This window comes from Mesorhizobium sp. M0239, assembly GCF_040321815.1.
In the GTDB taxonomy this organism is placed as follows: Bacteria; Pseudomonadota; Alphaproteobacteria; order Rhizobiales; family Rhizobiaceae; genus Mesorhizobium.
Map to the genome: position 1 here is coordinate 115,344 of NZ_JAMYSG010000008.1, position 56,157 is coordinate 171,500.

Annotated in this window: 56 protein-coding genes, 1 tRNA gene and 1 other RNA gene (2 of these 58 running past the window's edge); 38 read left to right on the forward strand and 20 right to left on the reverse strand. The window is 63.5% G+C overall.

Annotated elements, in window-relative coordinates; translation table 11 throughout:
• The 6 genes from NKI99_RS10395 to ffs form a co-directional block, all read right to left on the reverse strand.
• Window positions 1-706, reverse strand: the 5' portion of a protein-coding gene (locus tag NKI99_RS10395; protein WP_128305644.1) for a cell wall hydrolase. It extends 227 nt beyond the left edge of the window; only the first 706 of its 933 coding nucleotides appear in the window; the start codon lies at window positions 704-706; its stop codon lies off the left edge, out of view.
• Window positions 633-1,001 carry a hypothetical protein gene (locus NKI99_RS10400; protein WP_352610764.1) on the reverse strand — a complete coding sequence of 123 codons (369 nt, stop codon included), beginning with the start codon at window positions 999-1,001 and terminating at the stop codon, window positions 633-635. Before NKI99_RS10400 ends, NKI99_RS10395 begins: the two co-directional genes overlap by 74 nt.
• Window positions 979-1,368 carry a hypothetical protein gene (locus tag NKI99_RS10405; RefSeq protein WP_127293990.1) on the reverse strand — a complete coding sequence of 130 codons (390 nt, stop codon included), beginning with the start codon at window positions 1,366-1,368 and terminating at the stop codon, window positions 979-981. The genes NKI99_RS10400 and NKI99_RS10405 overlap by 23 nt, the downstream gene beginning before the upstream one ends.
• Before the next feature lie 27 nt (window positions 1,369-1,395).
• Entirely contained in the window at window positions 1,396-1,719 is a 324-nt protein-coding gene (locus NKI99_RS10410) for a YbaB/EbfC family nucleoid-associated protein (RefSeq protein WP_013527931.1), read from the reverse strand.
• 30 nt (window positions 1,720-1,749) lie between these two features.
• Window positions 1,750-3,561 (reverse strand): DNA polymerase III subunit gamma/tau, encoded by a 1,812-nt coding sequence (locus tag NKI99_RS10415; protein ID WP_128305646.1) that lies wholly within the window; start codon window positions 3,559-3,561, stop codon window positions 1,750-1,752.
• A gap of 105 nt (window positions 3,562-3,666) precedes the next feature.
• Window positions 3,667-3,763, reverse strand: an RNA gene (ffs, locus tag NKI99_RS10420) — signal recognition particle sRNA small type.
• Window positions 3,764-3,934: 171 nt separating this feature from the next.
• On the opposite strand from ffs, the gene NKI99_RS10425 reads away from it, so the two are divergent.
• The 3 genes from NKI99_RS10425 to NKI99_RS10435 are packed head-to-tail and all read left to right on the forward strand — an operon-like array spanning window position 3,935 to window position 5,683.
• A complete protein-coding gene (locus tag NKI99_RS10425) occupies window positions 3,935-4,354 on the forward strand; it encodes an HIT domain-containing protein (RefSeq protein ID WP_127293986.1) in 420 nt (139 codons plus the stop codon).
• Window positions 4,355-4,395: 41 nt separating this feature from the next.
• Window positions 4,396-5,340, forward strand: coding sequence for an NAD(+) diphosphatase (nudC, locus tag NKI99_RS10430; RefSeq protein WP_352610765.1), 945 nt, complete (start codon window positions 4,396-4,398; stop codon window positions 5,338-5,340).
• Between the two features lie 37 nt (window positions 5,341-5,377).
• Complete coding sequence (locus NKI99_RS10435; RefSeq protein WP_352610766.1) at window positions 5,378-5,683, forward strand: Dabb family protein; 306 nt, start codon at window positions 5,378-5,380, stop codon at window positions 5,681-5,683.
• Here NKI99_RS10435 and NKI99_RS10440 read toward each other — a convergent pair.
• Window positions 5,680-6,543, reverse strand: coding sequence for a prephenate dehydratase (locus tag NKI99_RS10440; protein ID WP_127293982.1), 864 nt, complete (start codon window positions 6,541-6,543; stop codon window positions 5,680-5,682). The genes NKI99_RS10435 and NKI99_RS10440 overlap by 4 nt on opposite strands.
• A gap of 9 nt (window positions 6,544-6,552) precedes the next feature.
• A complete protein-coding gene (locus NKI99_RS10445; RefSeq protein WP_352610767.1) occupies window positions 6,553-7,281 on the reverse strand; it encodes a 3-deoxy-manno-octulosonate cytidylyltransferase in 729 nt (242 codons plus the stop codon).
• Window positions 7,282-7,474: 193 nt separating this feature from the next.
• Here NKI99_RS10445 and NKI99_RS10450 point away from each other — a divergent pair, with 193 nt between their 5' ends.
• The 7 genes from NKI99_RS10450 (at window position 7,475) to NKI99_RS10480 (ending at window position 16,930) form a co-directional block, all read left to right on the forward strand.
• Window positions 7,475-8,158, forward strand: coding sequence for a c-type cytochrome (locus NKI99_RS10450; RefSeq protein ID WP_352610768.1), 684 nt, complete (start codon window positions 7,475-7,477; stop codon window positions 8,156-8,158).
• Window positions 8,159-8,312: 154 nt separating this feature from the next.
• The gene (locus tag NKI99_RS10455; RefSeq protein ID WP_352610769.1) at window positions 8,313-10,190 is read left to right on the forward strand and encodes an extracellular solute-binding protein; all 1,878 of its coding nucleotides are present in this window, start codon (window positions 8,313-8,315) and stop codon (window positions 10,188-10,190) included.
• The gene (locus NKI99_RS10460) at window positions 10,190-12,058 is read left to right on the forward strand and encodes an extracellular solute-binding protein (protein ID WP_352610770.1); all 1,869 of its coding nucleotides are present in this window, start codon (window positions 10,190-10,192) and stop codon (window positions 12,056-12,058) included. Before NKI99_RS10455 ends, NKI99_RS10460 begins: the two co-directional genes overlap by 1 nt.
• A gap of 30 nt (window positions 12,059-12,088) precedes the next feature.
• A complete protein-coding gene (locus NKI99_RS10465; protein WP_013527941.1) occupies window positions 12,089-13,186 on the forward strand; it encodes a microcin C ABC transporter permease YejB in 1,098 nt (365 codons plus the stop codon).
• A complete protein-coding gene (locus tag NKI99_RS10470; protein ID WP_352610771.1) occupies window positions 13,186-14,331 on the forward strand; it encodes an ABC transporter permease in 1,146 nt (381 codons plus the stop codon). The genes NKI99_RS10465 and NKI99_RS10470 overlap by 1 nt, the downstream gene beginning before the upstream one ends.
• A complete protein-coding gene (locus NKI99_RS10475; protein ID WP_352610772.1) occupies window positions 14,328-15,959 on the forward strand; it encodes an ABC transporter ATP-binding protein in 1,632 nt (543 codons plus the stop codon). The genes NKI99_RS10470 and NKI99_RS10475 overlap by 4 nt, the downstream gene beginning before the upstream one ends.
• Window positions 15,960-15,988: 29 nt before the next feature.
• A complete protein-coding gene (locus NKI99_RS10480) occupies window positions 15,989-16,930 on the forward strand; it encodes a 2-hydroxyacid dehydrogenase (protein WP_352556146.1) in 942 nt (313 codons plus the stop codon).
• Between the two features lie 11 nt (window positions 16,931-16,941).
• Here NKI99_RS10480 and NKI99_RS10485 read toward each other — a convergent pair whose 3' ends face one another.
• From NKI99_RS10485 to NKI99_RS10495, 3 genes are all read right to left on the reverse strand, one after another.
• On the reverse strand, window positions 16,942-17,469 hold the full coding sequence (locus NKI99_RS10485) for a P-loop NTPase family protein (protein WP_352610773.1): 528 nt from the start codon (window positions 17,467-17,469) through the stop codon (window positions 16,942-16,944).
• Between the two features lie 56 nt (window positions 17,470-17,525).
• Window positions 17,526-17,888 carry a hypothetical protein gene (locus tag NKI99_RS10490; protein WP_023811449.1) on the reverse strand — a complete coding sequence of 121 codons (363 nt, stop codon included), beginning with the start codon at window positions 17,886-17,888 and terminating at the stop codon, window positions 17,526-17,528.
• A 364-nt stretch (window positions 17,889-18,252) separates the two neighbouring features.
• The gene (locus NKI99_RS10495; RefSeq protein WP_352610774.1) at window positions 18,253-19,170 is read right to left on the reverse strand and encodes a class I SAM-dependent DNA methyltransferase; all 918 of its coding nucleotides are present in this window, start codon (window positions 19,168-19,170) and stop codon (window positions 18,253-18,255) included.
• A 106-nt stretch (window positions 19,171-19,276) separates the two neighbouring features.
• On the opposite strand from NKI99_RS10495, the gene NKI99_RS10500 reads away from it, so the two are divergent.
• Both NKI99_RS10500 and NKI99_RS10505 read left to right on the forward strand, forming a co-directional pair.
• Entirely contained in the window at window positions 19,277-20,287 is a 1,011-nt protein-coding gene (locus NKI99_RS10500) for a ligase-associated DNA damage response exonuclease (protein ID WP_352610775.1), read from the forward strand.
• Window positions 20,288-20,522: 235 nt separating this feature from the next.
• Window positions 20,523-22,124 carry a cisplatin damage response ATP-dependent DNA ligase gene (locus NKI99_RS10505; RefSeq protein WP_352550990.1) on the forward strand — a complete coding sequence of 534 codons (1,602 nt, stop codon included), beginning with the start codon at window positions 20,523-20,525 and terminating at the stop codon, window positions 22,122-22,124.
• 14 nt (window positions 22,125-22,138) lie between these two features.
• On the opposite strand, the gene NKI99_RS10510 is transcribed toward NKI99_RS10505, so the two are convergent.
• Window positions 22,139-23,278: a hypothetical protein gene (locus NKI99_RS10510; RefSeq protein WP_352610776.1), complete on the reverse strand. Its 1,140-nt coding sequence runs from the start codon at window positions 23,276-23,278 to the stop codon at window positions 22,139-22,141.
• A gap of 329 nt (window positions 23,279-23,607) precedes the next feature.
• On the opposite strand from NKI99_RS10510, the gene NKI99_RS10515 reads away from it, so the two are divergent.
• From NKI99_RS10515 to NKI99_RS10555, 9 genes are all read left to right on the forward strand, one after another.
• Window positions 23,608-23,683: transfer RNA gene (locus NKI99_RS10515), tRNA-Thr, on the forward strand.
• Window positions 23,684-23,806: 123 nt separating this feature from the next.
• Entirely contained in the window at window positions 23,807-23,995 is a 189-nt protein-coding gene (locus NKI99_RS10520) for a YodC family protein (RefSeq protein ID WP_023811455.1), read from the forward strand.
• A 163-nt stretch (window positions 23,996-24,158) separates the two neighbouring features.
• Window positions 24,159-24,590 (forward strand): EF-hand domain-containing protein, encoded by a 432-nt coding sequence (locus NKI99_RS10525; protein WP_352610778.1) that lies wholly within the window; start codon window positions 24,159-24,161, stop codon window positions 24,588-24,590.
• A gap of 45 nt (window positions 24,591-24,635) precedes the next feature.
• Window positions 24,636-25,178: an RNA polymerase sigma factor gene (locus NKI99_RS10530; RefSeq protein WP_023811457.1), complete on the forward strand. Its 543-nt coding sequence runs from the start codon at window positions 24,636-24,638 to the stop codon at window positions 25,176-25,178.
• An 86-nt stretch (window positions 25,179-25,264) separates the two neighbouring features.
• Window positions 25,265-25,711, forward strand: coding sequence for a hypothetical protein (locus tag NKI99_RS10535; protein WP_352610779.1), 447 nt, complete (start codon window positions 25,265-25,267; stop codon window positions 25,709-25,711).
• Window positions 25,708-26,163, forward strand: coding sequence for a periplasmic heavy metal sensor (locus tag NKI99_RS10540; protein WP_352610780.1), 456 nt, complete (start codon window positions 25,708-25,710; stop codon window positions 26,161-26,163). Before NKI99_RS10535 ends, NKI99_RS10540 begins: the two co-directional genes overlap by 4 nt.
• A 112-nt stretch (window positions 26,164-26,275) precedes the next feature.
• Window positions 26,276-26,554, forward strand: coding sequence for a GCG_CRPN prefix-to-repeats domain-containing protein (locus tag NKI99_RS10545; RefSeq protein WP_352610781.1), 279 nt, complete (start codon window positions 26,276-26,278; stop codon window positions 26,552-26,554).
• A 161-nt stretch (window positions 26,555-26,715) separates the two neighbouring features.
• The gene (locus tag NKI99_RS10550; protein WP_352610782.1) at window positions 26,716-27,702 is read left to right on the forward strand and encodes an LTA synthase family protein; all 987 of its coding nucleotides are present in this window, start codon (window positions 26,716-26,718) and stop codon (window positions 27,700-27,702) included.
• The gene (locus NKI99_RS10555; RefSeq protein ID WP_352610822.1) at window positions 27,593-28,450 is read left to right on the forward strand and encodes a sulfatase-like hydrolase/transferase; all 858 of its coding nucleotides are present in this window, start codon (window positions 27,593-27,595) and stop codon (window positions 28,448-28,450) included. The genes NKI99_RS10550 and NKI99_RS10555 overlap by 110 nt, the downstream gene beginning before the upstream one ends.
• A 5-nt stretch (window positions 28,451-28,455) precedes the next feature.
• Here the strand turns inward: NKI99_RS10555 and NKI99_RS10560 are convergent, their stop codons facing one another.
• The 5 genes from NKI99_RS10560 to NKI99_RS10580 form a co-directional block, all read right to left on the reverse strand.
• Window positions 28,456-30,036, reverse strand: a complete 1,581-nt coding sequence (locus NKI99_RS10560) for an indolepyruvate oxidoreductase subunit beta family protein (RefSeq protein ID WP_352610783.1) — start codon at window positions 30,034-30,036, stop codon at window positions 28,456-28,458.
• A complete protein-coding gene (locus NKI99_RS10565) occupies window positions 30,029-32,182 on the reverse strand; it encodes a thiamine pyrophosphate-dependent enzyme (RefSeq protein ID WP_352610784.1) in 2,154 nt (717 codons plus the stop codon). The genes NKI99_RS10560 and NKI99_RS10565 overlap by 8 nt, the downstream gene beginning before the upstream one ends.
• Before the next feature lie 44 nt (window positions 32,183-32,226).
• A complete protein-coding gene (locus NKI99_RS10570; RefSeq protein ID WP_352610786.1) occupies window positions 32,227-32,709 on the reverse strand; it encodes a MarR family winged helix-turn-helix transcriptional regulator in 483 nt (160 codons plus the stop codon).
• Window positions 32,709-34,280 (reverse strand): phytoene desaturase family protein, encoded by a 1,572-nt coding sequence (locus tag NKI99_RS10575; protein ID WP_352610787.1) that lies wholly within the window; start codon window positions 34,278-34,280, stop codon window positions 32,709-32,711. The genes NKI99_RS10570 and NKI99_RS10575 overlap by 1 nt, the downstream gene beginning before the upstream one ends.
• A gap of 315 nt (window positions 34,281-34,595) precedes the next feature.
• A complete protein-coding gene (locus tag NKI99_RS10580) occupies window positions 34,596-35,387 on the reverse strand; it encodes a cyclase family protein (RefSeq protein ID WP_352610788.1) in 792 nt (263 codons plus the stop codon).
• Between the two features lie 119 nt (window positions 35,388-35,506).
• Here NKI99_RS10580 and NKI99_RS10585 point away from each other — a divergent pair, with 119 nt between their 5' ends.
• The 13 genes from NKI99_RS10585 to NKI99_RS10645 all read left to right on the forward strand — a co-directional run bounded on the left by NKI99_RS10585 (window position 35,507) and on the right by NKI99_RS10645 (window position 49,655).
• Window positions 35,507-37,081: a phytoene desaturase family protein gene (locus NKI99_RS10585; RefSeq protein WP_352610789.1), complete on the forward strand. Its 1,575-nt coding sequence runs from the start codon at window positions 35,507-35,509 to the stop codon at window positions 37,079-37,081.
• A gap of 111 nt (window positions 37,082-37,192) precedes the next feature.
• Window positions 37,193-38,722, forward strand: a complete 1,530-nt coding sequence (locus tag NKI99_RS10590) for an ABC transporter substrate-binding protein (protein ID WP_352610791.1) — start codon at window positions 37,193-37,195, stop codon at window positions 38,720-38,722.
• 220 nt (window positions 38,723-38,942) lie between these two features.
• On the forward strand, window positions 38,943-39,950 hold the full coding sequence (locus tag NKI99_RS10595) for an ABC transporter permease (protein ID WP_023811468.1): 1,008 nt from the start codon (window positions 38,943-38,945) through the stop codon (window positions 39,948-39,950).
• Window positions 39,943-40,791, forward strand: a complete 849-nt coding sequence (locus NKI99_RS10600) for an ABC transporter permease (protein ID WP_352439690.1) — start codon at window positions 39,943-39,945, stop codon at window positions 40,789-40,791. Before NKI99_RS10595 ends, NKI99_RS10600 begins: the two co-directional genes overlap by 8 nt.
• Entirely contained in the window at window positions 40,788-41,666 is an 879-nt protein-coding gene (locus NKI99_RS10605; RefSeq protein ID WP_352551017.1) for an ABC transporter ATP-binding protein, read from the forward strand. The genes NKI99_RS10600 and NKI99_RS10605 overlap by 4 nt, the downstream gene beginning before the upstream one ends.
• Entirely contained in the window at window positions 41,659-42,495 is an 837-nt protein-coding gene (locus tag NKI99_RS10610; protein ID WP_352610792.1) for an ATP-binding cassette domain-containing protein, read from the forward strand. The genes NKI99_RS10605 and NKI99_RS10610 overlap by 8 nt, the downstream gene beginning before the upstream one ends.
• A gap of 77 nt (window positions 42,496-42,572) precedes the next feature.
• The gene (locus tag NKI99_RS10615) at window positions 42,573-43,172 is read left to right on the forward strand and encodes a VOC family protein (RefSeq protein WP_352551021.1); all 600 of its coding nucleotides are present in this window, start codon (window positions 42,573-42,575) and stop codon (window positions 43,170-43,172) included.
• Between the two features lie 141 nt (window positions 43,173-43,313).
• Window positions 43,314-45,602: a bifunctional salicylyl-CoA 5-hydroxylase/oxidoreductase gene (locus tag NKI99_RS10620; protein WP_352610793.1), complete on the forward strand. Its 2,289-nt coding sequence runs from the start codon at window positions 43,314-43,316 to the stop codon at window positions 45,600-45,602.
• A gap of 202 nt (window positions 45,603-45,804) precedes the next feature.
• On the forward strand, window positions 45,805-46,563 hold the full coding sequence (locus NKI99_RS10625; RefSeq protein WP_352610794.1) for an SDR family NAD(P)-dependent oxidoreductase: 759 nt from the start codon (window positions 45,805-45,807) through the stop codon (window positions 46,561-46,563).
• Window positions 46,557-47,027, forward strand: a complete 471-nt coding sequence (locus tag NKI99_RS10630; RefSeq protein WP_023811475.1) for a MarR family winged helix-turn-helix transcriptional regulator — start codon at window positions 46,557-46,559, stop codon at window positions 47,025-47,027. Before NKI99_RS10625 ends, NKI99_RS10630 begins: the two co-directional genes overlap by 7 nt.
• Window positions 47,024-47,836 (forward strand): enoyl-CoA hydratase family protein, encoded by an 813-nt coding sequence (locus NKI99_RS10635; RefSeq protein ID WP_352610795.1) that lies wholly within the window; start codon window positions 47,024-47,026, stop codon window positions 47,834-47,836. The genes NKI99_RS10630 and NKI99_RS10635 overlap by 4 nt, the downstream gene beginning before the upstream one ends.
• 210 nt (window positions 47,837-48,046) lie before the next feature.
• Window positions 48,047-49,195, forward strand: a complete 1,149-nt coding sequence (locus NKI99_RS10640; protein ID WP_352610796.1) for an acyl-CoA dehydrogenase family protein — start codon at window positions 48,047-48,049, stop codon at window positions 49,193-49,195.
• 64 nt (window positions 49,196-49,259) lie between these two features.
• Complete coding sequence (locus NKI99_RS10645; protein WP_352610798.1) at window positions 49,260-49,655, forward strand: RidA family protein; 396 nt, start codon at window positions 49,260-49,262, stop codon at window positions 49,653-49,655.
• 284 nt (window positions 49,656-49,939) lie between these two features.
• On the opposite strand, the gene NKI99_RS10650 is transcribed toward NKI99_RS10645, so the two are convergent.
• Window positions 49,940-51,031, reverse strand: a complete 1,092-nt coding sequence (locus tag NKI99_RS10650; protein WP_352610799.1) for an LLM class flavin-dependent oxidoreductase — start codon at window positions 51,029-51,031, stop codon at window positions 49,940-49,942.
• 112 nt (window positions 51,032-51,143) lie between these two features.
• On the opposite strand from NKI99_RS10650, the gene NKI99_RS10655 reads away from it, so the two are divergent.
• The 4 genes from NKI99_RS10655 (at window position 51,144) to NKI99_RS10670 (ending at window position 54,485) form a co-directional block, all read left to right on the forward strand.
• Window positions 51,144-51,461 (forward strand): hypothetical protein, encoded by a 318-nt coding sequence (locus NKI99_RS10655; RefSeq protein WP_164893002.1) that lies wholly within the window; start codon window positions 51,144-51,146, stop codon window positions 51,459-51,461.
• Window positions 51,462-51,539: 78 nt separating this feature from the next.
• The gene (locus NKI99_RS10660) at window positions 51,540-52,337 is read left to right on the forward strand and encodes an ABC transporter substrate-binding protein (RefSeq protein WP_023811480.1); all 798 of its coding nucleotides are present in this window, start codon (window positions 51,540-51,542) and stop codon (window positions 52,335-52,337) included.
• Between the two features lie 152 nt (window positions 52,338-52,489).
• Complete coding sequence (locus NKI99_RS10665; protein ID WP_023811481.1) at window positions 52,490-53,164, forward strand: amino acid ABC transporter permease; 675 nt, start codon at window positions 52,490-52,492, stop codon at window positions 53,162-53,164.
• A 46-nt stretch (window positions 53,165-53,210) separates the two neighbouring features.
• Window positions 53,211-54,485 (forward strand): cysteine desulfurase-like protein, encoded by a 1,275-nt coding sequence (locus NKI99_RS10670; protein ID WP_352610800.1) that lies wholly within the window; start codon window positions 53,211-53,213, stop codon window positions 54,483-54,485.
• Window positions 54,486-54,691: 206 nt separating this feature from the next.
• Here the strand turns inward: NKI99_RS10670 and NKI99_RS10675 are convergent, their stop codons facing one another.
• Window positions 54,692-55,522, reverse strand: a complete 831-nt coding sequence (locus NKI99_RS10675) for a dipeptide ABC transporter ATP-binding protein (protein WP_352610801.1) — start codon at window positions 55,520-55,522, stop codon at window positions 54,692-54,694.
• A protein-coding gene (locus NKI99_RS10680) for an ABC transporter ATP-binding protein (protein ID WP_352610823.1) crosses the window boundary here: on the reverse strand, window positions 55,522-56,157 show its 3' portion. It continues 219 nt past the right edge of the window; 636 of the gene's 855 nt are visible here — the last part of the coding sequence; its start codon lies off the right edge, out of view; its stop codon occupies window positions 55,522-55,524. Before NKI99_RS10680 ends, NKI99_RS10675 begins: the two co-directional genes overlap by 1 nt.

Consider the following 56,157-nt stretch of genomic DNA (forward strand, 5'->3'; position numbering starts at 1 on the left):
TCGCGGCCGGCGCGGCGGCCGCGGTCATATAGGTCTGTTGGGCAGGAGCGGACCGGACGGTGGCCGGCTTGGCCGGACGCACCGGCTCGGCGGACGCGACCATCGTCACCGGCTCCGCTGGCTTCTGCGGCGCCGCCGAGGCAATGGCGACCTGCGGCTCGTCCGGCAGCGGCTGCCAGTTGCGGCCGCGCTTCTCGTAAAAGGCATTGCCGCCGGCAACCATGGTGTAGTGCATGTTCTTGTAGGGGAAGCGTAGGCCGGCGGTGTGGAAGAACATGGTGTTCTTGAGCTTGGACTTGCGCTCCCCCTTCAGCACCGCGTCGGCGGCTTCCTCGACATCGGGCATTGCGCGTGAATTCATCGGCCTTGTCATGACGCCGGGGGCAAACTGCCCGCGCTCGCCCACCACCGCGCAGATGGTGCTGCCGTGCTTGCCGGAGCGCAGCCGGTTCATCACCACCGTGCCGACCGCGATCATGCCGTCGCGGCTCGAGCGGTTGGATTCAAAGAACATCGCCCGTTCCAGGCATTCCTTGTCCTTCGGCGTGTGGCTGTACGCCCGGGAGCTCAGGAAACCCGGCGTGATGGCGTCGGTCAGGCTGGCGACGGACATGCCGTGTGAAGTGGTCTGGCTACAGGCAGCCAAAAACAGGGGTGAAATGACGGCGCCGAGCAACAGCGGCGTCTTCCATCGCGTAGAAATCAACAGGTAACCCTCTCACTTCGTGCCCGCCCCCAGGCTGCGGCAAGAATGAGACACTTTCGGGCAAAATGATGGCCAAAACGTTATTAACAACGCGCTGTTGCCAAATTGGCACAATTTCCTGGTTTTCCAGATAGATCGCACCCATCATTTCACAAAGGCGATGACCTCTCTCTCTTTGTTTCGCCGCAATTGCCCCAAGGGAAAGCACTACGCGCTTTTCCCGGGCAAACGCTGTTAATTTCTCCTGGAACCGGTCTGCAGCCCGGCCGCAATCACGGCCGCTGGCCAGGCTCAAGCTCCTCGACCTTCTCCGAAAACAGGCCGCGCCGGAGGAACAGCGTCCGCGCCTCCCTGGCCGTCGGGGCGATCTTTCCCGGCCAGTCGCTGTCAATGAACTCAGCCTTGGTGAAGTCCGGATTTGTCTCGCTTGCCGCCTCCAGGAATTCGGCGATCTCCAGCACGATCGCGCGCTCGTCCTTCGAAAGCGCCGATGTGCCGGCTTCGATCGAAGGGCGATGGACGAAATCCTCGAACAGATAGAAATAACCCTTGATGCCGACGAGATCGACGCCGTCGTCACAATCGGCCAGGATTTCCAGGATCTCGTAGATCCTGTTGCGGATACGCTGCTCGATCAGTCTTTCGGAGGGCTCTTCGGTCATGTCGATGATGGGCGCGCACGCCGAATGCTAGAAGGGCAGTTTCATTCCCGGCGGGATCGGCAGACCTGCGGTCAGCGCCTTGGTCTTTTCCTGCATGATCTGCTCGACCTTGGTCTTGGCGTCGTTGTGAGCGGCCAGCACCAGGTCTTCCAGGATCTCGACATCGTCTTCCTTGAACAGAGACGGATCGATCTTCAGCGACTTCATCTCGAATTTTCCGGTCAGCGTCACATTGACCAGGCCGCCGCCGGCCTGGCCGGACGCTTCCAGCGTGGCGATCTCGTCCTGCATGGCCTGGAACTTGGCCTGCATTTCCTTCGCCTTGCCCATCAGGCCGAGAAGATCTTTCATGGTCGGGTCCTTTGCGGATTCGTGGCTGGATTAGGGTTCATCGTCGTCAGCCGGCGGCTCGACCGGCACTTCAGCCTCTGTCGTTTCGGCTTCCGGCGCGTCTGGAATGCGCACGTCGATGATCTTGGCGCCGGGAAAGCGCGCCAGGATAGCGGCCACGGTCGGGTCGCTCTTGGCATCGAGAAAAGCCGTCTCGCGCTTGGCCGATTCCATTTCGGCGAGCGTCTGGCCGCCCTCTTCCTTCGACAGCGAGACCAGCCAGCTGCGGCCGGTCCAGGCGCGCAATTTCGTCGTCAGGTCGTTGAGCAGCATCTTGGGCGCATCGCCGGTCAGGCCGACGTCGATGCGGCCGGGCTCGATGCGCACAAACCGGATGCAGCTCTTGACCAGCACCTTGAAGGCGATGTCACGCTGCGCATCGGCGAGCGCAATGATGTCGGCCAGCGATTTCAGCGGCGCCGATTCCATGGCCGGCTCCGGAGGAGCGACGTAGGCAACGGCAGCAGGCGAGGCTTCGACCAGCCGCATGGTCTGCGCACCGCCAGGACCGGCGGGCATGCGCGTCTGCGCCACCGCGCCGGCGCCACCGCCGTTGCCGGAACTTGCAGGCGCGCCATTCGGGCGCGGCGCGCCGCTTTGGACCGACGCTCCGCCCTCGAGCGATCTCAACGCCTCATCCAGCGTCGGCAGGTCGGCGGCATGCGCCAGCCGGATCAGCACCATTTCGGCGGCACTGACCGGCCGGTTGGAGGACTGCACTTCGGGAATGCCCTTGAGCAGCATCTGCCATGTCCGCGACAGCACCCTGACCGACAGCGTCCTTGCGAAATCGGCGCCGCGCTGCCGCTCGTCCTCGGACAGCGAGGCATCCTCGATGGCCGTCGGCACGAAACGCAGCCGGGTGACGAGGTGGTTGAACTCGGCAAGATCGGTCAGCACGGCTGCCGGATCGGCGCCGGTGTCGTATTGCGCGCGGAATTCGCCGAGCGCTGCCGCCACATCGCCCTTCATCACATGTTCGAACAGGTCGACGATGCGGGCGCGGTCGGCAAGTCCCAACATCGCCCGCACAGCCGCGGCACCGACAGTGCCGGCGCCATGGGCAATCGCCTGGTCGAGGATGGAGAGCGAATCACGGGCCGAGCCTTCGGCGGCGCGCGCGATCATCGCCAGCGCGTCGTCGTCGACCGCAATGCCTTCCTGGGCCGAAATCGAGCCGAGATGCGCGACCAGCGCGCCGGCGTCGATGCGCCTCAGGTCGAAGCGCTGGCAGCGCGACAGGACAGTGATCGGGACCTTGCGGATTTCGGTGGTGGCGAAGATGAATTTGACGTGCGGCGGCGGCTCTTCCAGCGTCTTCAGCAGGCCGTTGAAGGCCTGCGTCGACAGCATGTGCACTTCGTCGATGATATAGACCTTGTAACGGGCCGACACCGGCGCATAGCGCACGCGCTCGATGATATCCCTGATGTCGTCGATGCCGGTATGCGAGGCGGCGTCCATCTCGATGACGTCGACATGGCGGCCCTCCATGATCGCCTGGCAATGCTCGCCGAGCACCGCGAGGTCGACCGAAGGCTGGTCGATATCAGCGGTTTTATAATTCAGGGCCCGCGCGAGGATGCGCGCCGTCGTGGTCTTGCCGACGCCGCGCACCCCGGTCAGCATCCAGGCCTGGGCGATGCGGCCGGTGGCAAAGGCATTGGTGAGGGTGCGCACCATCGGCTCCTGGCCGACCAGCTCGGAGAAGTTCGAAGGACGGTACTTGCGCGCCAGCACGCGATAGGCGGCGGCCTTGCCTATCTCCAGGCTTTTTGGTCCCGAATTTCCGGCTTCGCTCATACGCCCGTAAAGCTCCAAATGGCCGCGCCCGAAGGCGGCCGATTCCTGCGCGTAGTCTCGCCCGCGCTGCAATGCGTCGTCAATGTCGCGAGAGGGGCCGATGAGGTGGGAGGCTGGAACAATGACCCGTTCCGGGCTCGTTAGGGCTGCTTCCTTCCGGACCTGACCCGGTTGGCGAGTGGATCGTCCACCACCAACCTCCCGCTTTCCATATCGGCAATTGCGCGACGAAATGCAAGTCCGCCGAAGAAATCGCAAAAATATGGAATTGGCGCACCAATGGGTGAGGGGCGCAATGATTCGCTTGCAGCCCCCTTGCCGCCGCTCTAGCCTTCATGTGTTGAGCAAACCAAGAAAAGCAAGGGAAACGCCGATGCTGCCGGGCCTGGAGGCCGGATTTACGCTGGACGCACGGCTGGAGGCGGACAGCGAACAGTTGATGTGGCTTGGGCTGTGCGAATTGCGGGTGATGAACGACCGCCGCTGGCCATGGCTGCTGCTGGTGCCGCAGCGGCCCGGCGCGGAGGAAATCCATGACATGACGCCGCTCGACCAGACGATGCTGACCTTCGAGACCAATATGGTGGCGCAGGCGCTGAAGAAGGCGACCGGCTGCACCAAGATCAACACCGGCGCGCTCGGCAACATCGTGCGCCAGTTGCACATCCATGTCATCGCGCGTTCGGAAGGCGATCCCGGCTGGCCAGGCCCTGTGTGGGGACATGGTCTGCGAGAGCCCTATCAACGTTCCGACTTGCGACGGTTTGCCGAAACGATCAAGGCGGCGCTATAAGCGTTCCCAGTGTCCATCCCTCAACATATTCCAGAGTCCCCATGAGCTTCCGCCTGTTTGACGCGCCTTTGCGCGAGCCGAGCCAGTTCGTCGGCTTCGCCGGCAACACGATCGACCGGCAGTCCGAGAACCGCGCCGACGATTCGGTCGACAAGGCGCTGGCCGACCCGGCGACGCGGCTGCTTCTGATGCATGGCGGCCGGCTCTATCTGAAGCTCGGCGCTGGCGGCGGCCTCGACCCCTGGTTCGGCGCGACCGAGAGCGAGCCCTTCAAGGTTTTCCTGGCGCAAGGCATCCTGCTCGGCTTTTCCGAACGAGGACCGGTGCTGGCCGTGCCCGCCGGCGTCGAACCCGAACAGCTTCCGGAAACAGTCAAGGCCATCGACTACCGCTCGGTCTACATGCAAGGGCTGATCGACGAGGCGGCGGCTGGCGCGATGGCGCAAGGGGCGGCCCTGCTTGCCTGGCATGCCAGCCATCGCTTCTGCAGCAAATGCGGCACCGAATCGCAGATGCGGGCCGGCGGCTACAAGCGCCATTGCCCGAATTGCGGCACCGAGCATTTTCCGCGCACCGACCCGGTGGCGATCATGCTGACGGCGACGCGGGAAAAATGCCTGCTCGGGCGCGGCCGGCATTTCGCGCCGGGCATGTACTCCGCCCTTGCCGGCTTCATCGAGCCGGGCGAGACGATCGAGGCGGCGGTGCGCCGCGAGACGCTGGAGGAAGCCGGCATCCGGCTTGGCCGCGTCGTCTACCACGCCAGCCAGCCCTGGCCGTTTCCCTATTCACTGATGATCGGCTGCTTCGGCGAACCGCTCAACGACGATATCCAGGCCGACCTCAACGAGCTTGAGGACTGCCGCTGGTTTTTTCGCGACGAGGTGCGCCTGATGCTGGAAAGGACGCACAAGGACAATCTGGTCACGCCGCCGAAAGGCGCCATTGCGCATCACCTCATCCGCGCCTGGGTCGATTCAGAATGATGGCAGCGAACACCGAAAGACATTGCAGGAGCAGAACATGATCCGTCACACCGTCGTTTTCACGCTGAAGCATCCGCCGCATTCGCTGGAGGAAAAGCGGTTCCTGGTCGACGCCAAGAAAATCCTAACCGCGATCAGAGGCGTCACGCATTTCGAGCAATTGCGGCAGATCAGCCCCAAGAATGACTATCATTTCGGCTTCTCGATGGAGTTCGCCGACCAGGCCGCCTACAACAGGTACAACGACCATCCCGACCATGTCGCCTTCGTGCGCGACCGCTGGGTGCCGGAGGTCGAGACCTTCATGGAGATCGACTATGTGCCGCTGGGCGCGGTGATCTAGTCCGCAACCTTCCACTGCTCACGCGACTCACTGGCCGGATAGACGCCGAGAATCCGCACTTCGCGTGAGAAGAAGCGGAGCTCGTCCAGCGCCAGCTTGACCAGCGGATCGTCGGGATGGCCCTCGATGTCGGCGTAGAACAGCGTCGCCGTAAACGCCCCCAACTGGTAGCTCTCCAGCTTGGTCATGTTGATGCCGTTGGTAGCGAAGCCGCCCATCGCCTTGTAGAGCGCGGCCGGCACGTTGCGGACGCGGAAGATGAAGGTCGTCATCATCTTGACGTCAGGTGACGGGCGCTCGGCCCATTGCTTGTTCTTGGTCAGGACGACAAAGCGGGTGACGTTGCTGTCGGTGTCCTCGACATTTTGCTCGATGATATCGAGCCCATAGAGGGTCGCGGCCAGCGCCGGCGACAGCGCCGCCATGGTGCGGTCCTTGACCTCGGAGACCATCTTGGCGGCACCAGCCGTGTCGCCGGCGACGATCGCCTTCCAGCCGTTCTTGCGGATGTACTTGCGGCACTGGCCAAGCGCGTGGATGTGGCTGTGCACCGTCTTGATCTCGTCGCGCCTGACGCCCGGCAGCACCATCAGCTGGAAATGGATCGGCAGGAAATATTCGCCGATGATGTGCAGCTTCGATTCCGGCAGGAGATGATGGATATCGGCGACGCGCCCGGCAATGGTGTTCTCGATCGGGATCATGGCGAGGTCGGCCTTCCCCGTCTCGACCGCGTTGAACGCATCCTCGAAGGTCGGGCACGGCAAGGGCTCCATCGATGGATAGACGTTGCGGGAGGCGGTGTCGGAATTGGCGCCCGGCTCGCCCTGGAAGGATATTCTGTTGGTCTTTTCAGGCATGCCGATATCTCAGGTTGAAAGGATCTGTCTGGCGCGTTCGAGGTCTTCCGGCGTGTCGACGCCGAGCGGCAGCGACTGGACGATCTCGGCGTCGATGCGCATGCCGGCTTCCAGCGCCCGCAACTGTTCCAGCCGCTCGCGCCGTTCGAGCGGCGACGGCTTCAGCGCGACGAAGCGCTCGAGTGCCTCGCGGCGGTAAGCGTAGAGGCCGACATGATGGTAAAGCGGCCCCTCGCCCCAAGGCGCCGTGGCACGGGTGAAATAGAGCGCCCTCAGCCTGCTGCCGAAAAGCGGCGAACCGACGATCTTGACGACATTGGGATTGGTCTTTTCCTCGTCGCGGACGATCTCGACGCCGAGCGTGGCGATGTCCACCGCCCTGTCCTCGAACGGCCTGAGCGACGCGGCGATGATCTGCGGATCGATGGTCGGCAGGTCGCCTTGCACATTGACGATGGTTTCGACCTTGCGCCCGGGGTCGAGCGCGATCAGCGCTTCGTGGATGCGGTCGGAGCCGGATTCGTGATCCGTGCGCGTCATCACGGCCTCGAAACCATGCGCGCGCACCGCTTGCGCCACGCTTTGCGTGTCGGTCGCCACCACCACCCGGCCGAGGCCGGCTTCGGCGGCACGGCGGGCGACATGGACGATCATCGGGGCGCCTGCGATGTCGGCCAGCGGCTTGCCCGGCAGGCGGGTCGAAGCCATGCGGGCCGGGATCAGGATCAGCGTGGACATTTCGGGTGCAAGGCGTCTCGAAAGAGGACAGGGAAAGTGGCAAAAGGTCTCACTGGAAGCGCCCTTATAGGTGTTGCAACGCCGCAGCAAAAGACCTAGTTTCCGCCCGATTTGACCGCCCTGGCAGGACGGGTCACGATACCGACGGACGGAGTGGACGGTTCTGTCCGCCGGAAAAGGGAGCAAGGGGCGTATGGATTCCAACGAAGTCAACAAACTGCTCGCCGGATTGCTCGGAACCGTTTTCGTGGTCTTTTCGGTCGGCATTGTGTCCGATGCGCTGTTTGCCTCGCCGGCGCCGGAAAAGCCCGGCTTCGCCATCGAGGCCGCGGAGCCCGCCGAAGGCGGCCCGGCCGCTCCTGCCGCAGCCGAAAAGCCGATCGCAGATCTTCTGGCCAATGCAAATGCCGAACAGGGCGCTGCCATCTTCAAGAAGTGCCAAGCCTGCCATTCCGGCGAAAAGGGCGGTCCTAACAAGGTCGGCCCCGATCTGTGGGATATCGTCGACCGTCCGGTCGCCTCTCACGAGGGCTTCGCCTATTCGGCGGGCATGAAGGAATATTCCAAGGGCGGCACAGAGAAGTGGACCTACGATAACCTCAACCACTTCATCACGTCGCCCAAGAAGGACGTTAAAGGCACGGCGATGGGCTTTGCCGGCCTGCCGAAGGAAGAAGACCGCGCCAACGTCATCGCCTATCTGCGCACGCTGTCCGACAATCCCAAGCCGCTGCCGGCACCGGGTGCCGCCGCCGATGCAGGCGCGCCCGCCAAGCCTGCCGATGCAGCCGCTCCGGCAAAGCCGGCTGATGGTGCCGCGCCCGCGAAACCTGCCGCCCCGGCTCCGGCCGCACCCGCACCGGCGCCTGCCCAATAACCAGATATCATCTCGACGACCTTGAAAAAGCCGGGTTCAGCCCGGCTTTTTTGTTGGGAAAACCGCATAGGTGGCGACAAAGCCGCGCATGGCGGTTTTCACGGGCGCCAAATCATCTAGATTGCCGGAACGGGCATTGCGAAGAGGATAGTGCATGACGGTTGGCCGAACGCTTCTCAAATCGTTGCTGGCGGCAGCCCTTCTGGCGGCGGGATTGCAGGCTGCCCGCGCCGACGAATGGCGCACCACCTCATCGCTGATCGGTGAGTCCAAATACGGCGCCAATTTCCAGCACTACGACTACGTCAACCCCGACGCGCCCAAGGGCGGCACGCTGAACTCGGTGGTGCCAGGTACATTCGACAGCTTCAATCCCTACGTCGTCCAGGGGTCGCCGGCTGCCGGCCTCGTCGGGTTCGGTGGCGGTCTGCTCTACGACACTCTGATGGAGCAGGCGACCGATGAAGGCAGCACCAGCCATCCGCTGATCGCCGATGCTTACAAATATCCGGCCGACTATTCCTCCGCGACCTATCGCCTCGATCCGCGCGCCAAATGGCATGACGGCCAGCCGATCACCGTCGATGACGTGATCTGGTCGTTCCAGGTGCTCAAGGCCAACAGCCCGCAATACAGCCGCTATTTCGAGAATGTCATCGATGCGGTGGCGATTTCGGATCGCGAGGTGGAGTTCCATTTCAACCAGAAGGGCAATCGCGAACTGCCCAAGATAATCGGCGACCTCGCCGTACTGCCGAAACATTGGTGGGAAGGCACCGATGCCAACGGCAAGAAACGCGACGTGACCAAGCCGACCCTGGAAATCCCGCTCGGTTCGGCGGCCTACAAGATCGCCAGCTTCAAGCCGGGCTCGGAGATCATCTGGCAGCGTGTGCCGGATTACTGGGCGGCCAAGCTGCCGGTGAAGATCGGCCGCGAGAACTTCGACACGCGGCGCTACACCTATATCCTCGACGACAACGCCGCCTGGCTCGCCTTCACCAAGGGCGGGCTGGAAGACATCAACCGCGAATACAGTTCGCGCAAATGGGCGACGGCTTACAATTTCCCGGCATTCCAAGCCGGCGATGTCATCAAGAAGGATTTCCAGACCCAGGCGCCGGAACCGATGCAGGGCTTCGTCCTCAACCAGCGGCGCCCGCTGTTCCAGGACCGGCTGGTGCGCGAGGCGCTGACCATCCCATTCGATTTCGAGAGCATGAACCGCACGCTGTTCTTCGGCTTCAACACCCGAACGTCGAGCTATTTCCAGGGCACCGAACTGGCGTCGAGCGGATTGCCGCAAGGCAAGGAACTGGAGATCCTGGAAAAATACCGCGACAAGCTGCCGCCCGAACTTTTCACCCAGGAGTTCAAGCTGCCGGTCTACGATTCGCCGCAGGCGGAACGGAAGTACCTGAAACAGGCGGTCGATCTCTTCGCCAAGGCGGGCTGGGTGATCAAGGCCGGCAAGATGGTCAATGCAAAGACCGGCGCGCCGTTCAAGTTCGAAATCCTCGGCTGGAACGACACAGACCAGGTGATCGCCAGCCCCTACATCGCCAATCTGCGCAAGATCGGTGTCGACGCCACTTTGCGCATCATCGACCAGACGCAGTACATCAACCGCGTCAATAATTTCGATTTCGATGTCGTGACCGGGATTCTGCAGCAGTCGGATTCGCCGGGCAACGAGCAGCGCGACTTCTGGAGCTCTAGAGCTGCCGATTCGCCCGGTTCGCGCAATCTGATGGGCATCAAGGACCCGACCGTCGACGCGCTGGTCGATCGCATTATCTTCGCGACCGATCGAGACGATCTCGTCGCCGCCACACATGCGCTCGACCGCATCCTGCTGTGGAACTTCTATGTCTTGCCGCAATATTACCGGTCGGCGGTGTGGCTGGCCTATTGGGACAAGTTCAAATTCCCCGACAAGCAGCCTGCCTATATCGGAGCCGACATCGATTCCTGGTGGATCGACCCGGACAAGGAGAAGGCGCTGGCGGCCAAATACAAGGGTGGCAATTGATGGCGGCCCTTGCCCGCCGCGACTTTCTCGCCCTGTGCAGTGCCGCGGCAGCCGCCGCCTTGCTGCCCGGCAAGGCCTTCGCCGACACTGCGACCGGCACCAAGCTGCACGGCCTGTCGGCCTTCGGCGACCTCAAATACAAGCCCAATTTCGCGCATTTCGACTACGTCAATCCGGACGCCCCAAAGGGCGGCCAGATGAATTTCGCGCCGCCGAACTCGACCCTCAATCAGAGCTTCCTGACTTTCAACACGCTGAATTCACTGGTGTTGAAGGGGGAGGCGCCGCCGCGTACCGAACTCTGTTTCGATTCCCTGATGACAAGCGCGCTCGATGAGCCGGATGCGGTCTATGGCCTGCTTGCAGAAACCGTTTCCCTGTCGCCGGACCGCAACGGCTTCCGCTTCGTGCTGCGACCGCAAGCGCGTTTCCACGACGGCTCGCCGCTGACCGCGCAGGACGTTGTCTTTTCGCTGAAGCTCTATCAAGACAAAGGCCATCCGAACCTTTCCCAAGCGTTGCGGTACATGACCGACGCGGTTGCGGTCGATCCCGCTACCGTCGATCTAACCCTCAACGGCAAGCAGTCGGCGCAAAACATCCTGGCGATCGTGGGGATGCCGATCGTCTCCAAGGCCTTTTATACGGCCAATGATTTCGATGCTTCGACCATGACACCGCCGCTTGGCTCGGGTCCCTACAAGATTGGACGCGTGGCGGCCGGACAGACGGTCGAATATGACCGCGTGGCCGACTATTGGGGCCGCGATCTGCCAGTGAACCGCGGCCTCTACAATTTCGACCGCATCCGCATCGACTTCTATCTTGACCGGCAAGCGGCATTCGAGGCCTTCAAGAAAGGCGACACGCATTTTCGCGAGGAATTCACCTCACGGGTATGGGCTACCGGCTACGACTTTCCGGCGCTGAAGGACGGCAAGGTCGTCAAACGGGAATTTCCCGGCGAGAAGACGCCGGACATGCAGGCTGTCGCGCTGAACCAGCGTCGTCCGCAATTCCGCGATGAGCGGGTGCGGCGGGCGATCGCCAGGTGCTTCGATTTCGAATGGATGAAGCGGGCGCTGTTTTACGGCTCCTACGAGCGCTCTCAATCGAATTTCGAACGGTCGGACTACAAGGCCGAAGGCCTGCCCTCGCCTGAGGAATTGGCCCTGCTGGAGCCGTTCCGGGCCGAGTTGCCGCCAGAGGTTTTCGGTGAAGCGGTAACACAGCCCCTGTCCGACGGTTCGGGCCATGACCGCAAGCTGCTGGGCGAGGCTTCGAGATTGCTTGCGCAAGCCGGCTGGAAGCGCGATGGCAGTTTCGTCGTCAACGACAAGGGTGAGCGGCTGCGGGTCGAAATGCTGGCGGAGGACGACGGCATCGTTCGCATCTACACCCCTTGGTCCGAGAATATGAAGGCGATCGGGATCGACGCATCGATCCGGCAAATCGATTCGGCGCAGTATGAGCAGCGGCACAGCAATTACGACTTCGATCTCGCCTTGCTGCATTGGTCAATCGGGGCGACGCCGACCGACGACAGCCTGCAGATGCTCTATGATTCCCGGATGGCGAAAATCCCGGGGCAGCGCAACTATCCGGGCACCGAAAGCAAGGCCATCGACGCCCTGATCGCGGCAGCCGGCAAGGCGAAAGACCGTATAGAACTCGTCACGGCGCTCAGAGCGCTCGACCGGGTCTTGCGCGCGCGGCTCGACTGGATTCCAACATACTATCTGGCGAATCACCGCGTCGCCTATTGGGACATGTTCGGCTTTGTCGAACAGAAGCCCGATTTCGGCTTTCCGGTCGAGACGCTGTGGTGGTTCGATAAGGGCAAGGCGGCAAGAATTGGCAAAGGCTGAGATGTTCGCTCAACGAGGGCAGAAGGCCTGATGGGCGCCTATATCCTGCGCCGCATCCTTTTGATGATCCCGACGCTGTTCGGCATCATGGCGATATCCTTCGCCGTCATCCAGTTCGCCCCCGGCGGTCCGGTCGAACAGGTCATCGCCCGGCTGACCAATCAGGGCGGCAGCGACCGCCTCGGCGGCGGTGGTGGCGACGCGGGCGCTGGCGGCAATTTCGATGCCGCCGGTGACGTCAGTTCCAAATATCGCGGTGCGCAGGGACTCGATCCGGAATTCATCAAGAAGCTGGAGAAGCAGTTCGGCTTCGACAAGCCGCCGCTCGAGCGCTTCGGCATGATGCTTTGGAATTACGCCCGCTTTGATTTCGGCGACAGCTATTTCCGCGACATTTCGGTGCTCGACCTGATCCTGGAGAAAATGCCGGTGTCGATCTCGATCGGGCTGTGGATCACGCTGTTGTCCTACCTGATCTCGATCCCGCTCGGCATCCGCAAGGCGGTCAAGGACGGCACTCCCTTCGACGTCTGGACCAGCGGCGTCGTCATTGTCGGCTATGCCATTCCGGGCTTCCTGTTCGGCATCATGCTGATGGTGCTGTTTGCCGGCGGGTCTTTCTGGGACTGGTTTCCGTTGCGCGGCCTCACCTCGGACAATTGGGATCAATTGTCCTGGTGGGGAAAGATCGTCGACTATTTCTGGCACATGACCTTGCCGCTGACCGCGCTGGTGCTGTCGGCCTTCGCCACCACGACGCTGTTGACCAAGAACTCCTTCCTCGAAGAAATCCGCAAGCAGTATGTGGTGACGGCGCGGGCCAAGGGCCTGTCGGAACGGCAGGTGCTCTACGGCCACGTGTTCCGCAATGCCATGCTGATCGTCATCGCCGGCTTTCCCGGTGCCTTCATCTCGGCCTTCTTCACCGGCTCGCTGCTGATCGAGAACATCTTCTCCCTCGACGGCCTCGGCCTGCTCGGCTTCCGGTCGGTGGTCGAGCGCGACTATCCCGTGGTGTTCGCCAATCTTTACATCTTCTCGCTGCTGGGGCTGTTCGTCGGTCTCTTGTCCGACCTGCTCTACACCTGGGTCGATCCGCGCATCGATTTCGAGCGGAGAGACGTCTGATGTCGGAGGCTACAGTCCCCGTGGACGCGGCACCCGCGCGGATAAAGCGGCCGTTTCTGTCGCCGCTCAACAAGCGGCGCCTGCAGAACTTCAAAGCCAACCGCCGCGGCTACTGGTCGCTGTGGATCTTCCTCTTCCTGTTCGTGCTGTCGCTGTTTTCCGAGTTCATCGCCAACGACAAGCCGATCATCGCCTCCTACAAGGGCGAGATCCTGTTTCCGGTGCTGGTCGCCTACCCCGAGGAAAAATTCGGCGGTTTCTATGCCGTCACCGATTATCGCGACCCGGTCATCCAGGACGAGATCAACGCCAATGGCTGGATGATCTGGCCACCGGTGCGCTACTCCTATCAGACCGTCAACAACGCCATTCCGGAAGCAGCGCCGGCCAAGCCGTCGTGGCAGTATGACGCCACGAAGCGCTGCAACCAGTATCCGCAGGGTGCCGCCGACCCGGCCTGCATGGTCGGCAACTGGAATTGGCTCGGCACCGACGACCAGGCGCGCGACGTGCTGGCGCGCGTCATCTACGGTTTCCGCATTTCGGTGCTGTTCGGCCTGATCCTGACCGCCGGCTCGGCCTTGATCGGCGTCGCGGCCGGCGCCGTGCAAGGCTATTTCGGCGGCTGGACGGATCTCTTGTTCCAGCGTTTCATCGAAATCTGGTCCGCCATCCCGGTGCTCTATCTCCTGCTCATCGTCGCCGCCATCCTGCCGCCGGGCTTCTTCATCCTGCTCGGCCTGATGCTGCTGTTCTCCTGGGTGGCGCTGGTCGGCGTGGTGCGGGCCGAGTTCCTGCGCGCCCGCAATTTCGAATATGTCAACGCGGCCCGGGCACTCGGCGTGCCCAACCGCACCATCATGTTCCGGCACCTGCTGCCCAACGCCATGGTGGCGACATTGACCTTCATGCCCTTCCTGCTCTCAGGCTCGATCTCGACGCTGACCTCACTCGACTACCTCGGCTTTGGCCTGCCGCCCGGCTCCGCCTCGCTCGGCGAACTGCTCAAGCAGGCGCAGCGGAACCTCAATGCGCCGTGGCTCGGCATCTCCGGCTTCGTCGTCATCTCGCTGATGCTGTCGCTGCTGGTCTTCGTCGGCGAGGCGACGCGCGATGCCTTCGATCCGCGCAAGACCTTCAGATGAGCGAAGCCCCCTTGCTCAGCGTACAGGACCTCAGCGTCGCCTTCAGCCAGGGCGGTAGCCAGTCGACGGCCGTCGACCACATCTCGTTCGACATCGCCAAGGGCGAGACGGTGGCGCTGGTCGGCGAATCCGGCTCCGGCAAATCGGTCTCGGCGCTTTCGGTGCTGAAGCTGCTGCCCTATCCAAGCGCCAGCCACCCCTCGGGAAAGATCCTGTTCCAGGGCGCCGACCTGCTGGCGATGAGCGAGAAGCAGTTGCGGCAGGTGCGCGGCAACAAGATCACCATGATCTTTCAGGAGCCGATGACCTCGCTCAATCCGCTGCACACGATCGAGCAGCAGATCGTCGAGATCCTGAAGCTGCATCAGGGCATGGCCGACCGCCCGGCCAAGGAACGCACACTGGCCTTGCTCAACGAGGTCGGCATCCGCGATCCGCACAAGCGCCTCGATGCCTATCCACACCAGTTGTCCGGCGGCCAGCGTCAGCGCGTGATGATCGCCATGGCGCTGGCCAACGAGCCCGAACTTCTGATCGCCGACGAGCCGACGACGGCACTCGACGTCACCGTGCAGGCGCAGATCCTCGAACTGCTGGCCGGCTTGAAGAGCCGCAAGGGCATGTCGATGCTGTTCATCACCCATGATCTCGGCATCGTGCGCAAGATTGCCGACCGCGTCTGCGTGATGACCAAGGGCAAGATCGTCGAGACCGGGCCGACCAAGGAGATCTTCGCCAATCCGCAGCATGCCTATACGCGGCATCTGCTGGCGGCCGAGCCGAAGGGCAAGCCGCCGGCCGCCAATGCCGGTGCCAAGCCTGTCATGACCGGCAAGGACATAAAGGTCTGGTTCCCGATCAAGCAGGGCTTCTTCCGCCGCACTGTCGACAATGTGAAGGCGGTCGACGGCATCGATGTCACCGTGCGCGCCGGCCAGACGCTTGGCGTGGTCGGCGAATCCGGCTCCGGCAAGACGACGCTCGGCCTGGCGCTGGCACGCATGATCTCGTCGACCGGGACCATCCAGTTCAACGGCCGCGATATCAACCAGCTGACCTTCAACGCCATGCGGCCGCTCAGGCGCGAATTGCAGATCGTCTTCCAGGATCCGTTCGGCTCGCTCAGCCCGCGCATGTCGATCGCAGAGATCATCGAAGAAGGCCTCAAGATCCACGAGCCGAAGCTGTCGCCCGACGAGCGCGACGACAAGGTGGCCGCCGTGCTGAAGGAGGTCGGGCTAGACCCTGCGACACGCAACCGCTATCCGCACGAGTTTTCCGGCGGCCAGCGCCAGCGCGTCGCCATCGCACGCGCCATGGTGCTCAACCCGCGCTTCGTCATGCTGGACGAGCCGACATCGGCACTCGACATGAGCGTGCAGGCGCAGGTCGTCGACCTGCTGCGCAGCCTGCAGGCCAAGCACGATCTCGCCTATCTCTTCATCAGCCATGATTTGAAAGTCATCCGCGCGCTCGCCAACGACGTCATCGTCATGCGCAATGGCAGGATCGTCGAAGCTGGTCCTTCCCAGCAGATTTTTGAAAATCCGCAAACCGACTATACTCGGGCGCTGATCTCGGCCGCCTTCAAGATCGAGACGGCACCGGTCGGCATCGTCAGCGAGTGATTTGCGTAGAGAGGGACTAAAAGACCGCAATGGAAAAAGGCCGTATCCTGCTTGCCGTCACCGGCTTTCATCCGCAGCGCTGGCGCGAGCTCCTGTCGGCCGAGCGCGAGGTGGTGCTGGAGCCCGGCGGCGCCAGCGACCCCTCGATCACCTATGCCGTGGTGTGGAAGCAGAAGCCGAACCTGTTGTCGTCGCTGCCCAATCTGCGCGCCATCTTTTCGATCGGCGCCGGCGTCGATCATATCTTCGCCGATCCCGGCCTGCCCGATGTGCCGATCGTCAAGGTCGTCGCCGACAACCTCACCCAGTACATGACCGAATATGTCGTCTGGCGGGTGCTCGACCATCACCGCCAGGGCCTGCTCTACAGGTCTCAGCAGCCGAAGAAGATCTGGCACGAGCCACAGCAGAGGCCGGCCGGTGACATTTCGGTCGGCATCATGGGCCTCGGCAGTCTCGGCCGCGCCGCGGCCTCGGTGCTTTTGTCGCTCGGCTTTGCCGTCAATGGCTGGTCGCGCACCGACAAGGCCATGGAAGGCGTCGCGACCTATTCCGGCGAGGCTGGACTGATCCCCTTCCTCAAGGCGACCGACATCCTGGTGGTGCTTTTGCCACTGACGCCGGAGACCAAGGGCATTATCAACTACGGCGTGCTGAAGGAGCTGCGGAAACGCAACGGCCTCGGCGGCTCGGTGCTGATCAATGCCGGGCGCGGCCGGCTGCAGAAGGACGCCGACATTTTACGGGCACTGGATGACGGCACGCTGAAGGAGGCAAGCCTCGACGTGTTCGAGGTCGAACCGTTGCCGAAGACCAGTCCGCTGTGGGGGCATCCAAAAGTGTTCGTGACGCCGCACGCGGCAGCGACCTCCGACCCGGTGCATCTGGCGCCGATCATGCTGCGCCAGATGGACGCCTTCGAACGCGGTGAAAAGCTCGACAATCTGGTGGACCGCAAGGCGGGATACTAGCCAGGACAGCCTCATCGGGCCAGGTCCCACTCCCGGAAGCATTTCTTGATTGCCCGCAGTGACGACAACTGGACCTTTGGCAGATCGAGTTGTTCGAACATTGCCCGGTACCGGTTGCGATTTTTCGGTGTGGCCACGGTGATATGGTGGATCATATCCCATTTGATGCTGTCGTGCCCGCCCTCCAAGGCACCGCGCCGTTCAATCTCAAACAGCGTTCGCCTAATATAGCGCAGCAGGCTTGTCGGCGTCGATATATCCAACAAGATCAATCCCGTCGCTCGCAGAAAGCGTTGGGGCATGCAAACCGAATAATTTCCATCCATCACCCAACGCTCGCCGGCGATAGCGGCGTCATGCAAGGCAATGAATTCGTCCCTTGGGCGCGCTTCCCAATCCGTGTTCGGGAGATGGAAGAGTTGATCTAGATGGATAGTCGCCAGATCACGTTTGCGGGCAATCGCGTTGGCGAGGGTCGACTTGCCACTGTTGGACGGCCCCAAGATACATATCCGGTCCCCGAGCTCCGAGAGATGCATCCGATCCTGCCCTGGTTTGTTGCCTGCGCTTCTCAACCCGTGGCGGCCTCGGATCTTTAGCCAGGCAGGGCGAGTTTCTTCTGCTTGTCCGGCTGGCCGCATTCGCGGCGATCGATCGACCGGTTCATGGCATCGATCTCGCCGCTCGCCTTGTCGGTATCGCGTTTGGCCTTGGAGCGCATGTCAGGCGTGAACGGGCCGAAGCCCATCGCCGGGTTGGAGAAGGTCGGCTTGGCCTTCGTCGGAAGGTTGTATTGCTGCGCCAAGCCGTTGCGCTGCGCCAGCAACTGGTCGCAGGGCACGTTGTCATATTGCAGGGAGGACTGGACGTTCGCATCCTGCTGTTCCGACATCGAAGTGCCGCCGACACAGCCGGCGGTCAGCAAGCAAGATGCCAAGATCATCATGTTCCAGCGCATCGGCTATGCTCCTCCTGATATCCCACCCTGATGCGAGCAGATCGCAAATATCAGTCGCGCATGCAAATCGGACTTTTTCACAGCAAGAATGTTTGCGAGGCGGCGCCGGACCCCTTCGCCGGCAGCTTGCCTGCCACAACAGGGCTGCGAGCTCGGGGCAACGGGTTCCTTCGGAGCCTTGGCCGGCGCGTGGCTGACGGAGCATCAAACGAAAAACCCGCCTGTGCGGCGAGTCACTGGCACAAATCAGCACCATGGGCAAAAATGTACCATAGCTGAGGGCATGGTGTCAAGAAAAAATTCCTATCGGGCTGCCCGGCAAAAAGCTGCGGACACCGCGGAACTGGCTGTCGTCAGGTCTTTGCTAGGCTGAGTTCGGAGCCCCGGCCACAACGACCAGCCCGTTGACGTGTTCCCCGCGATCCTGCCGGATCACGGTTGGTTCCAGTGACAAGACCGAAAGCCCGTTGGCGGCCAGGACCTCGCGCACATAGTGTTGCGCATGCGCATAGCGGCGCGACGGCAACAGCACGAAATCGCCATCGCCAGCCAGCGTCTCCACGGAAAATGCGAACAGGCCATCCGTGGCCAGCAGCCCGGCAATCGTCTTCACCACGCCGTCCAGCGCGCCGACATAGATGAAAACATCGGCCACCGTCACCAGATCGGCTTTCGGACCGGCATAGGGAAAATCCCGCAGATCGGCCTTATCAAGGAAATCGTAGACGCCCTTGGCCCGAGCCTTTCTCAGCATCCTGGCCGAAATGTCATAACCCTCCAGCCGGTCGGCGATCGGACGCAGCCTCTGTCCCGTCAGGCCGGTGCCGCAGCCAAGATCGAGCGCCAGCGCGAAGCGGCCTGGCCTTGCCGCTCGAATGGCCTGGTCGAGCATCTCAGGCAGCCGGTATCCCAACCTGCCGACCAGGGACTCGTCGAAGCTCTCGGCATAATGGTCGAACAGTGTCTCGACGAAGGCGCTGGGGAGCGCGTCGAGCGCCGGCGCCTTGCCCATCAATTGCAAGTTGAGTGCAGCGCCTTGACGATCCGATGGATCGAGTTGCAACGACATCGTCCAGGCCTGTGCAGCCAGATCCGCCGCGCCCGCCGCCTGCTGCATCTCGCCGAGGCGAAACCAGCCCATCGCCCATTGCGGCGTCATTTCCAGCGCACCGAGCAGCAATTCCGCCGCTGCCGCATGATCGCCATCCGCGTGAAGCATCTCGGCATAATCGGCACGGCGATCGGCGTTCAAGTCGCCAGACGAGGCCTGAAGCGGTTTCATGGCGATGGGTCCTGCCGGCGGATCGAGCCGACGGTGCTCTATGCGGGAGTCAGCAGTGAGTTACAACAGGCTTCCCGCCGCGGAATTATATCCTATCTTGGGGATCATGCGCCCCAGCGACCTTCTTCATCCCCGGCCCGAGGGCCTCTATTGCCCGCCGGGCGATTTCTTCATCGACCCGGTGCGGCCGGTCGATCGCGCGTTGATCACGCATGGCCATTCCGACCATGCGCGTTCCGGCCACCGCTCTGTGCTGGCGACGCGGCAGACACTCGACATTATGGGCCTGCGCTACGGCGAGGATTTCGCGGGAACAATGCAAGCGGCACAGCTCGGCGAGACGATTGCACTCAATGGCATCAGCGTCAGCTTCCATCCAGCCGGCCATGTGCTGGGCTCGGCGCAGATAGCGGTCGAGCATCAGGGCACGCGCATCGTCGCTTCCGGCGACTACAAGCGGCGGAGGGACGCGACCTGCGCGCCATTCGAGCCGATCCCGTGCGATGTGTTCATCACCGAAGCGACCTTCGGCCTGCCGGTGTTTCGCCATCCCCCCGACACAGAAGAAATCGCCCGCCTGCTGAAATCGGCAGCGCAGTTCCCCGAGCGCTCGCATCTGGTCGGCGCCTATGCGCTGGGCAAGGCGCAAAGGGTGATGCGGCTGTTGCGCGACGCCGGCTACGACAGGCCGCTCTACATCCATGGCGCGCTGGCCAAGCTCAGTGAATATTACCAGAGCCAAGGCATAGACCTTGGGCAACTGGAGCCGGCGACCGTCGAAAGCGGCGGCAAGGATGATTTTACAGGCGCCATCGTCGTCGGCCCGCCATCGGCCTTCGCCGACCGCTGGGCGCGGCGTTTTCCCGATCCGATCTCGTGCTTCGCGTCAGGCTGGATGCGCATTCGCCAGCGCGCCAAGCAAGGCGGCGTCGAACTGCCGCTGATCATCTCGGACCATGCCGACTGGGATGAGTTGACCGCCACCATCAAGGAGACCGGAGCCGAGGAGATCTGGGTGACGCATGGCCGCGAGGAAGCGCTGGTGCGCTGGTGCGAACTCGAAGGCATCGCCGCCCGGCCGCTGCATCTGGTGGGATACGAGGACGAGGGCGATTGATGCTAGTTGCTGATCCACCAATCACCGGCGCCGCGATCCTTCACACCCCCCTCTGGCCTGCCGGCCATCTCCCCCGCAAGGGGGGAGATCAGATGTCACCGCCGCTTTCGCTAATCACCAACCGCGCAAGGAGAGTGCTGGCATCGAAGCTGCCAATCTCCCCCCTTGCGGGGGAGATGTCCGGCAGGACAGAGGGGGGTGTGCCGAAGTGCCAAGCCCATCCAGTAGTGTCACCATGAACCGCTTCGCCGAACTACTCGACCGCCTGGTGCTGACGCCGTCGCGCAACGGCAAGCTGACCTTGCTGACCGACTATTTCCGCACGGTAGAGGATCCCGACCGCGGGCTGGCGCTGGCTGCCATCACCGGCGATCTCCACATTGCCGCGGTCAAGCCGGCGATGCTGCGCATGCTGGTCACCGAACGCATGGATCCGGTGCTGTTCGGCTATTCCTACGACTATGTCGGCGATCTCGCCGAAACGGTGTCGCTGGTCTGGCCGCAAACGCCCGGAAACATCGCGAACCGCGAGCCGACGCTTGGCGAGGTCGTCGCCAGACTGCAGGCGGCGAGCCGCTCCGACGGACCGAAGGTGCTGGCAGGGCTGCTCGACAGCGCCGGCATCTCGGCCCGCTTTGCCATCATCAAGCTGGTCACCGGCGGCTTGCGCATCGGCGTGTCGGCGCGGCTGGCCAAACAGGCGCTGGCGGATTTCGGCAAGGTCGACATCGCCGAGATCGAAGAGCTCTGGCACGGGCTGTCGCCGCCTTACACAGCGCTGTTCGCGTGGCTGGAAGGCAAGGCCGAAAAACCCAGGAACACGGCGTTGGCATTGTTTCGACCGGTGATGCTGTCGAACCCGGTTGGCGACGGCGATCTCGAAAAGCTCGATCCGGCGGATTATGCCGCCGAATGGAAATGGGACGGCATCCGTGTCCAGGCGGTGGCCGAGGGCGGTATCCGCCGGCTCTATTCGCGCACCGGCGATGACGTTTCGGGTGCCTTTCCGGACCTCGCCGATGCCATGCATTTTTCCGCAACGCTGGACGGCGAACTGCTTGTCGGCGATCCCCGGCAGGCGACGGGAACGTTCTCGGATCTGCAGCAGCGGCTGAACCGCAAGACGGTGACACCGAAGATGCAGCAGCAATACCCGGCCTTCATGCGCTGCTACGATCTGCTCCAGGTCGGCGGCGAGGATCTGCGCGCGCTGTCGTTTCGCGAGCGGCGCGGCCGGCTGGAAGCGTTTGTCGGGACGCTCGACCCGAGCCGTTTCGATATTTCGCCATTCGTCGACTTCACGGATTGGCAAACGCTGGAGGAACTGCGCCGGGTGCCACCGCATCCGATTATCGAAGGCGTCATGCTCAAGCGCTGGGACTCAGCCTATGTCGCCGGCCGGCCGAAAGGTCCATGGTTCAAATGGAAACGCGATCCGCACACGGTGGACGCCGTGCTGATGTATGCCCAGCGCGGCCACGGCAAACGCTCGAGCTTCTATTCCGACTATACGTTCGGTGTCTGGACAGGTGCAGAAGGCGAGGAGGAACTGGTGCCGGTCGGCAAGGCCTATTTCGGCTTCACCGACGAGGAGTTGAAGCAGATCGACAAATATGTCCGCGACAACACGATCGAGCGTTTCGGGCCGGTGCGCTCGGTGCGGGCCGACCGCGACAACGGCCTGGTGCTGGAAGTCGCCTTCGAAGGGCTCAACCGCTCGACCCGGCACAAATCCGGCGTCGCCATGCGCTTTCCCCGCATTTCGCGGCTGCGCTGGGACAAGCCGGCCAACGAGGCCGACCGCATCGAGACGCTGCAGGCGCTGCTCGACCGCTAGACCGTTCGGCGCTCTTACGGCTCGATCGAAACGCGGATTTCGTAGATGTCCGCGGCCTTGCCCTGCTTGTCGAAGTCGGAATTGATGGCAATGGTGCCGGCCGAGCCCGGGCGCTTATCCGGAAACTGAACGTCGAACAGATATTCGTTCTGCTGCTGGCCGACCGCATAGCGCTTGCGGCCGCAGTCGCCGAGTTCTCCGAAATTGCAGTCGACCGAAATCTGCGTCTCCTTGCCTTCTTCGGAGCGGGCAATGATGTCGAACACGGCATGTTTGCCGGCCAGCTTCTCCAGCACGCCTTGTCCGACGTCGAAACTGATCGCCGAACCGGACGCGCCGGAACGGATGCGCAGGAACGAACCGGTATCGTCCTTCATCACCTCGGCCCTGGCGTCAGACGGCGCGCTGACATGGGATGCATCGGCCGGCGAAAACACATTGATCCAGTCGCGCGCCTGGTCCGCGGCGCCGGGTTTTGCCGGACCGCCGTCGGCCGGTGTGAAATCGTCGTCCTCGACGGTCGGCGGTGCCTGCGGCGGGGCGGTGTCGAGTTGCGCGGATGTCTTGAACACGCCGGTCTGCACGGCGAAGAACAGGCCGATGCCAACCGCGGCGAGCAGTGTCACGGTCAGGAAGATGGCGGTCAGCGGCAGGCGACGCCCCCTTATGCGCCGTTCATCGCGGTCGGGCGCCACTTCCGTCGTCGCGCCGGCCGAGGCCGGAACCGACATGTCGATGGCCGGAGCATCGGGAAGCGTGGCGTCCGGCATGATGTCGGGAACGACGGGCAGAACGCGCGAGCGCGGCGCATCGGCAGCGGATTGCACGGGTCCGTCGACGACGACATCCGGGGACGATGCCTCTCGGCCGGTTTCGACCGCGGGCGCCGAGTCCGCTCCGAGTTCGACCGCCGGTGCATCGCCCTGCGGGCCGACATCCGGCACCGCCGGCAGGAACTCGGATTCGATTTCGGTGATTTTCGCCTGGATTGCCTTGCGGCGCTTGATGGCGACCTCAACGGTCACACCGGGATTGGCCTGGAGCGCGCGATCGAGCGCGGCAAAAGCCGAGCGATAGACCCTCTCGCGGAACGCGCGGTCCTCGGCATTGCCTTTCTCCAAGGCGTTCCGGATCGCTTTTTCGATCGCGTCCAAGCAGGTCCCTCTGTCTTTGCCAACCTTGCCGTGATCGTTAGCCGCAGGCGACCAATCAATCAACGGGCGAGCGGCGTATTCTGCCTCGCAGAGGTGTGCAAAGTCCATTCCGGCGCTGTTCCGGCAACAAAATCAGCATGTTTGGCCGATTTTCACGCGCAGGGAGCGCATGCACCGTGTGCAGCATCCCTTGGCGATTGATCGGCGGACAAGGCGGCGGTCGGCTTTCGAGGTGCCATGACGCCGTCGCAGGAATTGCCACGTCGCATCTTGAATTCGCGCCCGGTTGCGTCTATCACCGCCGCATCCTGGAGGCCTTGGCTTCCCGGGCCGCTTTAGCTCAGTTGGTAGAGCACCGCATTCGTAATGCGGGGGTCAGGTGTTCGAGTCACCTAAGCGGCACCATTCCTCCTCCATTTTGTCGTCTGCCCCTGGTGCAAAGGATTGCGACGCCGGCCTGGCAGATCTGCCATTGTCGAGACCCCGGTTTGGTGTGAAACTCATGGCCTCAGCATGGGAGGTCAAAAAATGCCCAACAATTTCAAGACCGGAGACGTCGTCAGGCTGAAATCCGGAGGCCCCAGGATGACGATCAGCGATGGCGCAGCCTCGGGCATGTATCTGTGCCACTGGTTCAATCGCGAGGGCGAGGTGTGGACCCCGCAACATGCCGGGTTCAAGCCCGAACAACTGATTGCGGCCGACCAGTCGGACTAGAGTTTCTTCCATCCCGATCAGATCGGGATGGGCAGCCTCTGTTGTCCTGGGATGAACGGATCAGCACGTGCGACCGACGGATTTTCCGGGGCGCGGCGTTTAACGGTTGAAGCGCGATTGCGGCACAAGCCGTCTGCGTCGCGCCAACCTGGAGACGCACAACATGATCAGTCGTTCGATATCAGTCGTTGCCTTGAGTTTGCAGACCGTTGCGGCTTTCGCCCAGGCAGCGACGCCGCCTGCACCGCCAACGGCCGCGCCACTTGCCGCGCCAGGCGCTTCGGGGACCACGTCCGATATCACGCTGGCCAAATTCCAGAAGCGGCGCGAAAAGGCGATCATGGCGGCCGACACGGATGGCGACGGCAAGATCAGCCTGCTGGAATGGGAGGCCTTTCAGACGAAGCGCAACGCCAAAGGCGACGCCGCCAAATCCTTCGCGCGGATCGATTCCAACCATGACGGCTTCATCGATCGCGCCGAACTCGATGCATTCTTCGCCAGGCGCTTCGCCCGGCTGGACAAGAATGCCGACGGCATTTTGACGGCCGACGAACTGCCGGGCCACAAAACCGCTCCCAAGCAGGAACAATGACCAAGAGGCAATGACGCGCGATGAACATCGGGAGTGCGCCGACTGATGGCTGCGGATCCGGACGAGGAGCTGGTTCGCCGTGTTGGCGCCGGCGAGCCCGCAGCCGTGCAAACGCTCGTCGCGCGCAAGCTGCCACGTATACTGGCGCTTGCCGTGCGCATGCTCGGCGATGCGGCGGAGGCCGAGGATGTCGCGCAGGAAACCTTCGTGCGGATCTGGCGCCATGCCGCGAGCTGGCGGCGCGGCAATGCGCGCTTCGACAGCTGGATCCACCGGGTGACGCTCAACCTTTGCTACGACCGGCTGCGTCGCAGGCGCGAGTGGGTGACCGGCGACCTGCCGGACGTGGTCGACCCTGCGGCACTTCCCGACGCCCCTCGCCAAGAGGACGCGCTTCGGGTCGAACGGGCACTGCAAGCCATAGCGCCGCGTCAGCGCGAAGCGATCGTTCTGGTCTATTATCAGGAGATGTCCAATATCGAGGCGGCAGCGACCTTGCAGATCAGCGTCGATGCCCTGGAGAGCCTGCTTGCGCGCGGCCGGCGGTCGCTGCAGGCGATCCTGACGGGGGATGGCGCCGATGAGTAAGCACCGGGCAAGCACCAACGCACTACGGCCATTGCGCCTTGCTGGTGCCGCCTGGCGCTCGGCGCCGACGGGCAAGGAGGAGACACATGGCTGAAGGGTCCAGAAACGAAATGGATGCCAGGCGCTTTGCCGCCTTGGCACAGGCCTATGGCGGCGACTTGCGGCGATGGCCCGAGGCTGAGCGAATGGCCGGCACGGTCTTTGCCGCGAGCGGCGCGGGCAAGGCCATCTTGAGGCAGGCCGGGGCACTTGACGCGCTGCTCGACAGCTACCGCGTCGACGCCACGGACAAGGCGCTGCACAGCAGCATTCTGCAGGCTGCCGGCCGGCACCTCGTCCAGCGCCGGCGTCAGTGGTTCTGGTGGCTGGGACTTGGACTTGCCGGTATTGGTCTGGCCGGTGCCGTGGCAGGACTGGCCCTGGTGACCATCGTCACGCCGGAGGTCCAGCCGGACCATTATGTGCTGGATGCCAATGTGACGGCGTTTGGCGATGCCGGCCCCGATGCCGAGAACGGTGAGGAAAACCTATGAGCCCGCGCTGGATCCGTGGCCTGGTCATTGCTTCCGTGGTGCTGAACGTCTTTCTTGCAGGCGCATTTGCCGGCGGTGCGGTCTGGCTGAGAAATGCCAAATCGGGTGTCTCGCTGGAATCGGCTGGCCGACAGCTTCCCAACCAGGACCGCAAGGCGTTCCGCCTGGCGCTGCGCCAGGTTCGCGTGGAGTCCCGGCAGATCATTCTAGATGGCCAGCAGGCGAGGCAGGAGGCAGCGGACCTGTTGCAGCAGCCTGTCATGGACAAGGCCGCCTTGTCCGCCGCGCTGGAGCGGGCACGCAATGCCGATGTGACGGTGCGCAGCCGGCTTGAACAGGCCATTGTCGACTTCGCGGCGAACACGTCACACGAAAACCGGAGCGTGCTGGCACAGGCATTGCTGCGCCATATGGAACGCCGCGCCGCCGTTGCGCCGAAAAAATCGCCATGACGACCGACGGAAAAGGCCGGAGACGCCGTTTAACGACGCGAAGGGACAAGCCTGCCCGATCGCACCATGCAGGGCGGCCATCTTCAAACTCGAAAGCACTCGGAGTCCAATTATGAGTCGCCTGAAAAACTATGCAGCAGCCGCTATGCTGGCCCTCAGCGGAACGGTCGTGACAGCCACCGCGTCCAGCGCAATGCCCATCGTGTCCGTTGCCCAGCCGGCCGCCCAGGCATCGGTCGAGCATGTCCGCTGGGGCTGCGGCATCGGCTGGCATCCGAACAGATGGGGACGTTGCGTGCCGAACGGCGTCGTCATCGTGCGCCCGCGCTACCACTACTGGCACGCTCCGGTCCACGTCTGGCATCCGCACCATCGCTGGCACCACTACTGATCGAAGCACGGTAGGGCCAGGCGCTTGTGAAACCTGGTCCCGCCGTTGCGGACAGCGCGATCCCCGGAATTAAGGTTAAATTCACTATAGATTTGTTCTTAGCCCACGAATAATCGAAGAGTTTCCCGAAACTATGCTCAGGCATATTCATGGGAAAATCTGTGGCTCAGCTTCACAATCTTGGTCGGCTGCTCTGTCATCCGCTGACGCTGGCCGTGGTCAGCCTAGCCGGTGTCTTCGCCGCCGGACGGGCCGAGCACGAATGGCTGTCGGTGCCGTTCTCGCTGGCGCTGGTGGCTGCCCTTGCCGGACTTCTGTTCCTGGCTTCGGGGCGCCTTGTCTTTTCCGTCTATCTCGCCTGGATGGGCATCGCTTTCATCACAGTGGTGTCAGCGATCAAATTCAGGATGAAGGGGTTTTCGCTGCACTTCTACGACACGGTCTTCGTGTCGAAGGATCCGGAAGTGTACCGCTTCCTGCTCGGCTCCTACCTCCATCTGATCGCGCCGGTCGTTGTTGCCCTGGTGCTCGGCATCGGGGCTGCGATCCTTCTGTTCCGGATCGATCGAAAAATCGGCTGGCCGGTGTCGGCACGCGTCCTGGTCATGGCGGCGCTCGTCGTTCTGGTGCCGCTGACCTTTCCGGCCGAGGCCTCGAAGGACCGCTATTTCTACTACATGCAGGGCCGGCACATGTCGGCCTTCTTCGTCTCGCTGCTGGATTTGCACAACCTCGTTGTTGAATCGGGCTTCGAAAAGCGGCTGCAAGCCGTCGCGCCGCAGCCGCCTTTTGCCGATGCCGTCGATTGCGGTGACCGCTCGAACCTTCCCGATGTCTTTTTCGTGCTCAGCGAAAGCCAATCCGATCCCGGCTATTTTCCGCAGGTCGGCAATGGCGCGGGATTCCTGCAGAGATTCGCACCCAAAGCGCACGCCGCATCCGATGCAGGTCGAGACGTTTGGCGGCGGCACCTGGATCACCAATCTGTCGCTGATGACAGGCCTGTCGGCCACCGATTTCGGCTGGCGAAGCCCCTATTTGACCATCACCCTGCAGGACAAGGTCGCCGGCGCCTTGCCGGAGGTGCTGGCGCGCTGCGGCTATCGAACTGTCGTGATGACGCCGATGGACTTTTCGTTCGTCAATGAAGGGCCGTTCCTGAAATCGATCGGTTTCGAGACCGTGCTCGACATCAAGGACATCGCCGCGCCCTTCTACCACCTGCGCGATATCTTTTATTACCAGGCGGCCGAAGCATTCATCGCCAGGCACCGCAAGGAAGACGGCCGGCCGCTGTTCCTCGAAATCCAGACCATGTTTCCGCACTCACCCTATGAGGGGCGGATGGAGCCCGAGCTGAAGGTCGAGGGCGAGCCGTTCTCGGGCGATTTCCAGGCCAATGAGTATCTGCGCCGGATGGCGGTAGCGCGCGGCGATTTCCAGCATTTCCTCGACAAGAGGGAAGCGGATGCCGGTGAACGCGGCGCCGTGGTGCTCGAGTTCGGCGATCACCAGTCGTCGGCGACCAAGCCGTTCGTCGACGCGATCGCCGGGGACGACGCCTTGGCGACCCCTGGCTCGCTTGCCTACCGCACCTTCTACACGCTCACCACCTTCAACCATCCTTTGCGCCATCCGATGCCTGACCTGGCTCCGCTCGACGTCGGCTTCCTCAGTGCAAGCCTGCTCGACGCGGCGGGCCTGCCGATGTCGCCTGTCATGGCCGATCTCGTGCGCCTGCGCGACCATTGCGGCGGCAGGTTCCATGGCTGCAAGGACAGGGCAGAAGTGGACGCGCATCTGCGCCGGCGCGTCGATTCAGGGCTGCTGCATCTGTTCCCGGAGGCGGCGCCGCTGCGTTCGCCGGCGCCGTTCCAATCGGTAGACGCCCGCTAGATATTTCAGTCGATTTTATCCGGTCCCAGCGTCGCCACCGTCTTCAACGCACCATCGAGCATGTCGCCCTTCTCGTCCTTCAGCGCCATCTCGCGCAGGCGGCGGATCCAGTCGGCGGCGTCCGTGCGGCCCTTGACCAGATCGAGCGCCGACAGCACCCGGTCGAATTTCGATTGCGCACGGACATGGGTGTCGCTGTAGCCCTTGATCAGGCGGCGGCAGTTGAGGATCTCGACGGCCAGCGCGTAGTCCTGGCGAACATGGTCGAGCGCCAGCGCGTACCAGCGGTCGAGATGCGCGACCTCGACCTTGTGGCGTAGCAGGCTGCGGCGCCAACGGCGCAGGCCGCCGATGAACCACAGTGCGGCAAAGCCGGCAAAACTGTCGGTGCGGATGCGGCGGCCGTGGTTGATGCGGCGATCAAGAAAGGCGGCGAGCTTCGGCCGGTCCTCGATGTAGCTGCCCAGACCAGCCGGCAGCGTGCCGCAGAATTCCTCGATGCGCGGATGGAAATACTCGGTCACCTGCAGGATCGAGCCGTCCTTGACGCCGACCTCGCGGCGCACGCGTTTGTCGCGCGTCAAGCGCGTCTTGAGATCGGCGACGCGGATCATGTCGTCGTAGCATAGCGCGTTGGCCAGATGCTTGGCGGCAGCGATCGACAGGCCATAGCCGCGATCCGGCCCGTCCAACGCGACGGCCTCGTCCAGCCGGTCGAGATACTCGCGCCCGTAGGCGATGTCCTGATAGTCGACGACCTTTCTCAAGCCCCGAAGTGCCATGTCGCGTACGGCCACCGGCAACAGGTCGATGCGGGTAGCCAAGGTCTGCCAGCCCTGCAGCAGGTTTTGCGGGCCACTCACCTGTCCTGTGCCCAGGGCAGATTCGACTATCGCGGGCTCGGCCGGCTTCGGCGCCGGTGCCGCCGTGCCGCGCGCGCGGTCAAACGCAGCGCCGAAGGCAGCGAGGCTGGCCTTGACGCCCCGGCCGCCGGCACCGATCGCCTGTTCGTAGCTCTCGCGGGTGAAGGGCAGCGCATCGGACCCCGCCAGCGCGCCAAGCAGGCTGGCCGAGATCATCGAACCATTGTCGGCGGCGATCTTTTCCATGTCGAAAGCGATGAAGCGCTTCGATGCTGCTTCCGCCGTCGCATGAACCTTGGAGGACGAGGCCCGGCCATCGCCCGGCTCGATCTTTTCCGACACGGCGGCGATGCGGTGCGAGGAGGCGATCAGCGTGGTCCGCTCGGGCGTGACGAAGCCGCGAATGATGGCACGGCCGGCTTCCATCAATTCGGCGGCGATCAGGATGTCGACGTCGCCCTGCGACGGCGACAGCGCGAAGACCGGCAGCCGGCCGGTATCGCCGGCCATCTCCACATAGTAAATGGTGGCGCCGGTACGCTGGGCGACACCGGCGACCGAGGTCGATTGCGCAACAAAGCCGTTGCGCTCGGCGACATCGGTGATCCAATCGGCGAGCACGCCACCGCCTTGGCCGCCGACCGCCAGCACGGCGAGCTTGATGACACGCTCACTGTCCTGAGCGCCGGCGTGGGCGCGAAGTGGGGGGACGGCGTCAAGCATCGGCGAAAGTCAGGCGCCGGCTTTCGCGGCGACGCTGCAACAGGCTGATGGTGGCGCGGCGCGCGGCTTCCAGGAAGCGATCCCAGCGGCTCGGATTGTGCACGACGTCGGCGCGATAGAAGGACGGGCAAAGCACCGCCGCATCCGCGACCTCGCCGCAATTGCCGCAGCCGACGCAGCTCTGATCGATATGCGCCACCGGATCGTCGCGCAACGGGTCGTCGAGCGACTTCACCGACAGCGAGGGGCAGCCGGACAGACGCATGCAGGCATGGTCGCCGGTGCAGATATCCTCGTCGACACCGAACTTCGGTTTCACGACACGGGTCCCGCCCTTGATCGCCTTGTCGACCAGCGGCTTTTCGCGGCGCTGCCGGTTGAGCATGCATTCGGACGAGGCGACGATGACCTTCGGCCCCTTCTCGTCCGTCGTCAGCGCCTCGCGCAGCGTGTCCTGCATCTTGGTGACGTCATAGGTGCGGTCGACATGGCGCAACCATTTGACGCCCATGCCTTTCACCGCCTCGGTGATCGGATGCTTCGTCGACTTGGTCTTGTTGCCGGCGCGGGACGACAGGATGTCCTGGCCGCCGGTCGCGGCCGAGTAAAAATTATCGACGATGACGATGACCCCGTCATTCTTGTTGAACACCGCGTTGCCAATCGAGGAGGTCAGGCCGTTGTGCCAGAAGCCGCCATCGCCGACGAAGGAGATGGAGCGGCGCTTGGCATCCGGCGAATTGAACGCCGAGGCCGAGGCCGGACCCAACCCATAGCCCATGGTGGTGGCGCCGAGCTCGAAGGGCGGCATGATCGAGAACAGATGGCAGCCGATGTCGGAAGCGATGTGATGCTTTCCGAGCTCCTGCTCGACCAGCTTGGTCGCGGCAAAGATCGGCCGTTCCGGGCAGCCGATGCAGAAGCCCGGCGGACGGCCCGGCACGACATTGATCAGGTCGGCTGCGTCGACGCCATCGCCGACCTTGTTGGGCGCCCGCACTTGGCCGGGCAGCAGATGCGGCGCCTCGGCGCGCAGGAAGGCGCCGATGCCGTCGAGCATGACCTGGCCGGTATACTCGCCGGCCATCGGCAGATGTTCCTTGCCGACCAGCCTGGTGCCGCGCCCGGCCTTGTGCAGCATCGAGGCAAAGGCCTGTTCAATGTAGTTGGGCTGGCCTTCCTCGACGACCAGCACCGACTGCTTGCCCTCGCAGAAGGACAGGAACTCGTCATCGATCAAGGGATAGACGGCGTTGAGCACATAGAGCGGCACGTCGGTGTCGCCATAAGTGTTGGCAAGGCCTAGCCGCTGCAGCGCGCGAATGACCGAATTGTACATGCCGCCCTGCATGACGATGCCGACCGAACCATGATCCGAGCCGAAGAACTCGTTGATCTTGTTCTTGCGGATGAAATCGACCGCTGCCGGCCAGCGCTTCTGCACCTTCTCCTTCTCATGCAGGAAGGAAGCAGGCGGCAGCACGATGCGGCCGGTGTCGCGGCGCGGTGCGTCTAGCGCATCGGCGACCGTCATAGGCGGCCGCTTGTTGTCCTTGGCGATGAAATGGCCATGCACGTGGCAGCAGCGGATACGCACCTGCAGCATGACCGGCGTGTTGGAAATCTCGGACAGTTCGAAACCGTCCTCCACCGACTTGACGATCGACGGCAGGTTGGGGCGCGGGTCGAGCAGCCAGACCTGGCTTTTCATGGCGAAGGCATGACTGCGTTCCTGCATGATCGAGGAGCCTTCGCCATAGTCCTCTCCGACAATGATCAGCGCGCCGCCGGTGACGCCGCCGGAGGCGAGGTTGGCCAGCGCATCGGAGGCGACATTGGTGCCGACCGTCGACTTGAAGGTCGCCGCACCGCGGATTGGGTAATGCACCGAGGCGGCCAGCATGGCGGTGGCGGTGGCTTCGGAAGCGCTGGCTTCGAAATGCACGCCGAGTTCGCCCAGAATGTCCTGTGCGTCGGCCAGCACGTCCATCAGGTGACTGATCGGAGCGCCCTGATAGCCGCCGACATAGCCGACGCCGCATTGCAGCAGCGCCTTGGTGATGGCGAGGATGCCTTCGCCGGCAAATTCCTCGCCAGCGCCGAGCCGGAGCTTTTCGACTTCCTTGGCAAAGGACCGTTCGGCCATTTTTTTCTCCCTTCCGTTACCGCCAGCATTGGCGGCGCGTAGGTCTAGATGTCGTGCTTGCGAACGTTTTTCAGCATCTTCAAAAGCGTGGCGATGAGCGCTGCGTATTCAGCGTCGTCGATATCGTCGAACATTGCCTCGAACGCATCATGCATGGCCGGCCAGGCGCGGGTAAACTCGGCCCGGCCCTCATCGGTCAGGAACACGTGGCGGATGCGGCTGTCGGTGACACCCTGCTCGCGCCGCACAAGACTTTGGCTTTCCAGCGAGTCGAGCGTCCGGCTCAAGGTCGACTGCTCGATGACAGTATAGACCGAGAGGTCGTTGACGGTGATGCCGTCGGTGACCGACAGCACGGCCAGCGTGCGCACCTGCGGAATGGTCAGGCCCTGCTTGCGGAAATCGTCGCGCAAGGTGGCGTTGTAGCGGCCCATGATGCGGTTCATCAGATAGGGCGCGAATTGCTGCAGGCCGATCTGCCCCAGGGTCGAAATGCGCTGGCGCTTCTCAGTGACCTTCTCTTCCATCACAGCCTCCCCGCAAGGAGAAAGCCGGAACCGCCGCCAAGGCCGGCCCCCGGGTGGGTCGAGGCGCCGATATGATAGAGGCCCTTGATGCCGGTCTGATGGTTGCGGCTGGTCTTGAACGGCCGCCACAGGAACGACTGGTCGATGGTCGAGGAACCGCCATAGGGGTCGCCGCCGACCAGGTTGATGTTCATCGCCTCCAGATCGGCCGGCGAATAGGCGCGGCGCGCGATGACGCTGTCCTTGAAGCCCTCGATATGGCTGGCAAGGATCGCCTCAGTGCGATCGGCATAGGCTTCGCGTAGCGCAACGGTCCACTGCCCGTCTGCCGGTGCCTGCAGCTTGCCGGCTGCGTCACCCTTGATGTGGCGAGGCGCCTCGGGCAGTTGCAGCCACAGGATCGCCTTGCCTTCGGGGCAGCGCGACGGATCGAGCGCATGCGGCTGGCCGACACAGATGGTCGGCACCTCCGGCAGTATGCCGCGCGCCACCTCGTTGCAAGCTTTCGAGACGCCATCCAGGCCGGGCGTGAGGTGCAGCAACGCGACCGTATCCAGGCCTTCGCCCCGCCATGCGGGCGGTTTGTCCAAGGCGTAGTGGATCTGGAAATTGCCTTTGCCATAACGGTACTTTTGCGTCGCCTCGACATCGGCTTTGGGTGCATCCGCGCCAAGCAGCCTGCCATAGAGCTGCGTCGGTGTAACCGAGCAGATGACGCCCTTGTTGGCCGTGATTGTCTCGCCCGAGGCCAGCCGCACGCCGCTTGCCCGGCCATTGCTTTGAACGATCGAAGTGACGTCGGCGCCGGTGCGGATGTCGCCGCCGCGTTCCCGGATCAAAGCCTCGAAGGCCGCCAGCAGGTTTTTTGCCCCGCCCTTGACGATCGGCGCGCCCGCCGCCTCAAGCGCGAAGGCGATAACCCTAGCGATCTGGCCGGAAAAGGCGTCTTCGGGGCCGAGCCCGGCATGCAGCACCCAGGGCGCCCACAGCGCGCGAATGGTTTCGGACTGGTAGGTGCTTTCCAGCCAGCCGCGCGCCGGCACCAGTGCCTCGCCGAGAAAGGCGGCAAGGCCACGCGGGCCACGGCGCCAGGCATCGCCGGCCAGCAGCCTGGCGGTCGGATAGGACCACAAGCTGCCGCCGAGCAGGCCGAACAGCAGGCCGGCATTGCGCTCGATGCCGCCGACATCATCCGCGTGCCGGTCACCGTCGCCTGCCGCGATCGCATTAAGGGCGACGACGTTGGCGGCACGGTCGGTGCTGAGCACGGCATGGCTGCCGTCCGGCCGCAGCACGCCGGTCGGCGTGCCCGTGTGGCAGAACTCCAGCCCGTGGCGCGCGAGGTCGGCGCCCAGTGCCGCAAAGGCCGGCGAGGTGATGAACAGCACGAAGGTCGTCGCCATCACATCATGGATGAAGCCGGGCGCGGTGATCTCCTCGGTGCGCAGGCAGCCGCCGATGCGGTCGTTGCGCTCCAGGACGAGCACACGCGCCCCTTTGCCCCCGAGCATCGCCGCGCAGACCAGTGCGTTGATGCCGCTGCCGACGATGATGTGATCGGGTGCGTTCATCGGGGAGTGCTCCCGGGCTGCAGGCAGTGGAGTTCAATCGCGTGGAATTGCGCTCTACGGCGCCCCCCTCTGTCCTGCCGGACATCTCCCCCTCTCGGGGGGAGATTGGCAGCTTTGGCGCCCCACTCAATCCTGCAACGTCGTAGATTGGCGAAGACCATTGCGAAGGCCAATCTCCCCCCTTGAGGGGGAGATGTCCGGCAGGACAGAGAGGGGCGCCGTAGAGCACTGGCGCTGCGAGGCTGCCACCCTTTACCCACCATCACTCCAGTTTCGCCTTCGCGCATGATCTTCTCCCGAAGACCCCACCTCGCTCTATTGCTTCGAAACCAGCGCCAGCGCGCGGATCGGGCTGCCGGTGCCATGTTCGATCTTGAGCGGCGCCGCGATCAGGATGGCGCCCTTCGGCGGGAGCTGGTCGAGGTTGCAGAGGCTGGCGAGACCGTAGCGGTTGGCCTTGTGCATCAGCGTGTGCGCCGGGAATGGCGGCTCCATGCCGCCGGCTTTGCCGGCATCCGTCCCGATCGTCTCCGAGCCCCAGCCCTTGATATCCTTGCCGATCAGGAACTGGATGGCTTCGGCCGTCGGGCCGGGCGTGTGCGGGCCGGTCTCGTTGGCGTTGAGGAACTCGGCTTCCGAGCCGTTGCGCTTGTACCAGTCGGTGCGCATCACCACCCATTCGCCGGCATTGATCGCGCCATGCTTGGCTTCCCAGGCCTTGATGTGGTCGACAGTGAGCAGGAAATCAGGGTCGGCGGCGGCTTCCTTCGAGCAGTCGATGACATTGACCGGGCCGACGAAGTTCTGCGCCGGAATGGTGTCGGTGGCACCGTCCGGATAATCCTTGCCGGAGATCCAGTGCTGCGGCGCATCGAAATGCGTGCCCGAATGCTCGCCGAGCTTCAGCCAGTTCCATGCCCACCACGGGCCGTTCTTGTCATATCGGGAGATCGAGTGGATCTCGACCTTGGGCGTGTCGACGGCGAGTTCCGGCGGCAGTTTGATCAGCGGTGTGTCAGGCCCGAGCGGCGCCGTCAGGTCGACCACCTTGATGGCGCCTGAAAGAAGCTGGCCGGCGACTTCGCCGAGGAGTTTTTGCGTGTCCATGGTTCTCTGTTCCCTCTTTCGTGTGATGATCAAGGCTCGTCTCGGCCCTTAATATCCTACTAGACGAAAACATATGCATCTGCAATTATCTTTAAGCATAAAGGAAATGGGAACGGGGCGTGAGCGAATTCGACGCCATCTTTGTCGGGGCGGGCCACAACAGTCTGGCATGCGCCGCGCATTTGGCGCTTAAAGGCTGGAAAACCGGGATTTTCGAGCGCAGTGCAACGATCGGCGGCGCCGTCCAGACACGCGAATTCACCCTTCCCGGCTTCCGCCACGATTTCGGCGCGATGAATCTGAGCCTGTTTGCCGGCTCGGCCTTCCACCGGAAATATGCAAATGAATTGAAAGCACAGGGGCTGGAGTTTGCCCCGGTCGCCGATTGTTTCGCCAGCGCCTTTCCGGACGGTCGGTGGTTCGGCGTCAGCAACGATCTGGAAAAGACCACTGCCCGCATGGCCGCCTTCTCCGCCGCCGATGCCACGACATGGCGCAGGCTGGTCGCCGCCTTCCCGGCGGAGGCCGAGCATCTGTTCCGGCTGCTGGGATCGCCGATGAGCGCTCGCGCGCTTGCCGGCACGGCGTGGGGCCTGTGGCGCAAGAAGGGCATGTCTGGGGCGCTCGATACGGGCCGCCTGCTGTTGTCCTCGCCCCGCGCCTGGCTGGAGGAGAATTTCGAGTCGCCGCATATCAGGGCAACGCTCGCCACCTGGGGCATGCATCTCGACTTCGCGCCCGACATCGCCGGCGGCGCCGTCTTCCCCTATCTGGAATCGATGGCCAACCAGAGTTTCGGCATGGTGCTGGGCAAAGGCGGCGCCGACACCATCATTAAGGCGCTGTCGGGCATGGTCACCTCAGCCGGCGGCAAGATCGCCACCGATGCCGAAGTGGCCGAGATCACCGTTTCCGCCGGCAAGGCGACTGGCGTGCGGCTGGCTTCCGGCGAGATGCATACCGCCACGAGGGCGGTCATCGCCGGCGTTGCGCCGAAGGCGCTGACCGGCAGATTGCTTCCCAATGGTTCGGGTGACACCGGCTTCGACACGGCCATGCAAAAATTCCGCCACGCGCCGGGCACGATGATGATCCATCTGGCGCTCGACGATCTGCCGGACTGGCGCGCCGGGCGCGAGCTTCGGCAGTTCGCCTATGTGCATCTGTCGCCGTCGCTCGACGCCATGTCGCGCACCTATCAGCAGGCGATGGCGGGCATGCTGCCGGACGAGCCGGTGCTGGTCGTCGGCCAGCCGACAGCGATCGACCCATCGCGTGCGCCGGAAGGCAAGCATGTGCTGTGGGTGCAGGTGCGGATGCTGCCCGCCGAAATCACAGGTGATGCGGCCGGCAAGATCGCGCCAGCGCATTGGGACGAGGTGAAGGACGCCTACGCCGAGCGTGTCCTCGACATCATCGAGACCTACGCACCCGGCCTGCGAAACAAGATCATCGCCCGGGCCGTGTTTTCGCCCATCGATCTCGAGCGCGAGAACCCGAATCTCGTCGGTGGCGACCAGGTCTGCGGCAGCCATCATCTGGCGCAGAACTTTTTATTCCGCCCGGCGCGCGGCTATGCCGGCTGGAACACGCCGGTGGCGCATCTGCACCTCACCGGAGCCGCTACATGGCCGGGCGCCGGCACCGGTGCGGCGTCGGGCTTCATGCTCGCACAACAGCTTGGCGGGAGGTAGGAGCCGGAGATTTCCTTAAGGCTACGAGGGGCAAGGCGCTGCTGCCCAAGAAGCCTGAACCAATGACCTAAGACGCCGCGCGCAGAAACAAAACCAACAAGGGGAACGACCATGACAATCAACAGACGTGAATTGCTGGGATACAGCGCCGCGGCACTCGGGGTGGCCGCCGTCGGCCTGCCGCCGATCGCCAAGGCGGCTGCCGGCGAACTGACCATCGCCTACAACGTCAACCTGCCATCCTGGGATCCAACCACCGGCCCCTCGGCCGTCAACCCGACCATCCAGGGGCTTTACCAGTCGGTGTTCGACCAGTTCATCCCGCAGAAGCCCGATTTGTCCTTCGCGCCGGGCCTGCTCACCGAGTGGGGCTGGAACGACGACCGCACCAAGATCACGATGACGGTGCGCGAAGGCGTGACCTGGCATGACGGCTCGCCGTTCACGCCAGAGGATGTGGTCTGGTCACTGCAGCGGGCAGGTGACGAAAAGACCGGCAACCCGATCCAGTTCGTCTGGAAGAATGTCAACAACTTCAAGATCGACGGCAACAAGATCACCGGCGACGTGGTGCAGTTCGACCCGGTGTATTTCAAATGGATGTCGTTCCTGACCGGCTACATCATGCCGAAGGCCTACTACGAAAAGGTCGGCGCCGAAGGCTTCGAAAAGGCGCCGATCGGCACCGGCCCCTACATGGTCGAAAAATTCGAGCGCAACGCGTTCCTGCGGCTGAAAGCCAATCCGAACTATTGGGGCGGCAAGCCGGCCTTCGAGAATGTGACGATCAAGTTCGTCGCCGACGCGGCAAGCCGCGTCGCCGAGATCGAATCCGGCTCCTCGCAGGTGACGCTCGAAATCCCCTATGAGGAGTATGACCGGCTGATCGCCAAGGACGGGCTGGCCGGCTCGTGCAAGAACGTTTCCGACATCGGCATGATCTTCTTCAACGATATCGAGGCGATGCTGGACAAGAACGTCCGCCAGGCCGCCGTGATGGCCATCGACAAGAAGCTGCTGGTCGATCGCCTGCTGCGCGGCTACGGCCAGCCGATCGATACGCTGGAAACGCCGGAATACGCATCCTACGACGCGTCGATCAAGGTCGAGCACAATCCGGAAAAGGCCAAGGAATTGCTGGCCGCTTCCGGCTATTCGCCGGAAAAGCCGGTCAAGTTCACCATCCAGACGACCAAGGGCTTCAAGCCCAAGGACTATGAGATGATCCAGGCGATCGTCGGCATGTGGCGCAAGGTTGGCATCGAGGCGACGATCGAAGTCTACGAGATCGCCAAGCACTACGAACTGCGCGCCGCCGACAAGCTGGCGCCGGCCGCCTTCTACAATTGGGGCAACGCCATCGGCGATCCGACCACCTCGACCGGCTTTGCCATGTACGGCCCGAGCCCGCATTCGGTGTGGGACAGCCAGGATTTGATCGACATGATCAATCCGCTGTGGGGCGAAAAGGACGAGGCCAAGCGCATCGCCGGCTGGAAGGCGGTCGACAAATACATCGCCGAGCAGGCCTATGTGCTGCCGCTGATGCAGTATGCGCAGCCGATCGTGCATGCCAAGGGCGTCACTGTGGTGCAGCATGTGTCCGGCGCGCTGCTGCCGGCCCTGATGACCCCGGCCTGACCGATATGGGAAGGCACGCTGTCGTGAGGTAGCGTGTCTTCTTTAACGACGCAGGCCCTCTCATCCGGCCCTTCGGGCCACCTTCTCCCCGCTGGGGAGAAGAGACTTGGCTCAGCCGTCGGCGACCTCTTCTCCCCTCGGGGAGAAGGTGGCCGCGAAGCGGCCGGATGAGGGGGCTGTTCGTTCCATCAGCCACCGAACGCAGTAGGCCTACGCCGGAATGCTCCTGCAAAGATTCTTGATCCGTCTGCTGACGATGCTGATCACGCTGTTCGGCGTGGCCGTCGTCGTCTTTGTCGTGATCCGCGTCGCGCCCGGCGATCCTATCGCCATGATGCTGCCGCCCGGCGCGACGGATGCCGACCTCGCCCGGCTGCGGGCGCTCTATGGGCTCGACAAGACCATCGTGCAACAATTCTTCATTTGGCTGTCGGGCGTCGCCAGGGGCGATTTCGGCACCTCGATCTCGCTGCGGCAGGATGTGCTGGGTCTCGTCTTCAACCGGCTGCCGGCGACGCTGGAGCTTGCCATCGTCGCGCTCATCATAGCGGTGGCGCTCGGCGGCACGACGGCAATCATCGGCGCGCGCGAGCGCGGCACGGCGGTCGAGGCCGGCATCGACATCGCCAGCGGCGCGGCGCTCTCCATTCCCGACTTCCTGTGGGGCCTGGTGCTGATCCTGCTGTTCGGCGTGCTGGTGCCGATCTTCGACATTTCCGGCCGGGTGTCGCCGCAGCTCGACTTGCCTTTCGTCACCCAGTTCTATCTGTTCGAGAGCCTGTTGCGCCTGCGCCTCGACCTGACCTGGGACCTCCTGAAGCACATGCTGATGCCGGCGGTGGCGCTGGCGCTGCCGCTGGCGGCAATCATCTCGCAGCTGTTGAAACAGTCGCTGAAGGAAGTGCTCGACCTCGACTATGTCGTGCTGGCGCGGGTGAAGGGGTTCTCGGAAACGCAGGTCATCCTGCGCGAGGCGCTGAAGAACGCCGCGCTGCCAACGCTGACGCTGGTCGGTGTGCAGTTCACCTTTCTCATTGGCGGCACGGTCATCGTCGAACGGCTGTTTTCTTATGAAGGCCTCGGCAACATGGCGATCGACGCCGTCATCAACCGCGACCTGCCTTTGATTCAAGGCATCGTGCTGGTCTTCGCGCTGCTGTTCGTGCTGATCAACCTCAGCGTCGACATGATGTACGCGCTGCTCAATCCGAGGCTGCGCCATGGATGAGGGTCGTGCTCAAAGGCGAGGTGTGTCGCCACGTTTGTGGCTTGCCGGCGGCTGGCTGCTGCTGGCGCTGCTGGCCGCGATCTTCGCACCGCTGGTCGGGCCGCAGGACCCACTGGCGCAGGATTTGATGCTGGAACGGCTGCCGCCATTCTGGATGAATGGCGCCGAACCCGGCTATTGGCTCGGCACCGACAGCCTCGGCCGCGATCTGTTGTCGAGGCTGATCTTCGGCGGCCGCATCGCCTTCATCGTCGCCTTTTCCGCAGCCATCGCTGCGTGCCTGGTCGGTTCGACGCTCGGCCTGATCGCAGGCTATTTCGGCGGTTGGGCCGACCGCATCATCTCGCGCGTCGTCGATGTCTGGATGGCGTTTCCGCCGGTGCTGTTCGCCATATTGCTCGTGGCGGTGCTTGGCACGGGTTTGAGTTCCGTCATCCTGGCCATCGCCATCATCGACTGGACGCGTTTTTGCCGGGTGATCCGTGCCGAGACGATGGGTCAGTCGCGCATGGACTATGTCGAGAACGCCCGCATCGCCGGCTATGGCCGCATCGGCATCATGCTGCGCGAAGTGCTGCCCAATGTGGTGCCGTCGATCGTCGCATTGCTGTCGCTGGAAATGGGCATCGCCGTCATCGTCGAGGCGATCCTGTCCTTCGTCAATCTGTCGATCTCGACCGACGATCCGACCTGGGGCGGCATCATCGCCGAGGGCCGGCTGTCGATCCATCAGGCCTGGTGGGTGCTGGTGTTCCCGCTGATCACGCTGATCCTGACCGTGCTGTCGTTCAGCCAGTTCGGCGAGGCGCTGAAGACGCGTTTCGATCCGGTGCTGCGATGAGCGGCTGTCTCGACATCAGGGATCTGAGCGCGGTGCTGCCCAACGGCCAGCGCGTGCTGCGATCGGTGTCGCTTGCGGTCCAGCCCGGTGAAGTCCGCGCGCTGGTCGGCGAAAGCGGCGCCGGCAAGACGATGATCGGCAAGGCGGTGCTCGGCGTCCTGCCTTCGAGTGTGCGCATTGTCGAAGGCGACATGCGGCTTGAAGGCGAAGACCTCGGCAAGCTTCCGCCCAAGGCACGGCGCACGCTGATCGGGGCACGCACGGCGCTGATCCCGCAGGACCCGCTGACAGCGCTTAACCCGTCGCGCCGCGTCGGCTCGCAGATGACTGACCGGCTGGTGCGCATCCTCGGCTGGAGTGGCGAGAGGGCCGATACCCGCATTCGGCAATTGCTGGACGAGGTGCAAATCCGCGATCCCGACCGTGTGCTGAAAAGCTATCCGCACGAACTGTCAGGCGGCATGCGCCAGCGCGTGCTGATCGCCGCCGCCTTCGCCGCGGAGCCAAGGCTGATCGTCGCCGACGAGCCGACCACGGCTCTCGATGTGACCGTACAAAAACAGATCCTGCGGCTGATCGTGCAGTTGCAGCGCGAGCACGGCACGGCGATCCTGTTCGTCACCCATGACCTCGGCGTCGTCGCCAAGATCAGCCAGAAGGTATCGGTGCTCTATGCCGGCAAGGTGGTGGAGGAGGCCGAGACCGCAGCGCTCTTCGCCGCGCCGCAGCACCCCTATACACGAGCGCTGATGGCGGCGACGCCGCGCTACACCGATCCTTTCGCCTCGCTGAAGCCGGTGGACGAGGCGGTTCTGGCCGGGCTTGCTTCGGAGATCGCTGCCGCCGACCAAGCCTGGAGGCGGTCGCATGGTTGAACCGTTGTTCTCCGTGCGCGGGCTGAAGGTCGCGCTGCCCGACATGACGCGCAAGCCACTGATCGGCCGCGCGCCATTGGTCGAAATCCTGAAGGGCCTGGACTTCGACCTGCCCAAGGGCTCGGTGACCGGCATCGTCGGCGAATCCGGATCGGGAAAATCAACGCTCGGCCGCGCTTTGGTACGCCTGCTGCAACCCAGCGCAGGCAGCATCACTTTCGACGGCCGCGACATCACCCATCTGCCGGAAGCCGAACTGCGGCCGCTGCGCCGCAATCTGCAGATGATCTTCCAGGATCCGATGTCGTCGCTCAACCCGCGCCGCACCATTGCAAGCATTATCGCCGCGCCACTCAAGCAAAATGGCCTCGGCGACAATCTCAAGGCGCGCGTCGCTGAGGCGCTGCAGCGTGTCGGCCTGCCGCAGAGTTTCGCCAGCCGCTATCGCCACGAATTGTCGGGCGGCCAGCGCCAGCGCGTCGGCATTGCGCGGGCGCTGGCGCTGTCGCCGAAATTCGTGCTGGCCGACGAGATCGTCTCAGGGCTCGACGTGTCGACGCAAGCGCAGATCCTGACGCTGCTGGAAAAGCTGGCGGCGGAAATGGGGCTGACCGTCGCTTTCATCAGCCACGATCTGTCGGTCATCCGGCGGCTGTGCCGGCAAGTGATCGTCATGCGCGAAGGCGTGATCGTCGAAGCGAGCGCCACCGACGCCTTGTTCGACAAGCCGCAGCAGGCCTACACGCGCGATCTCATCGCGGCCATTCCGCTGCCCGAGATCGATGCGAGCTGGCTGGACATTCCTTCCGCCGCCAAGGCGCCGACATGAATGCATACGCACGCCGAAGAGCGGGCCTCGGGCGTGCGACCAAAAGACCCAAGTCCCGCCAAATGGAGAGGACTGACATGAAGACCACTATCGCAATTGCAACGCTGGCCGCCGCGATGCTCGGCAGCGCCGGCATGGCCTCGGCGGATTCGATCCCGGGCATGCGCGGCCACGACCACACCGGCATCACCGTTCCCGACATGAAGCAAGCGGTCGACTTCTTCACCGAAGTGGTCGGCTGCAAGAAGGCGATGTCGTTCGGTCCGTTCGCCGACGACAAGGGCACCTTCATGCAGGATCTCCTGGGCGTCGACCCGAAGGCGGTGATCGAAGAGGTCACCATGGTCCGCTGCGGCTATGGATCGAACATAGAGCTGTTCAAATACACAGCACCGGACCAGAAGGACCTGACGCCGAAGAACAGCGACATTGGCGGCTTCCACATAGCCTTCTATGTCGACGACGTCGCTGCCGCCAAAGCCTATCTCGAAGGCAAGGGCGTCAAGACGCGGATGGGGCCGCTGCCGGTCAAGGAAGGGCCGGCTGCCGGCCAGACCATCCTCTATTTCCAGGCGCCGTGGGGGCTGCAACTGGAAGCGATCAGTTATCCCGACGGAATGGCCTATGAGAAGGACGCCGAGACGGTGCTGTGGAGCCCGAAGAACCCGGAAAATTGATCCGGCAGCGCGCTTGCGTGATGACACGCAGGCGCGCTTTCGCCATGTCAGGACAATCGTTTTGATATAAAACTTTAAGCTTGAAATATCTTGTCGCCGGCGCGATACTGAACTCCAGCAAGCGAAGAGGAGATCGCAGACATGAAGGTTGCGGTTCTCGGCGGCGGACCAGCCGGCCTCTACTTTGCCATTTCGATGAAGCTGAGGGACGCCGCGCACGATGTGACGGTGTTCGAGCGCAACCGCGCCGACGACACGTTCGGCTGGGGCGTCGTGCTTTCGGCCGAGACGCTCGACAATCTGTCGAAAAACGACCCGGTCAGCGCCGTCTGGATCAAGAAGCACTTTGCCTACTGGGACGACATCGCCGTCATCCATGACGGCGTGCGCACGGTCTCGTCAGGGCACGGTTTCTGCGGCATCGGCCGCAAGCGGCTGCTGGTCCTGCTGCAGCGCCGGGCGCGCGAACTCGGCGTCAAGCTGATGTTCGAGACCGACATTGCAGATCCCAAGCCCTACATGGAGACGCATGATCTGGTCGTCGCGGCCGACGGCCTGAACTCCAGGGCGCGCAACAGTTTCGTCGACATCTTCAAGCCCGACATCGACACTCGCAAATGCAAGTTCGTCTGGCTCGGCACCAACCAGAAGTTCGACGACGCCTTCACCTTTATCTTCGAGAAGACCGAGCATGGCTGGGTGTGGGCGCACGCCTACCAGTTCGACAGCGACACCGCGACCTTCATCGTCGAGTGCAGCGAACAGACCTGGACTGCTTTCGGCTTCGGCGCGATGTCGCAGCAGGAATCGATCGCCGTTTGTGAGCGGATCTTCGAAAAACATCTCGGCGGCCACGCGCTGATGACCAATGCCAACCATATCCGTGGTTCCGCCTGGATCAATTTTCCGCGCGTGCTGTGCGAGCGCTGGTCCTACAAGAATCTGGCGCTGATGGGCGATGCGGCCGCGTCAGCCCATTTCTCGATCGGCTCCGGCACCAAACTCGCCTTGGAAAGCGCCGTGGCGCTGGCCGAATATGTCGAGTCCGAGCCGGACCTCGACGCGGCGTTTCGTAGATATGAGGATGCTCGCCGCACCGAGGTGCTGAAGCTGCAATCGGCGGCGCGCAATTCGCTGGAATGGTTCGAGGAGGTCGAGCGCTATCTCGGCCTCGATCCGGTGCAGTTCAACTATTCGCTGCTGACCCGCTCGCAACGCATCAGCCACGAGAATTTGCGGCTGCGCGATGCCGAATGGCTTGAAAGCGCGGAGGAATGGTTCCAGCGCCAGGCGGGTGCCGGCGGCATGCGCCGCGCGCCGATGTTCGCGCCGTTCAAGCTGCGCGATATGGTGCTGCAGAACCGTGTCGTCGTCTCGCCGATGGCGCAGTACAAGGCCGTCGACGGCTGCCCGACCGATTGGCATTTCACCCATTATGCCGAGCGGGCCAAGGGCGGCGCCGGGCTCATCTATATCGAGATGACCTGCGTCAGTCCCGAAGGCCGCATCACGCCGGGCTGTCCCGGATTCTATGCGCCCGAACATGAAGTGGCGTGGACGCGGCTGGTCGATTTCGTCCACACCGAGACCGAGGCGAAGATCTGTGCCCAGATCGGTCATTCCGGCGCCAAGGGTTCGACCCGGCTCGGCTGGGAGGGCACCGACGTGCCGCTGGTATCGGGTAACTGGCTGGTGATGGCGGCCTCGGCCGTCGCGTGGTCGCCGCAGAATCAGGTGCCGAGGGCGATGGACCGTGCCGACATGGACAAAGTGTGCGACGAATTCGTGGCCTCGGCCGAGATGGCCGATCGCTGCGGCTTCGACATGCTCGAGATCCATGCCGCGCACGGCTATCTCCTGTCATCCTTCATCACGCCGGTCACCAACCGGCGCACGGATGCCTATGGCGGTTCGCTGGAAAACCGCATGCGCTATCCCCTCGAAATCTTCCGCGCGGTGCGCGCCGCCTGGCCGGCGGAAAAACCGATCTCGATGCGCATTTCGGCCAATGACTGGGTCGGCATCGAAGGTGTGACGCCAGCCGATGCGGTCGAGATCGCCCGGCTGCTGCATGAGGCCGGCGTCGACATTTGCGACGTCTCGGCCGGCCAGACCTCGGCACTGGCGAAGCCGGTCTATGGCCGCATGTTCCAGACGCCGTTTTCCGACCGCATCCGCAACGAGGTCGGCATGGCCACCATGGCGGTCGGCAACATCTACGAGCCGGACCATGTCAACTCGATCCTGATGGCCGGCCGCGCCGATCTGGTGGCGCTGGCACGGCCGCATCTCGCCGATCCCTACTGGACGCTGCATGCGGCGGTGACGCTCGGCGACCGCGGTGTCAAATGGCCGGACCCCTATCTGCCCGGACGCGACCAGCTCTACCGGCTGGCCGAGCGCGACGCCGCAGCGGGGCTGAAAGTATGAGTGTTTTTCGTTTGCCACGTCAGCGCTATACCCCCACCCCTAACCCCTCCCCACAAGGGGGAAGGGGACCAAGTCGCAATCGGCTCTGGAACCGCAGAAGTTTGCAATGGATGGGCGCTGTCGTAGCCTTCTCCTTCTCCCTCCCCCTTGTGGGGAGGGTTAGGGGTGGGGGCACTTGGCGCCAAGTTTCGAGGATTGGCGCATGATCGCGGGCAAGCATGCGCTGGTCACAGGCGGTGGGTCCGGTGTCGGCCGGGCCGTTGCGCTGGCGCTGGCTGCTGCCGGCATCGACGTGACCATCTGCGGCCGCCGGGAAGCGGAGCTCACTGAGGTGGCCGGCGAGAACGACCGCATCTTCGGCATTGTCGCCGATGTCACCGACGAGGCGGCAATGGCGGCGCTCTACGAGAGGGCGCATGCCGCGCGTGGCCCCTTCGACATCGTCGTCGCCAATGCCGGCATGGCCGGCAGCGCCCCGGCGCACAAAACCGCGCTCAGCGACTGGCAGCGGACGCTCGACGTCAATCTGACCGGCGCCTTCCTGACCGTGAAGCCGGCGCTGGCCGGCATGGCCGCGCGGAAAACGGGACGAATTGTTTTCATCGCCTCGACCGCCGGCCTGAAAGGCTACGCCTACGTCGCGTCTTACGTCGCCGCCAAGCATGGCGTCATCGGCCTGATGCGGGCTCTTGCCGCCGAAACAGTGAAATCGGGCGTCACCGTCAACGCCGTGTGCCCAGGCTTTGTGGAAACCGAAATGCTGGAAGAGTCCATCCAGCGCATCATCGAGAAGACCGGCCGCTCGGTCGAGCAAGCGCGGTCAAGCCTCGCCTCGACCAACCCGCAAGGCCGCTTCATCCAGCCGGATGAGGTCGCCGCGGCTGTGCTGTGGCTCTGCGGCGACGCCGCCCAGTCGATAACGGGACAGGCGATTTCCATCTCAGGAGGCGAAACATGGTAGCCGGCCCCCTGCCCGCGCCGTCGGGACCCGGCAAGGACCGCTTGCGGCTGTGGATCAGGCTGCTGCGCGCCTCACGCACGATCGAGGCCGAGTTGCGCGAGCGGCTGAAGAAGGAGTTCAACACCACGCTGCCGCGCTTCGACGTGATGGCCGCCCTCTATCGCGCGCCGGAAGGCATGCTGATGAGCGACCTGTCGCGTTTCCTGCTGGTCTCCAACGGCAATGTCACGGGCATCGTCGACCGGCTGGTTTCGGAAGGACTTGTCGCCCGCGCGAGGCGCAATGGCGACCGCCGCACGTCGATGGTGCGGCTGACCGAGGAAGGCACGCAGGCCTTCGCCACCATCGCCGCGGCGCATGAAGGCTGGATCGGTGAATTGCTGGGCAAGGTCAGCGAGGACGACGCGCGCCGGCTGACCGGCATGCTGACCTCGTTCCGCAGCAACTGGGAGGGACGCGAATGACCGCAATGGCCGGACGCAAGCCGAAGCATTTCCTCTGGGAGGTCGAGGGCAGGATCGCAAAGGTCCGGCTCGACCGGCCCGAGCGCAAGAACCCGCTGACCTTCGACAGCTATGCGGAACTCCGCGACACATTCCGCGACCTGGTCTATGCCGATGACGTCGACGCCGTGGTGTTCCTGTCCAATGGCGGCAATTTCTGCTCCGGCGGCGATGTCCACGACATCATCGGCCCGCTGGTCAAGATGGACATGAAGCAGCTTCTCGCCTTCACCCGCATGACCGGCGATTTCGTCAAGGCGATGCTGAATTGCGGCAAGCCGATCATTGCGGCGGTCGACGGCGTCGCGGTCGGCGCCGGTGCCATCATTGCGATGAGCTCCGATATCCGCATCGCCACGCCGGAAGCCAAGACCGCGTTCCTGTTCACCCGCGTCGGCCTCGCCGGCTGCGACATGGGCGCCTGCGCGATCCTGCCGCGCATCATCGGCCAGGGCCGCGCCGCCGAACTGCTCTACACCGGCCGCACCATGACGGCGGCGGAAGGCGAACGCTGGGGTTTCTACAACCGGCTGGTCGATGCCGCCTCGCTGGAGGCCGACGCGCTCGATATGGCGGCGCGCATCGTCTCCGGCCCGACCTTTGCGCACGGCATCACCAAGACGCAGCTCAACCAGGAATGGTCGATGGGTCTCGACCAGGCGATCGAGGCGGAAGCGCAGGCGCAAGCGATCTGCATGCAGACCCGCGACTTCGAGCGCGCCTACAAGGCGTTCGTGGCCAAGAAAAAGCCGGTGTTCGAGGGGGATTGAGGATGAGCGGTTTGCGCCCAGGCACCCCCCTCTGCCCTGCCGGGCATCTCCCCCGCAAGGGGGGAGATCAGCGGTTTCGTTGGCAGCGCCCATACTGCAATTTTGGAGATTGGCGAAAGCCAAAACAACGTCCGATCTCCCCCTTTGCGGGGGAGATGCCCGGCAGGGCAGAGGGGGGTGTGAAGGATCGCTGCGCGGAAGGAGGCACCCATGCCTGACCGCTCCTTCCTCTCCTGGCCGTTCTTCGAAGACCGCCATCGCGAGTGGGCCGAACAACTCGACGCATGGTGCGCTAAAAACCTGCCGGTAGATCACCATGATGTCGACGCCGCCTGCCGCGAGCTGGTCAGCAAGCTCGGGCGAGACGGCTGGCTGAAGCCGACGGCGCTCGACACGGACAATCCTGGCCCCCTCGACGTCCGCACTTTGTGCATCACGCGCGAGACACTCGCCCGTCATGACGGGCTGGCCGATTTCGCCTTCGCCATGCAAGGGCTCGGCACCGGCGCGCTCAGCCTGTTCGGTACGCCGCACCAGCAGCAATGGCTTTCGAAGACGCGCGCCGGCAAGGCGATATCAGCCTTCGCCCTGTCGGAACCACGATCGGGGTCGGATGTCGCCAACACGGAAATGACGGCGACCCGCGACGGCGACAGCTATGTTCTTTCCGGTGAAAAAACCTGGATCTCCAATGGCGGCATCGCCGACCTCTATGTCGTCTTTGCCCGCACCGGCGAGGCGCCGGGCGCCAAGGGGCTTTCCGCCTTCCTCGTGCCTGGCGACGCCAGGGGCCTTGGCATCGCCGAACGGCTGGAAGTAATCGCGCCGCATCCGCTGGCGCGGCTGTCTTTCGACCAGGTCCGCCTTCCCGCCTCTGCGCTGATCGGCAAACCGGGCGATGGCTTCCGCATCGCCATGTCGGTGCTCGACGTGTTCCGTTCGACCGTCGGCGCGGCGGCGCTTGGCTTTGCCCGCCGCGCACTGGACGAGAGCATCAAACGCGTGGCGGAGCGCAAACTGTTCGGCGCCCCGATGGCCGAATTGCAGATGGTGCAGGGGCATATCGCCGATATGGCGCTCGACGTCGATGCGGCGGCGCTTCTGGTCTACCGCGCTGCGTGGACCAAGGACATGGGGGCCGCGCGGGTCACACGCGAGGCGTCGATGGCCAAGCTGTTTGCCACCGACAAGGCGCAAGAGGTGATCGACAAGGCTGTGCAGCTGCATGGCGGCGACGGTGTCCGCAAGGGCCACATCATCGAAAGCCTGTATCGCGAGATCCGCGCGCTGCGCATCTACGAGGGTGCCTCCGACGTGCAGAAGGTGGTGATCGCGCGGCAGGTGATGGGCGCGGCCTGACGGCAGAGATTTTGACGAGCGTTCGATTTTGAAAATTGGGTTTTGGAATACCGGGAGGTTTTGAATGCACAGGATTCTGCAGCCCGAAGGCTGGGCAAAACCTGTCGGCTACGCCAATGGCGTCGCCGCGCGCGGGCAGCTCGTCTTCGTCGGCGGACAGGTCGGCTGGAACAGGCAATGCCAGTTCGAGACCGACGATTTTGTCGGCCAGGTGCGGCAAACGCTTCAGAACATCGTGGCGGTGCTGGCCGAGGCCGGTGCCGGACCGCAGCACATCACCTCGATGACCTGGTATTTTACCGACAAGGCCGAATACCTAGCCAACCTCAGGGGCATCGGCGAGGCCTATCGCGAGGTCATCGGCCGGCATTTTCCGGCGATGGCCGCCATGCAGGTGGTGGCGCTGGTCGAAGACCGGGCCAAGGTGGAGATCCAGGCGACTGCCGTTATTCCGGAATAGGGAATTCGTTCGTCCGGAGTAAACGCCCATTACTTCGTCATCCACGGGCGAAGCAAGGAGCGAAGCGACGCGGCGCAGACCCGAGGATCCATGCCGGGACTCCAAAGCGTCACCACGGTCCAGAATTCTGCACCGCTGCACACTCCACGGCCGAAGTCGCGGCATGGATCCCAGGGTCTCCGCGACGGAGCTGCGCTCCTGCTTCGCCCAGGGATGACGACGTTGGGGAGGGCTTCGGCTAATTCCGAATATCCGCGATGATCCACCGCAACTGATCACCACTACTATGCGCGAAGCCCCGCCTTCCGCAAAATCGGCAGCACGTGATCGCAGAAATAGGGCAACTCCCTGGTGTAATTGACGAAGGACAGCGCGATGCCCTGGTAGCCATGCCCGGCAATGGCGACCATGTCGGCGGCGATCGTTTCCGGCGTTCCGATCAGCGGGTAGGTGCCGGCGCCGCCGGCGAAACGCTGCCGGTAGCGGTCATAGGCGTGCGGGTCGTGCGACTGCGAGAATTCCTTCTTGCCGGCCATGTGGGCATCGACGGCGTCGTGGTCGGCCATATGGACCGCATAGCGCGTGTAATATGCCCGCGCCTCTTCCATCGTCGGGCGGCAGACGACATGCGCCACGGTGTAGACGCCGACATCACGGCCCACCTTGTCTGCCCGCTCGCTGATGTCGGCGACATGTTTGCCGGCATCGCCCATTTCGGAAAAGGTCGTGAACAGATAGTCGCATCTCGCGGCGGCGAAATCGCGGCCGGGCCCGCCGAAAGCGGCGTTCATGGTCACCGGGCGCGGCACCTGCAGACTGGCCGGACGGCTGACGGCTTCCTTGAGGCGGTAGTAGGTGCCCTCATAGCCGAGCGGGTCGGGCGAGGCATAAAGCTTTTCGAGGATTTCGATCCATTCCGCTGCCTGGTCGTAGCCCTTCTCGACCAGAGGCGTGCCGAACATGCCGAATTCCTTCGGATTCCAGCCGCAGACGATATTCAGGCCGGCGCGACCCTGGCTGATGTGGTCGACCGTCGCCAGCGCCTTGGCGGCATAGAGCGGATGCACCAGCGGCACATGCACGGTCATGAACAGGCCGATCTGCTCGGTGGCCATGGCAAGGGCCGCCGCCCAGGTGAAGGTCTCGAACGACCATTCCCGCACCTTGTTGCGGCCGCCAAAACCGCGCCAGCGGGCGATCGGCAGCATGAACTCCAGCCCGGCACGGTCGGCGATCTGGGCTGCGGTCAGATTGTCCTGCCAGCTTGCCGTCCAGCGTTCAGGCACATCGGTTATGGCCAGCCCGCCATCGGCATTGGTCGAAAAGACCCCCAGCTTCAATCTGTTCGGGCCGTGCAAGGGGTGTGGTTTGTTCATGTCGCGACCTCCCGGCGAGAGAGCACACGCTAGGCCCGCGCGGAGATATTTCAAGCCTGAAATAGCTTCGCGTCGCCATCGCTCGCGGGTATCGGTTCCAGCGGGCCGCACCGTGTCGGCCACGCAACGGACACCGCAGCTTTTTAAGCTTAAAACTTTCGCCTTGAAAAGCGCCGCACTTTGGATAAGCATTCCAGAGTCGATGGCGATTGCCGTGCCGGACGGGCTTGCCGGCCAGTCCATCGTGCAGACCAGTTCATCGTGCCGGCCAGTCCATCGTGGGTGCTCCGGGTGGGAGTCTCAGTTCTTGTCGTTCATACTGCCCCAGTCATCATCCAATGCGCGCCATGCCTTCGATGAAGTGCGCGCGCAGATCCGCGATCTGCAACACAAAACGTCGCCAACCATGACCGCATGGTCGCTGCCATGAATTGACGTCCTGCGTGAAGCGGGGCGGCAAAAAACCGTGCGGGAGCAACCCGCCCGATCAACAACAGAGGGAACACAAATGAGCTTCACGCGCCGCAAATTGCTTCTTCTTGCCGCCGCCGTCGGCATCGCCGCCGGCCCCGCCACCGCCTATGCCGCCGATGTGCTCAATGTCGGCGCCTATCCGACCAACCCGCCCTTCGAATTCAAGAACGAGAGCGGCACCTTCGAAGGCTTTGAAGTCGACATCGTCAACGAAGCCGCCAAGCGCATCGGCATGACCACCGACATCGCCGATCTCGGCTTCCAGGCGCTGTTTGCCGCCACCACGTCGAAGCGCATCGACGTCGCCATCTCGTCGATCACCATCACGGCCGAGCGGCTGAAGTCGCAGTCGTTCACGCAGCCCTATTATGATTCCGACATGGGCATTGCCACCAAGGCCGACAGCCCGATCAAGGCCGAGGCCGACCTCAAGGGCAAGATCGTCGGCGTGCTGTCCGGCTCGACCGGTGAAACCTGGGTCAAGGCACATCAGGAAGCCGGCGGCTTCAGCGACGTGAAGGGTTACGACACGCAGCAGAATTTGCTGCTCGACCTCAGCGCCGGCCGCGTCGATGCCGCCGTCAGCGACATTCCAGGCATGGAGTATTCCTTCACCAAGATGAAGGACCTGGTCGTCAAGGAGCGCATCAAGACCGGCGAACAATACGGCCTGATGATGAGCAAGGACCACCCGCTGCTCGGCAAGCTGAACGACGCGCTGAGCGCTATGAAGAAGGACGGCACGCTGGCCGCCATCCACAAGAAGTGGTTCGGCAGCGACGCGCCCGCCGACTCTTCGACCATGAAGGAAATGCCGCTGCCGAAGGCCTGAGCTGAAAGCTGCGCTGACATCGTGCCGGCTTTCCAGGCCGGCACGATTCATTTCATGCGCCAGCGCCGGCTTCCGCGCAGACCGTCTCGCCATTGGCGAGGTCGATTGGTTTTAACCTGAGCATCCTTGCTCTCGGGTTCGGGAACGCTCCCATGTCGCTGCTGGATACCTTCTTCAATCCCGATGTCATCATGTCCAGCCTGCCGGCGCTGCTGCGCGGCTTCCTGAACACGCTGCTGCTCGGCATTTTGAGCATCGGCATCGGCATCCCCATCGGCCTGGGGATCAGCCTGGTGCGGCTCTATGCGCCGAAGCCGCTGCGGTGGCTGGCGGTCGGCTACACCGACATCTTCCGCGCCCTGCCGGTGCTGGTCGTGCTGATCCTGATCTACTATGCACTGCCGTTCCTCGGCATACGCCTGTCGTCCTGGGCCTCCGCCGTGACTGCTTTCGCCTTCATCATGTCGGCCTACTCGGCGGAGGTGTTCCGCTCCGGCATCGAGAGCATCCCGCGCGGCCAGTTCGAGGCGTCGCAGGCGCTTGGCCTGCCGTTCCTGCTGACCTTGCGCAAGGTGGTGCTGCCGCAAGCGATCCGCGTCGTCATCCCGCCGATGACCAGCAACTGCGTCTCGATGTTCAAGGACACTTCGCTCGCCTCCACCGTGGCGCTGCCGGAACTCTTGAAGGAAGCGACCAACGCGCAGTCGCTCTACGCCAACCCCTCGCCGCTGATCGGCGCAGCGCTTGTCTACCTCATCTTCCTCTGGCCGATGGTCCGCCTCGTCAGCCTGCTTGAAGAGCGCTTCAAGACCGAAAAGAAGCGCTGACCTCCACTACCTGATCCCCGCTCAAGTCCTTTGCAGGAGCCTACCCGTGAACAAGCATCAAACCGACAATGCAAACGCCACCGCGTTCCCCGTCGACGCCATCCGCGCCATGTTTCCAGCCTTGCAGCGGGCTGGCGACTTCATCTTTTTGGACAACGCCGCCGGCGCGCAGATCCCGCAGAGCGTACTCGACGCGGTGACCAACCATCTGGTTTCGCACAATGTGCAGCGTGGCGGCCGCTATGGCCGCAGCGTCACGGTCGACCAGTCGGTCGCCGATGCGCGAACAAGCGTCGCCCTGCTCATCAACGCCTATAGCCCGGCGGAAATCTGCTTCGGCATGAATGCCACCTCGTTCATCCGCCTGGTCAGCCTCGGCATCGGCCAGATGCTGCAGGAGCGCGACGAGATCGTCGTCACCGACATGGACCATGACGCCAACATCGCGACTTGGCTGGCGCTGGAATCGGCCGGCGCCAAGTTCAAATGGTGGCGCATGCGCGAGGACGGCAATCTGCATGTCGATGATCTGCGTCCGCTGGTTTCCGACCGCACCCGTCTCGTCGCCTGCACGGTCACCGCGCACTCGATCGGCTCGATCGTCGATGTCGCCGCGGTGGCCAAGATCGCGCACGCGGCCGGCGCCGAAGTGTTCCTCGACTGCGTGCATTACGGACCGCACGGGCTGATCGACGTGCAGGCTTGGGACTGCGACTATCTCGTCTGCTCCGGCTACAAGAATTTCTCGCCGCATATGGGCTTCCTCTGGGGTCGTTTCGAAACGCTGAAACGGCTGCCGACCTTCCGCGAGGATTTCATCCCCGACGAGCCGCCCTACAAGGTCGAGGCCGGCACCTTCATCTACGAGAACGTCTCGGGCATGGACGCGGCCGTGCAGTATCTGGAACTGATCGGCCGCAATCTGGCGCCCGCCAACAACCGCTCCCGGCGCGACAACATCGTCGCCGGCATGGGCGCCATTCGCGACTATGAGCTGGTGCTGGCGCGTGAGATGCTCGCTGTGCTCAAGGACTGCGGCGCGACCATCTATGGTGTTGCCGACGTGGCTCGCATCACCGAGCGCGTACCGACCTTCTGCTTCAACATCGGCACACTGTCGCCGCAGCGGATCGTCGAGGAAATGGCCGAGATGCAGATCGGCATCCGCGACGGCCACATGTACGCGCCACGGCTGATGAAGCGCCTCAACCTGTCGATGGATAGCGGCGCCATCCGCGCCTCGCTGGTCCACTACAACACAATCGAGGAAGTCCGGCGCTTCGGCGAAGCGTTGCGCGCCATCATCGCGAAGTTGTCCTGAGCGGCGGCCTCTCCAGCGTCGTCATCCACGGGCGGAACAAGGAGCGTAGCGACGCAGTGCAGACCCGAGGATCCATGCCGTGACGTTCGAGTGTTGCCACGGTGCAGAATTCTGCTCCGCTGCACCTTTCGGCTGAGGTAAACGGCATGGATCCTAGGGTCTGCGCGACGCTTCGCGCCGCTCCGCCCTAGGATGACGAAGAGACGTTAAGCCGCTTTCTTCTTCGCTAGCCTCGCCTTGATCGAGGCGACGTCGGCGCGCGGGGTCGCCGCGAACAGCGTCCTGGTGTAGCTGTGCTTGGGGTCGGCGAAGACCTCGTCGCGCGAGCCGTATTCGACCGCTTCGCCGAAATACATCACCATCACATCGTCGGCGATGTAGCGCACCACGGACAGATCGTGGCTGATGAAGACATAGGTCAGCTGGAACTCGTCCTGCAGGTCGGCAAGCAGGTTGAGCACCTGCGCCTGCACCGACAGATCGAGCGCCGAGACCGGCTCGTCCAGCACCAGCAGGCTTGGATTGAGCATCAGCGCACGGGCAATGGCAATGCGCTGGCGTTGGCCGCCCGAGAACATGTGCGGATAGCGGTTGTAATGCTCGTGACCGAGGCCGACCTTCTTGAGCATCTTCATCGCAAGGTCGCGCCGCTCGGCCGCCGGCTTGTCGGTGTTGATCAGCAGCGGCTCGCCCAGCACGTCGCCGATCTTCTGGCGCGGATTGAGCGATCCGTACGGATTCTGGAAAACGATCTGCACCTTGCGGCGCATCTCCTTCGTCAATGCTTTCGTGGCAATGTCGACCTTGTTGCCGTCGATGAACAGCTCGCCCGAAGTCGCCGGATCGATCAGCGTGATGATGCGGGCGAGCGTGGACTTGCCGCAGCCGCTCTCACCGACGATGGCCAGCGTCTTGCCTTTGTCGACCTTGAACGAGACGCCCTTGACCGCATGCACGGTGCGCGGCCCGGTGAACAGGCCACCACCGATATGGTAGTCGCGGACGATGTTCTTGCCTTCGAGGACCGTGGTGCTCATCAGGCGGCTCCAACTGCCGAAGGCGCCGGCTCGAACATCATGTCGGAAACGGTCGGTAGCCGGTCGCCGACGGCGTTCTCCGGCAGCGCCGACAAAAGCGCCCGCGTGTAATTGCTCTTCGGCGATTCAAACAGCGACAGCACGTCGGCCTCCTCCATCTTGCGGCCCTTGTACTGGACGATGACACGGTCGGCGGTCTCGGCCACCACGCCCATATTGTGGGTGATCATGATCAGGCCCATACCGTATTTGGCCTGCAGCGAAACCAGCAGATCGAGGATCTGCTTCTGGATGGTGACGTCGAGCGCCGTCGTCGGCTCGTCGGCGATCAGCAGCTTCGGATTGCAGGCGATGGCGATGGCGATCATGACGCGCTGGCATTGGCCGCCCGACATCTGGTGCGGAAAGGAGCTAAGCCGTTCTTCCGGATCGGCGATGCCGACCAGCTTCATCAACTCGATGGCCCGCTCGCGCCGCTGAGCGCGATCCATACCCATATGGAAGCGCAGCACCTCCTCGATCTGGAAGCCGACGTTAAAGCACGGGTTGAGGCTGGCGACCGGCTCTTGAAAGATCATCGAGATGTCCTTGCCGACGATCTTGCGCCGTTCGGACGGGCTGAGCTTCAACAGATC

Coding starts and splice junctions, on each gene's coding strand:
- NKI99_RS10435 (WP_352610766.1), top strand. CDS start 5,378: ATGATCCGTCACACCGTCGTTTTCACGCTGAAGCATCCGCCGCATTCG.
- NKI99_RS10525 (WP_352610778.1), top strand. CDS start 24,159: ATGATCAGTCGTTCGATATCAGTCGTTGCCTTGAGTTTGCAGACCGTT.
- NKI99_RS10545 (WP_352610781.1), top strand. CDS start 26,276: ATGAGTCGCCTGAAAAACTATGCAGCAGCCGCTATGCTGGCCCTCAGC.
- NKI99_RS10455 (WP_352610769.1), top strand. CDS start 8,313: ATGACGGTTGGCCGAACGCTTCTCAAATCGTTGCTGGCGGCAGCCCTT.
- NKI99_RS10460 (WP_352610770.1), top strand. CDS start 10,190: ATGGCGGCCCTTGCCCGCCGCGACTTTCTCGCCCTGTGCAGTGCCGCG.
- NKI99_RS10610 (WP_352610792.1), top strand. CDS start 41,659: ATGGTTGAACCGTTGTTCTCCGTGCGCGGGCTGAAGGTCGCGCTGCCC.
- NKI99_RS10615 (WP_352551021.1), top strand. CDS start 42,573: ATGAAGACCACTATCGCAATTGCAACGCTGGCCGCCGCGATGCTCGGC.
- NKI99_RS10410 (WP_013527931.1), bottom strand. CDS start 1,719: ATGAAAGATCTTCTCGGCCTGATGGGCAAGGCGAAGGAAATGCAGGCC.
- NKI99_RS10450 (WP_352610768.1), top strand. CDS start 7,475: ATGGATTCCAACGAAGTCAACAAACTGCTCGCCGGATTGCTCGGAACC.
- NKI99_RS10480 (WP_352556146.1), top strand. CDS start 15,989: ATGGAAAAAGGCCGTATCCTGCTTGCCGTCACCGGCTTTCATCCGCAG.
- NKI99_RS10405 (WP_127293990.1), bottom strand. CDS start 1,368: ATGACCGAAGAGCCCTCCGAAAGACTGATCGAGCAGCGTATCCGCAAC.
- NKI99_RS10570 (WP_352610786.1), bottom strand. CDS start 32,709: ATGGAAGAGAAGGTCACTGAGAAGCGCCAGCGCATTTCGACCCTGGGG.
- NKI99_RS10640 (WP_352610796.1), top strand. CDS start 48,047: ATGCCTGACCGCTCCTTCCTCTCCTGGCCGTTCTTCGAAGACCGCCAT.
- NKI99_RS10645 (WP_352610798.1), top strand. CDS start 49,260: ATGCACAGGATTCTGCAGCCCGAAGGCTGGGCAAAACCTGTCGGCTAC.
- NKI99_RS10605 (WP_352551017.1), top strand. CDS start 40,788: ATGAGCGGCTGTCTCGACATCAGGGATCTGAGCGCGGTGCTGCCCAAC.
- NKI99_RS10445 (WP_352610767.1), bottom strand. CDS start 7,281: ATGTCCACGCTGATCCTGATCCCGGCCCGCATGGCTTCGACCCGCCTG.
- NKI99_RS10465 (WP_013527941.1), top strand. CDS start 12,089: ATGGGCGCCTATATCCTGCGCCGCATCCTTTTGATGATCCCGACGCTG.
- NKI99_RS10575 (WP_352610787.1), bottom strand. CDS start 34,280: ATGAACGCACCCGATCACATCATCGTCGGCAGCGGCATCAACGCACTG.
- NKI99_RS10490 (WP_023811449.1), bottom strand. CDS start 17,888: ATGCGCTGGAACATGATGATCTTGGCATCTTGCTTGCTGACCGCCGGC.
- NKI99_RS10425 (WP_127293986.1), top strand. CDS start 3,935: ATGCTGCCGGGCCTGGAGGCCGGATTTACGCTGGACGCACGGCTGGAG.
- NKI99_RS10475 (WP_352610772.1), top strand. CDS start 14,328: ATGAGCGAAGCCCCCTTGCTCAGCGTACAGGACCTCAGCGTCGCCTTC.
- NKI99_RS10495 (WP_352610774.1), bottom strand. CDS start 19,170: ATGAAACCGCTTCAGGCCTCGTCTGGCGACTTGAACGCCGATCGCCGT.
- nudC (WP_352610765.1), top strand. CDS start 4,396: ATGAGCTTCCGCCTGTTTGACGCGCCTTTGCGCGAGCCGAGCCAGTTC.
- NKI99_RS10470 (WP_352610771.1), top strand. CDS start 13,186: ATGTCGGAGGCTACAGTCCCCGTGGACGCGGCACCCGCGCGGATAAAG.
- NKI99_RS10665 (WP_023811481.1), top strand. CDS start 52,490: ATGTCGCTGCTGGATACCTTCTTCAATCCCGATGTCATCATGTCCAGC.
- NKI99_RS10620 (WP_352610793.1), top strand. CDS start 43,314: ATGAAGGTTGCGGTTCTCGGCGGCGGACCAGCCGGCCTCTACTTTGCC.
- NKI99_RS10485 (WP_352610773.1), bottom strand. CDS start 17,469: ATGCATCTCTCGGAGCTCGGGGACCGGATATGTATCTTGGGGCCGTCC.
- NKI99_RS10625 (WP_352610794.1), top strand. CDS start 45,805: ATGATCGCGGGCAAGCATGCGCTGGTCACAGGCGGTGGGTCCGGTGTC.
- NKI99_RS10675 (WP_352610801.1), bottom strand. CDS start 55,522: ATGAGCACCACGGTCCTCGAAGGCAAGAACATCGTCCGCGACTACCAT.
- NKI99_RS10505 (WP_352550990.1), top strand. CDS start 20,523: ATGAACCGCTTCGCCGAACTACTCGACCGCCTGGTGCTGACGCCGTCG.
- NKI99_RS10590 (WP_352610791.1), top strand. CDS start 37,193: ATGACAATCAACAGACGTGAATTGCTGGGATACAGCGCCGCGGCACTC.
- NKI99_RS10580 (WP_352610788.1), bottom strand. CDS start 35,387: ATGGACACGCAAAAACTCCTCGGCGAAGTCGCCGGCCAGCTTCTTTCA.
- NKI99_RS10650 (WP_352610799.1), bottom strand. CDS start 51,031: ATGAACAAACCACACCCCTTGCACGGCCCGAACAGATTGAAGCTGGGG.
- NKI99_RS10560 (WP_352610783.1), bottom strand. CDS start 30,036: ATGCTTGACGCCGTCCCCCCACTTCGCGCCCACGCCGGCGCTCAGGAC.
- NKI99_RS10415 (WP_128305646.1), bottom strand. CDS start 3,561: ATGAGCGAAGCCGGAAATTCGGGACCAAAAAGCCTGGAGATAGGCAAG.
- NKI99_RS10660 (WP_023811480.1), top strand. CDS start 51,540: ATGAGCTTCACGCGCCGCAAATTGCTTCTTCTTGCCGCCGCCGTCGGC.
- NKI99_RS10540 (WP_352610780.1), top strand. CDS start 25,708: ATGAGCCCGCGCTGGATCCGTGGCCTGGTCATTGCTTCCGTGGTGCTG.
- NKI99_RS10565 (WP_352610784.1), bottom strand. CDS start 32,182: ATGGCCGAACGGTCCTTTGCCAAGGAAGTCGAAAAGCTCCGGCTCGGC.
- NKI99_RS10595 (WP_023811468.1), top strand. CDS start 38,943: ATGCTCCTGCAAAGATTCTTGATCCGTCTGCTGACGATGCTGATCACG.
- NKI99_RS10635 (WP_352610795.1), top strand. CDS start 47,024: ATGACCGCAATGGCCGGACGCAAGCCGAAGCATTTCCTCTGGGAGGTC.
- NKI99_RS10500 (WP_352610775.1), top strand. CDS start 19,277: ATGCGCCCCAGCGACCTTCTTCATCCCCGGCCCGAGGGCCTCTATTGC.
- NKI99_RS10535 (WP_352610779.1), top strand. CDS start 25,265: ATGGCTGAAGGGTCCAGAAACGAAATGGATGCCAGGCGCTTTGCCGCC.
- NKI99_RS10600 (WP_352439690.1), top strand. CDS start 39,943: ATGGATGAGGGTCGTGCTCAAAGGCGAGGTGTGTCGCCACGTTTGTGG.
- NKI99_RS10630 (WP_023811475.1), top strand. CDS start 46,557: ATGGTAGCCGGCCCCCTGCCCGCGCCGTCGGGACCCGGCAAGGACCGC.
- NKI99_RS10440 (WP_127293982.1), bottom strand. CDS start 6,543: ATGCCTGAAAAGACCAACAGAATATCCTTCCAGGGCGAGCCGGGCGCC.
- NKI99_RS10530 (WP_023811457.1), top strand. CDS start 24,636: ATGGCTGCGGATCCGGACGAGGAGCTGGTTCGCCGTGTTGGCGCCGGC.
- NKI99_RS10520 (WP_023811455.1), top strand. CDS start 23,807: ATGCCCAACAATTTCAAGACCGGAGACGTCGTCAGGCTGAAATCCGGA.